Origin of the sequence: Pseudomonas sp. FP215 (assembly GCF_030687795.1) — a bacterium.
Lineage (GTDB): Bacteria > Pseudomonadota > Gammaproteobacteria > Pseudomonadales > Pseudomonadaceae > Aquipseudomonas > Aquipseudomonas salmasensis.
This window is the reverse complement of sequence record NZ_CP117447.1, coordinates 3,384,154-3,441,824: the sequence shown is the minus strand read 5'-3', so window position 1 is coordinate 3,441,824 and position 57,671 is coordinate 3,384,154. Positions and strand designations below refer to the sequence as shown.

Genomic DNA, 57,671 nt, shown 5'->3' with positions numbered 1-57,671 from the left:
TTGGCCGGGTGATTCTCGATGAAGTCGAAGAAACCGCCCGTGACCTTGGCGAAAAAAGCGGCGTATTCGAACACGGCCGCCGCAATAAAATACTCAATGACTACAGCGCCGACGCCACCCTGCGCTCCATTGAAGACAGCCTGACGCGCCTGCAAACCGATCGCCTGGACATCGTGTGGGTTCACGACATCGCCCAGGATTTTTACGGCGACCAATGGCTGGAATACTTCAACCAGGCCCGCACCGGCGCCTTCAAAGTACTCACCCGTTTGCGCGAGCAAGGGGGTGATCAAGGCCTGGGGCCTTGGCGTCAACCGCGTCGAACCCTGCGAGTTGACCCTGGACCTGGCCGAAGCCCAGCCCGACGGCTTTCTGCTGGCGGGGCGCTATACGCTGCTGGACCACGACCGCGCTTTGCAGCGCCTGATGGACGCGGCCCACGCCCAGCAGGTCGAGATCGTCGTCGGTGGCCCGTACAGCTCCGGCATCCTCGCTGGCGGTGCGCACTTTGAATACCAGCAAGCCAGCCCGGCGATCATTGCCAAGGTCGAGCAGATCAAGGCGATTGCCCAGGCGTTTGGCGTCAGTATCAAGGCCGCTGCGCTACAGTTCTCACTGGCCCATCCGGCGGTGGCGGCGGTGATTCCCGGTGCCAGTCGTCCGGGGCGGATTGCCGAAGACGTTGCGGCGTTGTCTGAACAGATTCCAGCCGCCTTTTGGCAGGCGTTGCGCGAGGCCCGCTTGATCTCGGACCGTGCACCTTTGCCTCTCTCACGTTAAGGAGCTTGAGCATGAAAATTGATGTAAGTGGCAAAGTGGCGATTGTCAGCGGCAGCACCGCTGGTATCGGCCTGGGCATCAGCCAGGCCCTGGCGCAATCGGGTGCCACGGTGGTGGTGATCGGGCGTGATGCAGGCAAGGTGGACGACGCCTTGGCGAGCATTCGCCAGGCGGTTCCGGCTGCCCAACTGCGTGGTGTGGTGGCCGACCTCGGGACCGTTGAAGGCGCACAGAAACTCTTCGCCGCCGAACCCCGCGCCGACATTCTGGTCAACAACCTGGGCATCTTCGATGCGGTGGATTTCTTCGACGCGCCGGACAGCGAGTGGGCGCGCTTCTATGAGGTCAATGTGATCTCCGGTGTGCGCCTGGCGCGGCATTATGTGCCAGGCATGGTCGAGCAGGGCTGGGGCCGGGTGATCTTCGTGTCGTCGGAGTCCGGGGTGGCGACGCCGGCCGACATGATCAACTACGGGGTGACCAAAAGCGCCAACCTGGCGGTGTCCCACGGCCTGGCCAAGCGCCTGGCGGGTACCGGGGTGACGGTGAATGCGATCTTGCCGGGGCCGACCTTTACCGACGGCCTGGAACACATGCTCAAGGACGCCACGGCCGAATCCGGGCGCAGTGCCCGAGACGAAGCGGATGTGTTTGTGCGCCATGCGCGGCCCACCTCGATCATCCAGCGTGCGGCCAATGTGGATGAAGTGGCGAACCTGGTGGCGTACATTGCTTCACCGCTGTCTTCGGCGACAACCGGTGCCGCGCTGCGGGTCGACGGTGGCGTGGTCGACAGCATGGCAATCTGATTTTTCCTGACTGGAGTATTGATCGTGGCAACAGCGTCTTCTGTGATTGAAATTGCGGTGTCGGCCGACCAGGTCTGGCAACTGATTGGCGGCTTCAACAGCCTGCCTGACTGGCTGCCTTTTATTGCCAAGAGCGAGCCGAGCGAGGGTGGCCGTGTGCGTCACCTGACCGCCGCTGACGGCGGCACGATTGTCGAGCGCTTGCAGACTTTCGACAACGTAGCGCGCACCTACAGCTACACCATTGAAACGTCGCCGTTTCCGGTGAGTGCCTACCTGTCCACCTTGCAGGTTGAAGCGTTGACGGACACCTCGGCGAAAGTGACCTGGTCCGGCGTGTTCACGCCGGCAGCGGGTACCACCGAGGCGCAGGCAGAGGAGTTGTTTACCGGTGTCTACGAGGGCGGGCTTGAGGCGCTGCGCAGCAAGTTCTAAGGATTGTGGCGAGGGAGCAAGCTCCCTCGCCACAGGGTGGATTTTTTAGCCTAGATGGAGCAGGGCTGCCGCGACAGCCTCTGCCGGCGTCAACTGCGCCGTGTCCAGCCTGAACGGCGGCGCTTCCCAGGGTTCATACTCATGCACCTGCACCGATTGCCAGGTCGGCGGCACCAGCCCCGGAATATCGCCCACACGGCCTTCGACTCGAAGCCGATGCGCCTGCTGATCGGAACACACCACCTCGATATTGATCAGCGCCACGCCGGCGGCTGTCGCCACCGCTTGCCAGGCATCACGGCTCTCCTTAACCGGGTTCACGCAATCGGCGATCACCCGCTGCCCCAGGCGCAGGTTACTCAGCGCCAGCGCATTCGCCACAGCGTAGCCACTGGCCCCCACATCGCCCGCCAACACCCCAGCCTCGCGCAACGCCTGCTCAATCACATCGATACGCAGGTAAACCGCGCCCAACTGACGTGCCAGTTCCCTGGCAATCGTGGTCTTGCCGCTGCCGGGCAAACCGCTGAATACAATAAGCATGACCATCAACCCCCTGTAGGAGCGAGCTTGCTCGCGAAAAACGCCAACGATAACGTGTACTTCCTGAATAAACGCGGCGCCCCTGAGTTTTTCGCGAGCAAGCTCGCTCCTACAGTGGTATTAGAACCGCTTGGCTCATTTCACTCACAGGAGCGCCCATGACCCTGCCGTTCGTGAAGATGCACGCCCACGGCGACGACTTCATCATCGTCGACCGCCGTGGCGAGGATAACCCCATTACTGCGCAGATTGCCCGCTACCTGGGTAACCGCCGCTTCGGCATCGGTTTCAATCAACTGGCGGTGGTGCTCGACTGTGAGGAGGCCGCCGCGCGCGTTCAGTTCTGGAACCCGGACGGGACACGCCTGCACACCTGCGGCAGCGCGACGCGTGGCGTGGCTGATCGCCTGATGCATGAGGCTGGCACTGACACCATCGTGCTGCGCAGCGACCGTGGCTTGCTGAGATGCACACGTGCTGATGGGCAGCGGGTGTCAGTGGACATGGGCCCACCCTCCTTGGACTGGGCGTCGGTGCCCCTGGCCAGGGCGATGGACACCTGCGTGTTGCCTATCGACGGCCAGCCGGCGGCGTGCAGCATGGGCAACCCGCATTGCACGTTTTTTGTAGAGAATGTGACGGCGCTCGATATTGAGGCCATGGGCTCGCCCCTGGAAGTTCACCCGTTGTTTCCGGCCAGGACCAATGTGCATTTCGTGCAAGTGCTGGACCGCGGCCATATCCGCCTGCGTATCTGGGAGCGTGGCGGCGGTGTGCCGCTGGGGTCCGGTTCATGCTGTTGCGGGGCGGTCGTCAACGGCATCCGGCGAGGGCTGCTCGATGAGCGTGTAGAGGTCCAGTGCGACGGTGGCGCGGTCACGGTGCAATGGGACGGACAGGGCGGCGTGATATTGACCGGCCGCGTCGAGCCGATCATGCAAGGCACCGCGTACCTGTACTAGAACTTCACGGTAAACGTGGTGCCGGCACTCGCACAGGAACTCACCGCCACATCGCCGCCATGCACCCTGGCCAGTTCGCGCACGATATACAGGCCCAGGCCTACGCTGCGCACGTCGCTGCCTTGGTCGGTGCCGCGGGTCATGGGTTCGAACAAGCCGGCCAGCAGGGCTTGGGGAATCGCCGGGCCGTGGTTGTGTACCGCGACCGCGCAGGTGTTGTCGCCCAGGCGCGAGGTGATGGTGATCGGCTGCAGCAGGTCGCCATAGGCCACGCTGTTGGCCACCAGGTTACCGATCATCTGTTGCACGCGGTCGGCGTCCAGGCAGGCGTCGCCCTGGCCCTCGGCGTGATGCACCAGCGTGGCCTTGGGGAAGGCCACCCGCAGTTCGTCGACGCTGCGATGAATCACGCTGTGCAGGTCCAGGGGTTGCGGCTTGATGGTAATGCCCTGGCCGACCCGGGCCTGGGTGAAGTCCAGCAAGTCGGCGATCATGCGGTGGGCGCGTTCGGACGACTGGCCGATATGCCCCAACAACTGGCGCTCCTTGGCCGTGCGCTCGCCGCGCTGGAGAAAGTCGGACGCCATGCGGATCGCCGTGAGGGGGTTTTTCAGGTCATGGCTGACAATCGCCACCATCTGTTCGGCAAACAACGCCCGGCGCTGGGCAATGGCATAGGCTTCGCTCAGTTCGGCCTGGGCCTGTTGCAGGGCCAGTTCCGTAGCCGTTTTTTCCTGCAGCAGGGCTTCGGCCTGCTTGTGGGCATTGAGCAGTTCGCGCTCGTACTTGTCACGGTCGGTGGTGCCGAACAGCGCCAGGTCATACACCACGCCGTCGGGCTGCTGGCGCCGGTTGGCATTGAGCAATACGGTGACCTTGTGCCCGTCGCAATGGTGGATGTCGAGCTTCACCTCGGTGACGCTGCCGTGCATGCGCAGCATCGGTGCCAGGTGCGTCTGATGGAAAATCCGCCCGCCCATGGCCAGCAGGTCCTGGAAACGCCGGCCCAGCAGTTGGGCGGCGGTAAAGCCCAGCCAATCGCACAAGCGCGGGTTGACGTGCAGGATCGTGCCGTCTTCCTGGGTCACCGCCAGGGCGCAGGCCGCGCTGTCAAACAGTGAATCAGCGGGCATCGGCAGCCGCCCAAGGGGCGAGGAAGCGGTCCATCGCTGTTGCGCACGCCTGGGGGGCGCTCATGTGTGGGCAATGGCCGACATTCTCGACCAGGCAATAGGTGCTGTTAGGTAATACGCCGTGCAGGTATTCACCCACGGCCACGGGAGCGATCAGGTCTTCGGTCGATTGCAGGATCAGCACCGGGGTAGTCAGGCCGAACACGTCCTGGCGGTTATCCGACAGGAAGGTCACGCGGGCGAACTGCTTGGCGATGTCCGGCTCGGTGCGGCAAAAGCTGTCGGTGAGCGCCTCGCTCAAGTGGGGTTGCGTCGGGGCGCCCATGATCACCGGGGCCATGGCGCTGGACCAGCCCAGGTAGTTGCTGTCGAGGGTGTCGAGCAGGTCTTCGATGTCGTCGTGCTGGAAACCGCCGACATACTCATCGGTGTCGATATAGCGCGGCGATGGGCCAATCATCACGTGCGCGGCAATGCGGCCAGGGAGGAAACGGTCGGCGAGGGTGCCGATCATCGCGCTCACCGAGTGGCCGACCAGAATCACCGGGCCTTGGGCGTAGGCGTGGATAATCTCGTTCAGGTCATGGGCGTAGCCATCCAGGCGGCTGTATTTGGCTTTGTCGAACGCACTCAAGTCCGACAGGCCGGCGCCGACCAGGTCATACAGCACCACGCGAAAGCGTTCGAGAAAGTGCGGTGCCAGGGCATTCCACATGGCCTGGTTGCAACCAAAGCCGTGGGAAAACACCAGGGTCGAGGGACCGTTGCCCATCACATGTACATTGTTGCGGTGACTTAGGTCCATGGGCGTCTCGTTGATGGCTTATTGCTATATAGCTTGGCGGCAGTTTAGATAGTCGCAGGCCCTGGGTCACGCGTTTGCGTGCAGATAAGGTAAAGTCGGCGCCTTCAGGGAGAGACTTCAGGTAACCATACATGATCGTGCTTGTGCGGCAATCGGTGTTCAGCCTACTGGCCCTGGTATTTTCCAGCCTGTTGATCGCCGCGCAGACGGACACCTCGCCCATTGGGGTTGCCCTTGATCAACGGGTCATTGACCTGACAAACACTCTCGACTCGGGCACCGCCCAGCGCCTCAAGCAACAACTCGCCGACCTTGAACAACGCAAAGGCGCGCAGGTAGCCGTATTGCTGGTGCCGACCACCGGCAGCGCCGATCTCGAAAGCTACGCCAACCAACTGTTTCGCGCCTGGAAACTGGGACGCCAGGACGTCAACGACGGCATCCTGCTGGTGGTGGCCAAGAACGACCGCAAGGTGCGCATCGAAGTGGGCTACGGCCTGGAAGGCATTGTCACCGACCTGCTGGCCCATCGCATCATTGAAGAACGGATCACTCCGGCGTTTCGTCAGGGCGACTTTGCCGGTGGCATCGAGCAAGGCGTGAACGCGCTGGTCGTCTTGGTGGACGGCGGCGACTTGCCTGAAAGGGCCGGGCCGGGTCTCAACCCCCAATTTATCGCGATATTGGCGGCGTTTATCCTGGGGGCGCTCACAGGTGTACTGATCGCTGCCGGTAAGTTGCACTGGCGCAGGGCCTTGATCATCGCAGTAGCGGCCACGCTGTTGTTGGCGCTGCTGGCAGGTGGTCGGGATTGGCCGATGTTTCTGTTTGTAGTGCCGCTGACGTTGTTGATTGGCGGCGCGATATTCGGCGCGTTGTGGCAGGTACGTACGCTGTTTTACGGCGTGATCGGGCTGCTGGCTTATATCCTCGGGTTGGTGGTGGCAAACCAGTACGTGGACGTCAGTTTCATCCATTGGCTGCTGTGGCCATTGGGCGTCTTGGTGGTACTGGGCTTGTACCTGGTGCTGCTGCTGATCATGAGGGAGACCTGGCGCACCAGCCGCGCAGGTTTTGCCGTACGGCTGCTGGCGGTGATGGCCGTGTATGGGGTGGCGGGGTGGGTGATGGACGGTGATCGCGACGCTTGGTTGCTGGCGTTTCCTATCGCATCGTTTGTTGCGCTGATTATCTTTGGCAAGGTCGGCGAAGGTTCTGGCTCCGGCGGCGGGTCCAGTTCAGGCTCCAGCGGCTCAAGCTCCAGCAGCAGTTCGTCGGGCGGTGGCGGTTCCAGCGGTGGCGGGGGGGCTTCCGGCAGTTGGTAGATGGCTCGGCGGCTGTTCCACAGCGGAACAACCGCCAACCATACCAGTTGAAGCCAATGGGTATGGGGTGTTCGGCAAAGCCCTGGGTACTACGGCGGCTTAGGTCAAAAGCAGAGGAGTTGTCACGCCTTGGTCCAACCGCCGATGCCATCAGGTTTTATTTCGAAGTCGATCGGTTCACGATGGATATTGGACGGGGAGTCGTCTAAGGCCTTGTAATCCGAAGTTGAGAAGGCGGGCAGGGTGCCGCTGCCGTGATATTGGATATGGGTATTGACCCTGGAGTCATCGACGATCTTTTTGTCCGAAGGCAAGAAGTTGCGATCCAACCGAGTGCGGTTGGCGTGGTCGCGCGTCGCATTGCCAATGCTCTTCCAGCCGCCCTTGCCATTGGACACTTCGGCATCTTCTCCCGCCTGTTTGTCCAGAGGGTTTGTCCTGGGTACATCGTTATCGATAGGGTGTTTGCCAGCGGGCTGGTACGCGGGTACGAATGGGATGGAGTCACTGATTGAAGACATGATTGCACCTCTCTGATCGCTAGGAAGTTGACCCTGTCAGGAGGGGATCCTGACAGGGCGTTTCGCAGGCTACAGCGCCAGGGGCAGGCGCTCAACGAGGTCTGTTTTGGCTGGGTGTAACAACGTAAAACCGCATCGGGCGTGGGCTTTCGAGTGAGTGAAAAGGCTATAGGTGCAGTCCGGCCCACGCGCCGAAAAGTCAGCCTGGTTGTCAGATAGCGCAGCGCAGTGCCAGGTTTTCACTCACTGAAACACACTGTGTCGTTGCAGGTTTTTTGGTGGCTTCACGCTTGGAAACACTTTTGCAATCACTCGTGCAACGGCTTGCATCAGAGCATTCTCACCATCTCATGCCACGCCATACCCCCATGATCCGACGGCGAAGGGCGCACATAGGTGTAGCCCATTGCTCTGTACAACGGCACATGCTGCTCCTTGCACATCAGGTGGATGCTGCGCTTGCCCATTGCTTGCATGCGTTGCACGAACTCGGCCATCAGCCTTTTCGCATAGCCCTTGCCTTGTTGGGCCGGGTCGACCACCACCGACATGATCACCACATTCGGCGCCTCGGCCACATGGCCCACCAACTCCTTGAAGGCCTCGTCCGACATCACCACTTCATGGGCGCACCCTGAGTTGATGAAACCTACCACTGCGCCATCTTCCTCCAGGATCAAAAAGCCCTCGGGGTACTGCGCGATGCGCGTGGTGATCTTTTCAAGCGTTGCGGCTTCGTCGCCCTCGTAGGCGGTGGTTTCGATTTCAAAGCAGCGTGCGGCGTCGGTGGGCAGGGCGTTGCGCAAGGTGAGGGTGGGCATGGGCGGTTCCAGGGATGTTCAGTCAAAGGCCACATCATAGAGAAACGTTGCTCCTTTGGCACCGTAAGGTCACTGGCGCTGAAGGCTCAAGCGGGAGGTTCAACGTTGGTGCCCCGCAATCAAACTGTGGGAGCTGGCTTGACCTGCGATGGCGGCCTTACAGCCAACGCCTATCCACCTGGCACCCTAACGATCCAACTGTGGGAGCTGGCTTGCCTGCGATGGCGGCATTCCAGCCGACACCTACCTACCTGACACCCCGCGACCCAACTGTGGGAGCGGGCTTGCTCGCGAAGGCGGCCTGACAGGCGACACAGTTGGATTGTGTACATATCCATTGCTGCGGTAACGGCCCCTTAGGGTTCCGCCCTGACGGCGGCTCACTTTTGAAAAGCGCAAAAGTAAGCAAAACGCTCTTGCCCCACCACTCGGCACCTCGCTGGGGCTCGGTGTGCCCGTAATCCGCCAGTGATTTGGGGGGCCGCCGCCACGCGCCATCCATGGCGCGGGGCGGCTAAACCGGCATCCCTGCCGGTTTACCCCCCAAATCCCTGTCGAATTCCGGCCAGCGTGGTTTGACGGGGCGCCTGAGATCAAAAGCAGATCAAGAGCAGAGCAAGATCAAGAGCGGCTCGCTTCGCATCGTGGTTAGCGGTGGGGCGTAAATCAACAGCGCTCGTTCTGAAAGATAAAGGGGCATTTTCTTCAATACCTCTCGTCTTTGTGCGCGTTACCGTGATCTCGACATCGTTGGCATCACACAAGGAACTGTAATGAGCTTGATTCTCTCCATGGCCGCTTTTGCCCTGGCCACGTCCATCACTCCCGGGCCTGTCAATGTGGTCGCTTTAAGTGCCGGTGCGCGTTTCGGTTTTGTCGCCAGCCAGAAACATGTGTTGGGCGCCGCCGTAGGTTTCACCTTGTTGTTGGTGCTGATTGGCCTGGGGCTGCATGAAGTGCTGGTGCGCTGGCCGATCCTGATCCGATTGATCCGTTGGGGCGGAGTCGCGTTCTTGTTGTATATGGCGTGGAAGCTGGCGGTGGATGATGGCCGGTTGGACGCTGATGGTGCACAGACCGCGCCGTCGATGCTGTACGGCGCGATCATGCAGTGGCTCAACCCGAAAGCCTGGCTGGCGTGTGTGGCAGGCATGGGGTTGTTTGTGGCCGATGGCGATGCGGCGCAGGTGTGGTTGTTTGCCGCGCTTTACCTGGTGATTTGCTACCTATCGGTGGCGTGCTGGGCGTATGCGGGGACGTTTTTGCGCCGCTATTTGCACAACCCGAAGGGGGTGCGCCTGTTCAACCGCTCAATGGCCGCGTTGCTGGTGGCCAGTGTGGGTTATTTGCTGATGGCTTGAGGTTTTCGCGGTATTGCCCCGGCGTGGCCGCAAAGTGTTGTTTGAAGGTGCGCTGGAAGTGTGCCTGGTCGGCAAAGCCCGCGGCCAGGGCGACGTCGGCAATCAGTGCGCCATTGCGCAGTTGGCTGCGGGCGAACTGGATGCGTCGGTTGACCATGAAGGCGTGGGGCGTCAAGCCGTAATAGTGCTTGAATGCTCGGATCAGATAAGACGGCGACAGTTCGGCGGCCTGGCAGATGTCTTCGAGTTTCAAGGCCTGCGTGCAGTGGGCGCGGATGTAGTCGGCGGCGCGTTCCAGTTTGTAGTTGACCTCGCGTACCGGCGTCAGCGAAGGGTTCAGGCGCTGTTGCACCTCGGTGAAGTAACTCACTAGCGCGCTCTGTTTTTGCAGCAGTTCGGCCTGTTCATCCACTAGCGTGCGGTACAGGTCGAGCAAGCCGTGGTACAGCCCGGTGTCGCGAGTATGGGGCGTGTCGAATGGCCGGTAGCCCTGGTCGGTACTGAACCCCAGCTGGTATTGCAGGTCGGTCAGCCAGGGCGTGTCGAGGTACAGCATGTGGTAGGACCAGGGCTGGTCATGGATAGGGTTGCACGCATGCACATCGCCGGGGTTCATCAGCACCACGGTGCCGGCGCTGATTTCGAAGGTGTGCGCGCCGTAGTGGTAATAGCTGCAGCCCGTGGTGATCGCGCCGATGGAAAAATGCTCATGGGCGTGTCGGGTATAGGTGACCTTGCGCCCGTCGGCGATGCTGCGGGCTTCGATGAACGGCAGGCGTTCGTCGCGCCAGAAGCGCGGCGTGTCTGCGGGACGGGCGATCGGTCTGAGCGACATGGCGTTATTTCTCCTGCATTTTCACCTGCGTTACGTCAGGCCGGTACCAAAAAAGCGGCCTTGAGCAACTGCCGGGTATAGGCATGCTGCGGGTCGGCAAAAATAGCCTGGGCATCGCCTTGCTCTACCACCTGGCCTTGCTTGACCACCATCAATTGGTGACTCAGCGCCTTCACCACCGCCAGGTCATGGCTGATAAACAGGTAGGTCAGGTTGTACTTGGCCTGCAAGCCGCGCAGCAACTCTACCACCTGGCGTTGTACCGTGCGGTCCAGGGCCGAGGTGGGTTCGTCCAGCAGGATCAGGCGCGGCTTGAGCACCAGCGCTCGGGCGATAGCGATGCGTTGGCGCTGGCCGCCGGAGAATTCATGGGGGTAGCGATGCCGGGATTCGGGGTCCAGGCCTACTTCCTTGAGCGCCGCGATAATCGCCGCTTCCTGTTCGGCGGGCGTACCCATCTTGTGGATACGCAGGCCTTCGCCAACGATCTCGCTGACGCACATGCGCGGGCTCAGGCTGCCGAACGGGTCCTGGAACACCACCTGCATTTCCCGGCGCAACGGGCGCACCTGCTGTTGGCTGAGGCGGTCCAGTTGCTGGCCTTCGAAGCGAATCCCGCCCTGGCTGCCGATCAGGCGCAAAATTGCCAGGCCCAGGGTGGATTTGCCCGAGCCACTTTCGCCCACGATGCCTAGGGTTTGCCCTTGGGGCAGGCTGAAGTTGATGCCGTCCACGGCCTTGACGTAATCCACGGTGTTACGCAAAAAGCCTTTCTTGATCGGAAACCAGACTTTCAGGTCGTCCACCTCCAGTAGCGGTGGGCCGACCTCATTATTGGCCGGACCGCCACTGGGCTCCGCCGCGAGCAGTTCCTGGGTGTAGGGATGCTGGGGCGACTGGAACAGCGTCTCGCAATCGGCCTGTTCCACGATGCAACCTTGCTGCATCACACACACGCGGTGGGCGATGCGCCGCACCAGGTTGAGGTCGTGGCTGATCAGCAGCAGCGCCATGCCCAGCCGCGCCTGCAACTCCTTGAGCAATTCCAGAATCTTCAACTGTACGGTGACGTCGAGGGCGGTGGTCGGCTCGTCGGCGATCAACAACTCCGGCTCGTTGGCCAAGGCCATGGCGATCATTACCCGCTGGCGCTGGCCGCCGGACAGCTCGTGGGGCAACGCCTTGAGGCGTTTGTGCGGTTCGGGGATACCCACCAGTTCCAGCAACTCCAACGTGCGCTGGGTGGCGACCTTGCCGGTCAGGCCCTTGTGCAGGCCGAGCACTTCGTTGATCTGTTTTTCGATGGAGTGCAGCGGGTTCAACGAGGTCATCGGCTCCTGGAAGATCATCGCAATACGATTGCCGCGTATATGCCGCAGGGTCTTCTCTTTGAGCGTCAGCAGGTCTTGTCCTGAATATTCGATGGTGCCAGACGGATGCCTGGCCAACGGGTAGGGCAGCAGGCGCAGGATCGAATGGGCGGTGACCGATTTACCCGAACCGCTTTCGCCCACCAGCGCCAGGGTTTCGCCGCGCTTGATGTCGAAACTGACGTGGTTGACCACGCGGTGATGATGCTCGCCGGTGACGAACTCGACACTGAGGTCGCGGATTTCGATCAGATTGTCCGGATTCATCTCATTTCCTCGGGTCGAACGCATCGCGAGCGGACTCGCCGATAAACACCAACAAGCTCAACATGATCGCCAGCACCGCAAAGGCACTCATGCCCAGCCACGGCGCCTGCAGGTTGGATTTGCCCTGGGCCACCAGCTCACCCAGCGACGGCGAACCTGCCGGCAGCCCGAAGCCGAGAAAGTCCAGGGCGGTGAGGGTTCCAATGGCGCCGGTGAGGATGAAGGGCAGGAAGGTCATGGTCGAGACCATCGCATTGGGCAGGATATGGCGAAACATGATGGCGCCGTTCTGCATGCCCAGCGCCCGCGCCGCGCGCACGTATTCCAGATTACGCCCGCGCAGGAACTCGGCGCGCACCACATCCACCAGGCTCATCCAGGAAAACAGCAGCATGATCCCCAGCAGCCACCAGAAGTTGGGTTGCACAAAGCTGGCCAGGATGATCAGCAGGTAGAGCACCGGCAAGCCGGACCAGATTTCCAGGAAACGCTGCCCGGCCAGGTCGACCCAGCCGCCATAAAAGCCCTGCAAGGCGCCGGCAATCACGCCGATGATCGAGCTGAGGATGGTCAGGGTCAGGGCGAAGAGCACTGACACGCGAAAGCCGTAGATCACCCGCGCCAGCACATCGCGCCCCTGGTCATCGGTGCCCAGCAGGTTGACCGAGGACGGCGGTGCCGGGGCCGGCACTTTCAGGTCGTAATTGATGCTCTGGTAGCTGAACGGAATCGGCGCCCACAGGGTCCAGGCGTCCTTGGCCTTGAGCAGTTCCTGGATGTACGGGCTCTTGTAGTTGGCTTCCAGCGGGAATTCACCGCCGAAGGTGGTCTCCGGGTAGCGCTTGAGCGCCGGGAAGTACCAGCCGCCGTCGAAGTGCACTGCCAGGGGCTTGTCGTTGGCGATCAACTCGGCGCCCAGGCTCAGCACGAACAGCACCAGGAACAGCCACAGCGACCACCAGCCACGTTTGTTGGCCTTGAACCGCTCGAACCGGCGGCGATTGAGGGGGGACAGGTTCATCTCAATGCTCCCGGCTGGCAAAGTCGATACGCGGATCGACCAGGGTGTAAGTGAGGTCGCCGATCAGTTTCACGATCAGCCCCAGCAGGGTGAAGATAAACAGCGTGCCGAACACCACCGGGTAGTCACGGTTGATCGCCGCTTCAAAGCTCATCAGCCCCAGGCCGTCGAGGGAGAAGATCACCTCCACCAGCAACGAGCCGGTAAAGAAGATGCCGATGAATGCCGAAGGGAAACCGGCGATCACCAGCAGCATGGCGTTGCGGAATACATGGCCATACAGCACGCGGCGGTTGGTCAGCCCCTTGGCCTTGGCGGTGACCACGTACTGTTTGTTGATCTCGTCGAGAAAGCTGTTCTTGGTCAGCAGGGTCATGGTCGCGAAGTTGCCGATCACCAGGGCGGTGACGGGCAGCGCCAGGTGCCAGAAGTAATCGAGGATCTTGCCGCCCCAGCTCAACTCGTCGAAGTTGTTGGAGGTGAGCCCGCGCAAGGGGAACCAGTCGAAATAACTGCCACCGGCAAACACCACGATCAGTAAAATCGCGAACAGGAACGCCGGTATCGCATAGCCGACGATGATCGCCGAGCTGGTCCACACATCGAAATGGCTGCCGTGGCGCGTGGCCTTGGCGATCCCCAGGGGGATGGACACCAGGTACATGATCAGGGTGCTCCATAACCCGAGGGAAATGGACACCGGCATCTTCTCCTTGATCAGGTCGATGACCTTGGCGTCGCGGAAAAAGCTGTCACCGAAGTCCAGCCGGGCGTAGTTCTTGACCATGATCCATAAGCGTTCCGGCGCCGACTTGTCGAAGCCGTACATCTTTTCGATTTCCTTGATCAGCGCCGGGTCCAGGCCCTGGGCGCCACGGTAGCTGGAACCGGCCACCGCGACTTCGGCCCCACCGCCGGCAATGCGGCTGGTGGCGCCATCGAAGCCTTCGAGCTTGGCGATCATTTGCTCCACCGGGCCGCCGGGTGCGGCCTGGATGATGACGAAGTTGATCAGCAGGATCCCGAACAGCGTAGGGATGATCAGTAACAGGCGGCGAGCAATATAGGCCAGCATTCAATTGCCTCCGCTCGCCGCATCGGCGTTCTGCGTGGTGTCGAGGGATACCGCCGGTTTGACGTCGGGTTTAGCCCACCAGGTGGCGGTGCCGACGTCGTAGCGTGGCGAGACCTTGGGGTGGCCCAGGTGGTCCCAGTACGCAACACGGAAGGTCTTGATGTGCCAGTTGGGGATCACGTAGTAACCAAACTGCAGCACACGATCCAGCGCCCTGGCGTGGGCGATCAGGCTCTGGCGCGAACCGGCGTCGATCAACTCTTCCACCAACTGGTCGATGGCGGGGTCCTTGAGGCCCATGTAGTTGCGGCTGCCGGGCTTGTCGGCGCTGGAGGATTTCCAGAACTCGCGCTGCTCGTTACCCGGCGAGGTGGATTGCGGGAAGCTGCCCACCAGCATGTCGAAGTCGCGCGAGCGCAGGCGGTTGATGAACTGCGAGACGTCCACGCGACGAATCACCAGGTCGATGCCCAGGTCTGCCAGGTTGCGCTTGAACGGCAGCAGGATGCGCTCGAACTCGGTCTGGGCCAGCAGGAACTCGATGGTCACGGGCTTGCCGGTGCTGTCGACCATTTTGTCGTCGACAATCTTCCAGCCTGCCTCTTGCAGCAGTTGGTAGGCCTCGCGCTGTTGGGTGCGGATCATGCCGCTGCCGTCGGTGTGGGACGGTTCGAAGGCCTGGGTGAAGACTTCGCCAGGGATCTTGTCACGCAGCGGCTCAAGGATCGCCAGCTCGTCCGGACCGGGTAAGCCGGTGGCGGCCATTTCCGAGTTTTCGAAATAGCTGCGGGTACGGGTGTAGGCCCCGTTGAACAGCTGCTTGTTGCTCCATTCGAAATCCAGCAACAGGCTGATGGCCTTGCGCACCCGCACGTCCTGGAACATCGGCTTGCGCATGTTGAACACAAAACCCTGCATGCCGGTGGGGTTGCCGTTGGGGATTTCTTCCTTGATCAAGCGGCCTTCTTTCACCGCTGGAATGTTGTAGGCGTTGGCCCAGTTCTTGGCGCTGAACTCCAGCCAGTAGTCGAACTGCCCGGCCTTCAAGGCTTCCAGGGACACCGTGCTGTCGCGGTAGTAATCGGTGATGCGGGTATCGAAGTTGTAGAAGCCCTTATTGACCGGCAGGTCCTTGGCCCAATAATCCTTGACCCGCTGGTAGCGAATCATGCGGCCCGGCTTGACCTCCGCCACCTGGTAAGGCCCGCTGCCCAGGGGGATTTCCAGGTTGCCCTTGGAAAAATCCCGGGTCGCCCACCAATGCTTGGGCAGCACTGGCAATTGCCCCAGGATCAACGGCAACTCGCGGTTGTTGGTGCGCTTGAACTTGAACAGCACGCGCAACGGGTCTTCGGCCACTACTTCATCGACGTCGGCGTAGTAGTTGCGGTACAGCGGGTTGCCTTCCTTGATCAGGGTCTGAAAGGTGAACACCACGTCTTCGGCGCGGATCGGGTGGCCGTCATGGAAGCGCGCTTCGGGGCGCAGGTAGAAGCGCACCCAGCTGTTGTCCGGGGCTTTTTCGATCTTGCCGGCCACCAGGCCGTATTCGGTGATGGGTTCGTCCAGGCTCTGCGTGGCCAGGGTGTCGTAAATCAGCGGCAGGTTGTCCGCTGGCACGCCCTTGCTGATGTAGGGGTTAAGGCTGTCGAAACCGCCCATGGCCGATTCGCGGAAGGTGCCGCCCTTGGGGGCGTCGGGGTTTACGTAGTCAAAATGCTTGAAGTCGGCGGGGTACTTGGGGGGCTCGTTGTAGAGGGTCAGCGCATGTTGTGGCGCGGCGTGCGCCGCGGTGCACAGCAACAGGCTGGCGAGCAGGGTAGTACGCAAGGACATCATTGGGCTTTCTCCGAAGCTTTCAGCCACCATGCGCTCAGGCCCAGGCTATAGGGCGGCGTGGTGACGAAGGCGAACCGGTTGCGGTACGCCAGGCGATGATAGTTGAGGTACCAGTTGGGAATGCTGTAGTGCTGCCACAGCAGCACCCGGTCCAGGGCGCGGCCGGCGGCCAGTTGTTCTTCGCGGGTCTGCGCCGCCAGCAGTTGGTCGAGCAGGTGGTCGACCACCGGGTTGGCGATACCGGCGTAATTCTTGCTGCCCTTGATTGCGGCCTGGCTGGAGTGGAAGTACTGCCACTGCTCAAGGCCGGGGCTCAAGGTCTGGCTGAGGGTCATCAGAATCATGTCGAAATCGAATTGATCGAGGCGCTGTTTGTACTGTGCGCGGTCAACGGTGCGCAAGCGGGCGTCGACGCCGATGCGGGTCAGATTTTCGACATAAGGTTGCAGGATGCGCTCAAGGTTCGGGTTGACCAGCAGGATTTCCAGGCGCAGCGGTTGCCCGTTCTTGTCCAGCAGGCGCTGCCCCGACAGTTTCCAGCCGGCCTCGCTGAGCAGGGCCAGGGCCTGGCGCAGGGTTTCGCGGGGGATGCCGCGGCCGTCGGTGTGTGGCAGGTTGAACGGCTGGGTAAACAGCGCGGCCGGCAGTTGGTCGCGGTAGGGCGAGAGCATCAACCACTCATGGCCCACCGGCAGGCCGGTGGCCGAGAATTCACTGTTGGGGTAATAGCTCACCGAGCGCTTATAGGCGCTGCTGAACAGGGTGCGGTTGGTCCATTCAAAATCGAACATCAACCCCAGGGCTTCGCGCACCTTGGCCTGGCTGAACGCCGGCCGCCGGGTATTCATGAACAGGCCCTGGCTCTGGGTGGGGATCTGATGGGCGATCTGCGCCTTGATCACATCGCCGCGGTTGACCGCCGGAAAGTTGTAGCCCGTGGCCCAGTTCTTGGCCTGATGCTCTATATAAATATCGAATTCACCGGCCTTGAAGGCTTCAAAGGCCACGTCGCTGTCGCGATAGAACTCCACTTCGACCTTGTCGTAGTTATAGAAACCCTGGTTGACCGGCAGGTCTTTGCCCCAGTAATCCTTGACCCGTTCAAACACCAGTTGCCGCCCAGGCGCCACCTTGGTGATGCGGTAAGGCCCACTGCCCAGGGGTGGCTCGAAGGTGGTGGCCTTGAAGTCACGGTTTTTCCAATAGTGCTGGGGCAGCACCGGCAACTCGCCCAGGCGCAGGATCAGCAAGGGGTTGCCGGCGCGCTTGAACACAAAGCGGATACGGTGAGGGTTGAGGATGTCGACCCGAGCCACTTCCTGCAGGTTAGTGCGGTACTGCGGGTGGCCTTCGGTCAGCAGGGTGCGATAGGAGAACGCCACGTCATCGGCGGTAATCGGCTTGCCGTCGTGAAAGCGCGCTTCGGGGCGCAGGTTGAACACCACCCAACTGCGGTCCTCGCTGTATTCCACCGATTGGGCAATCAGGCCATAGCTGGAGGTGGGCTCATCGCCGGACGGCGCGTATTGCCCGGTGCCCACCATCAAGGGTTCATTGAGCTCGTTGACGCCGTACTGCAGGAAGTTGGCGGTGGAAACCGGGCTTGAACCTTTGAAGGTATAGGGGTTGAGCGTATCGAAGGTGCCAAATGCCATCACCCGCAATGTCCCGCCTTTGGGCGCTGCAGGGTTTACCCAATCGTAATGGGTGAATTTGGCCGGGTACTTGAGTGTGCCGAACTGCGCATAACCGTGGCTCTCGGTGATCGTCGCGTTCGCCGCAAAGCTCAAGGCCAGGCTTATTAGTAGAAGGAGGGGACGCTTCAAGTCAGAGATCCGATCCGGGCGGCTTGGGCTTTATGATCGGTACAGTAACAGCTTGTTCCGGTTGGAAAAAGCATCTTGAAATTGGCTTATAGGCCCATGTGCATCGGTCTCTACACAACGCTGTAGTGCTCAACGCTAACCACTATGCGAAGCGAGCCGCTCTTGCTCTTGATCTGCTTGTGATCTTGATCTCAGTCGCCCCGTTAAACCACGCTGGCCGAACGCAGGCTTGAATTCGTGGGTAACCCGGCAGGACGCCGGGTTAGCCGCCCCGCGCCATGGATGGCGCGTGGCGGCGGCCCACGGATTCAAGCCTGCGTTCGGGCACACCGAGCCCAAGCGAGGTGCCGAGTGGTGGGGCAAGAGCGTTTTGCTTACTTTGGCCTGGGCCGGCATTCCGGCTTTTGCAAAGTGAGCCGCCGTCAGGGCGGAACCCTAAGTGGCCGTTACCTAAATAACGGATATATACCCGGTCAGACCCAACGTTCTGGTCGGCTGTCAGGCTGCCTTCGCGGGCAAGCCCGCTCCCACATGGGTTCCCCACAATGCCTGAGGTCTTAGCGCGGCCCGGAAACCACCAGCATCTGGCCTGGTTTCAATGCCTGGCCGGTGCGCGGGTTCCAACGCTTGAGATGTTGCATCTCGACGTTGAAGCGTTTGGCCACCATGTACAGCGAGTCACCTTTCTTGACCTTGTACTGCACCGGTTTTTTCGCCGCGACTTTACGCGTGTCCTGCATCACCAGGGTCTGGCCGACCTTGAGGGCCTGGCCGTTGAGCTTGTTCCAGCGCTGCAGGTCATGCACATCGACCTTGTTGGCCTTGGCGATCAGCGTGAGGTTGTCGCCACTGCGTACCTTGTAGCTGCGGGTACGCCCGGCAACCGCCTTGGTCTCGACTTCGTCGAACACCGGCTTTTTCGGGCGCATGCTCAGCAATTCTTCCGGCTTCATCGTCGAAAGGGTGCTGGTCAGCAACTGGGCCTTGGAGGTCGGCACCAGCAGATGCTGGGGGCCGTCCAGGGTGGTGCGTTGTTTCAAGGCCGGGTTGAGCTGGAACAGTTCGTCTTCGTCGATCTCGGCCAGCGCGGCAACCCGTGACAGGTCCATGCTTTGCTTGACTTCAACGACCTCGAAGTACGGCGTGTTGGCAATCGGGTTCAGGTTGACGCCGTAGGCTTCGGGCGCCAGTACCACCTGGGACAAGGCCAGGAACTTGGGCACGTAGTCCTTGGTTTCCTGGGGCAGGGGCAGGTTCCAGTAGTCGGTGGGCAGGCCGAGCTTTTCGTTGCGCTCGATTGCCCGGCTCACTGTGCCTTCGCCGGCGTTATAGGCCGCCAGGGCCAGCAGCCAGTCGCCGTTGAACATGTCATGCAGACGCGTCAGATAGTCCAGGGCGGCCGTGGTGGAGGCGGTGATGTCGCGGCGGCCGTCGTAGGCGCGGGTCTGGCGCAGGTTGAAGTAGCGCCCGGTGGAGGGAATGAACTGCCACAAGCCGACCGCATCGCTGCGCGAATAGGCCATTGGGTTGTAGGCACTTTCAATCACTGGCAGCAGCGCCAGCTCCAGGGGCATGTTGCGTTCTTCAAGGCGTTCGACGATGTAATGAATGTAGAGGCTGCCGCGTTCGCCGGCATTCTCCAGAAAGGAGGGGTTGCTGGCGAACCACAGGCGCTGTTGCTCGATGCGCGGGTTGACGCCGACACCGTCCTGCAATTGAAAGCCCCGACGCATGCGTTCCCAGACATCCTGGGGCACTTCGGGGCTAGGCTTCTCTGATAGCCAAATAGGTTTTTGCTTGATCTTGGCAGCAAGATTCGGTTTGGGTTGCACGGTGGATTGTGCAGCGTAATTGGTCGATTGGCAGCCCGCCAGAGTTGCGGAAACGGCCACCGCCACGGCTTGAGCCAGGCGGGTCAATGCGTCTGAAGAAATGGATTTACGAATAGATGACGACATTGGCTGGAAGTAAGTTCCGGGCAAAAATGTCGGGCGATTCTAGAAAGCGCTGTGGTTCCGGTCAACCATTCAGAAATTACGTATCAGATTGCATCTGGTTAGAACTTATCTTTCCAAGCCCTCAAGCTAGCAAACACCTCGGCCCCAGAGCGGTTGTCGCGGCCGTTCCGTTCGTCCGCTTTTTGTTTAACGGATGTTTCAGCGGTGCGCAAAAATGGGTTAGTAAGTTTTTCCAGGGCCAGGTTGGATGGCAGCGTCATCTCGCCACGGGCGCGGAGTTGGGCGACATTTTCCACGCGTTCGGCGATGTCGGCGTTGTGCGGTTCCACGGCTTGGGCAAACTTGAGGTTACTTTGTGTGTACTCGTGTGTGCAGTACACCTGCGTATCGGCGGGCAGGGCGGCCAGGCGTTCCAGGGAGCTGTACATCTGCTCGGGCGTGCCCTCGAACAGGCGACCGCAGCCGGCGGCGAACAAGGTATCGCCACACAGCAGTACGCCTTGGTGGTAAAAGGCGATGTGGCCCAGGGTATGGCCTGGCACGGCGTACACGTCGAAGTCCCAGCCCAGCACGTTGATACGGTCGTTATCGTGCAAGGCCACATCCCGCGCCGGGATCTTTTCGTTGGCCGGGCCGTAGACCTTCGCGCCGGTGGCATTTTTCAGTTGCTCGACACCGCCTACATGATCATGGTGATGGTGGGTGACCAGGATGTCGCTGAGGGTCCACGCCGCATTCTGCTTGAGCCAGGCCAGCACTGGCGCGGCATCGCCGGGGTCGACCACGGCGCAGCGTTGGGTGGCGGGGTCTTGTAACAACCAGATGTAGTTGTCGGTGAAGGCGGGTAGGGCACTGATCTGTATCATTCTTCGATTCGCCAAGCTGAACACATTGGTGCATCTTAGAACGTCTAGGCGAGTTGGAGAATGCAATGACTGATAAAGCGTTCGCCCAGGCCGATCCTGAGTGGCTGGCCCTGATCAGCGCGGCCCGCGAATGGTTGTCCGGGCCGATTGGGCAGTTTTTGCTGGAAGAAGAGCGGCGCATGCTCGAAGACGAGCTGGGCCGGTTCTTTGGTGGCTACCTGGTGCATTACGGCCCGTCGGCCGACACGCCGCCCTCGGCGCCGCAGGTGCAACGCAATGTGCGCCTGGGTGCGCCTTTGCCGGGGGTGGAGATCGTCTGCGAGGAACAGGCCTGGCCCTTGAGCGAACACGCCGCTGATGTGGTGGTGTTGCAGCATGGCCTGGATTTCTGCCTGTCCCCCCACGGTTTGTTGCGCGAAGCGGCGAGCAGCGTGCGCCCTGGTGGCCATTTGCTGATTGTCGGCATCAACCCCTGGAGCAGTTGGGGCCTGCGCCGGGTGTTCGCCCATGACGGGCTGCGCCAGGCGCGTTGCATCGCGCCTTCACGGGTAGGCGACTGGCTCAACCTGCTGGGCTTCGCGCTGGAGAAACGCCGCTTCGGGTGCTATCGTCCGCCGCTTGCGACTGCCAAGTGGCAGGGCCGCCTGGCCGGCTGGGAACGCCGCGCAGGGGCCTGGCAGCTGTCGGGTGGCGGCTTCTATTTACTGGTTGCACGCAAGATCGTGGTCGGGCTGCGACCGGTGCAGCAAGTGCGCCGCGAGCCGATCGGCAAGCTCGTGCCGATGCCGTTGGCCAAGGTCAACCGCGAACAACGCGAACCGTAAAACCTCTTTTTGATTTCAGGCCGAATAACCGATGACCGATAGCGTAGAACTCTTCACCGATGGCGCCTGCAAGGGCAACCCGGGCCCAGGTGGCTGGGGCGCCTTGCTGGTGTGCAAGGGCGTGGAGAAGGAACTGTGGGGCGGCGAAGCCAATACCACCAATAACCGCATGGAACTGATGGGCGCCATTCGCGGCCTCGAAGAACTCAAGCGGCGCTGCAACGTACTGCTGGTGACCGACTCGCAATATGTGATGAAGGGCATCAACGAGTGGATGGTCAACTGGAAAAAACGCGGTTGGAAGACGGCGGCCAAGGAGCCGGTCAAGAACGCCGACCTGTGGCAATTGCTCGATGAGCAGTGCAACCGTCACGACATCACCTGGAAATGGGTACGCGGGCACATTGGCCACCCTGGCAACGAGCGCGCCGACCAGTTGGCCAACCGTGGCGTGGATGAAGTGCGCGGTTACAAGCAGAGCTGAATCAGCGACTTTGCTAAAGCTTGTAAAAACTGTTGGTGTTCACCGGTGGCTGGGTGCCATGGGGCGCTTCGTTTACAGAGCGTGCTAATATCCCGCCCCTTGAACTGTACCGAACCGTTGAGAGCTGAACCCTGATGGCCATCCGATCTGTTGTACTCGATACCGAAACCACCGGCATGCCGGTGACCGATGGTCACCGGATCATCGAAATCGGCTGTGTCGAACTGATGGGGCGCCGCCTGACCGGCCGCCACTTCCACGTCTATCTGCAACCGGACCGTGACAGTGACGAAGGGGCGATTGGCGTCCACGGCATCACCGATGAATTCCTCAAGGGCAAGCCGCGCTTTGCCGAAGTGGCCGATGAGTTCTTCGAGTTCATCAACGGCGCCCAGTTGATCATTCATAACGCGGCGTTCGACATCGGTTTCATCAACAACGAATTTGCCCTGATGGGGCAGACCGACCGTGCGGACATCTCCCAGCACTGCACGATCCTCGATACCCTGATGATGGCCCGCGAGCGTCACCCGGGCCAACGCAACAGCCTCGACGCCTTGTGCAAGCGTTATGGCGTCGACAACTCCGGCCGTGAACTCCACGGCGCCTTGCTCGACTCCGAGATTCTGGCCGACGTTTACCTGACCATGACCGGCGGGCAGACCAGCCTGTCCCTGGCCGGTAATGCGTCCGATGGCAGCGGTTCGGCGGAGGGCTCGGGCAACCGCCCTTCGGAAATCCGCCGCTTGCCTGCTGATCGCAAGCCGACGCCGATCATCCGCGCCAGCGAGCAGGACCTGGCCGAGCATGCGGCGCGGCTGGAGGCGATTGCCAAGGCTGCAGGCGCGCCGGCGTTGTGGACGCAACTCACCCAGCAATAACAGCGTTCACCTATCTATCTGACGCCCCGCGATCCAAATGTGGGAGCTGGCTTGCCTGCGATGGCTGCCTGACAGCCGACGGTAACCACGATGCGAAGCGAGCCGCTCTTGATCTGCTTTTGATCTGCTCTTGCTCTGCTTTTGATTTTGATCTCAAGCGCCCCGTCAAACCACGCTGGCCGTAATTCGACAGTGATTTGGGGGGTAAACCGGCAGGGATGCCGGTTTAGCCGCCCCGCGCCATGGATGGCGCGTGGCGGCGGCCCCCCAAATCACTGGCGGATTACGGGCACACCGAGCCACAGCGAGGTGCCGAGTGGTGGGGCAAGAGCCCTTTTGGTTACTTTTGGGGCTCTTTTCCAAAAGTGACCCGCTGTCAGAGCGGAACCCTAAGTAGCCGTTACCGCAGCAATGGATATGTACACAATCCCACTGTGTCGCCTGTCAGGCCGCCTTCGCGAGCAAGCCCGCTCCCACATTTGGATTGTGGGGTATCAGGTAGATAGGTGTCGGCTGGGAGGCCGTCATCGCAGGCAAGCCAGCTCCCACAGTTTGATTGCGGTATGGCCGGCAGGCAGGCCGTCACGGGAGCAAACTCCCTCGCCACAGGTTCAGCCCCGTACCGAAGTTAGAGATACCTCTCGACCACCTGTGAAATCTTCATTCGCCACTTTTGCTTCCAGCTTCTACCCTTGTGCAAAGCCTCCGGAGTAAGAGTGCTCATGTACAAAGACCTGAAGTTCCCCGTTCTGATCGTGCACCGTGACATCAAGGCCGACACCGTTGCCGGTGACCGGGTTCGAGGCATCGCCAGGGAGTTGGAACAGGAGGGCTTCAGTATTTTTTCTGCGGTGGACTACGCCGAGGGGCGGCTGGTGGCCGCTACCCATCACGGCCTGGCCTGCATGTTGATCGCCGCCGAAGGCGCCGGGGAAAACACCCATCTGTTGCAAAACATGGTAGAGCTGATTCGCCTGGCGCGGCTGCGCGCACCCAACCTGCCGATCTTTGCGTTGGGCGAGCAAGTCACCCTGGAAAACGCCCCCGCCGATGCCATGAGCGAGCTCAACCAACTGCGCGGCATCCTTTATCTGTTCGAAGACACCGTGCCGTTTCTGGCGCGCCAAGTCGCCCGCGCCGCACGCACTTACCTGGATGGCCTGTTACCGCCGTTCTTCAAGGCTTTGGTGCAACACACCGCCGACTCCAATTATTCCTGGCACACCCCCGGCCATGGCGGTGGCGTGGCCTATCGCAAAAGCCCGGTGGGGCAGGCGTTTCATCAGTTCTTTGGGGAGAACACCCTGCGCTCGGACTTGTCGGTGTCGGTGCCCGAACTGGGCTCGCTGCTCGATCACACCGGGCCCTTGGCCGAAGCCGAGGCCCGCGCTGCGCGTAACTTTGGCGCCGACCATACGTTTTTCGTGATCAACGGTACGTCCACCGCCAACAAGATCGTCTGGCATTCCATGGTGGGGCGCGATGACCTGGTGCTGGTGGACCGCAATTGCCATAAGTCGGTGCTGCATTCGATCATCATGACCGGCGCGATCCCTCTCTACCTGTGCCCGGAGCGCAACGAGCTGGGGATCATCGGCCCGATCCCCCTGAGCGAATTCAGCCCTGAGTCGATCCGCGCCAAGATCGACGCCAGCCCCTTGACCCGTGGGCGACCACCGAAAGTGAAATTGGCTGTAGTGACCAACTCCACCTATGACGGCCTGTGCTACAACGCCGAACTGATCAAGCAGCAGTTGGGCAGCAGTGTCGAGGTGCTGCACTTCGATGAGGCCTGGTACGCCTACGCCGCCTTTCACGAGTTCTTCGCCGGGCGCTATGGCATGGGCACCTCGCGCACGCCGGACAGCCCCTTGGTGTTCACCACCCACAGTACGCATAAATTGCTGGCCGCCTTCAGCCAGGCGTCGATGATCCACGTGCAGGACGGTGGCGCGCGGCAACTGGACCGTGACCGCTTCAATGAAGCCTTCATGATGCACATCTCCACCTCGCCGCAATACAGCATCATCGCGTCGCTGGATGTGGCCTCGGCGATGATGGAAGGCCCGGCCGGGCGCTCGCTGCTCCAGGAAATGTTCGACGAGGCCTTGAGTTTTCGTCGCGCCCTGGCCAACTTGCGCCAACATATCGCGGCCGAGGACTGGTGGTTTTCCATCTGGCAACCACCCTCGGTCGCAGGCATCGACCGGGTCGCCACGGCGGATTGGCTGTTGCACCCTGGGGATGAGTGGCATGGCTTTGGCGATGTGGTCGAAGACTACGTGCTGCTGGACCCGATCAAAGTCACGCTGGTGATGCCTGGCCTCAACGCCGGCGGGGCCTTGAGCGAGTGCGGGATTCCCGCCGCAGTGGTCAGCAAGTTCCTGTGGGAGCGCGGGTTGGTGGTGGAGAAGACAGGGCTGTATTCGTTCCTCGTGCTGTTTTCCATGGGCATTACCAAAGGCAAATGGAGCACCTTGCTCACCGAGCTGCTGGAGTTCAAGCGTAGCTACGATGCCAATGTCAGCCTGGCCAGTTGCTTGCCGTCGGTGTATGCCCAATGCCCGGCGCGTTATCAAGGCCTGGGGCTGCGCGACCTTTGCGACCAGTTGCACAGCTGTTACCGTAGCAATGCCACGGCCAGGCACCTCAAGCGTATGTATACGGTATTGCCGCAAATCGCGATGAAACCTGCCGACGCCTACGATCAGTTGGTCAGGGGTGAGGTGGAGGCGGTCTCTATCGATGCCTTGGCCGGACGCATCGCCGCCGTGATGCTGGTGCCTTACCCGCCGGGCATTCCACTGATCATGCCTGGCGAACGCTTCACCGAGTCAACGCGTTCGATCATCGATTACCTGGCATTTGCCCGCACGTTCGATAGCAGTTTCCCCGGTTTTGTCGCGGATGTGCATGGGCTGCAACACGAAGATGACGGCAGTGGCCGTCGTTATACCGTCGACTGCATCAAGGGTTAAGGAAGGTTATGCAAGCTGTAATGAACCCGAAGTATCCAGGACTCAGTGTGCGAGTCGCCGACGAAGGTTTTGACGCCTATGTGTGGGGCAATGATTTCAGCTTTGAAGTCAGCGCCTATGGGGTGCCGCAAATGGGCCAGCGCGTTGACCAATGGCCAGTGGAGCGCGTGCTGCCGTACCGCAAGTGCTATGGCATCGACCCGGAGGAGTTCGCCAGTTTCCGTGACGCCGCCGACAGCTCGATCTTCATGGCGTACCTGGACGACTGTGCCGTGGGGCATATCGTGGTCAGCACCAACTGGAACGGCTTTGCCCACGTTGACGAGCTGGCCGTGGCGTTGCCGGCGCGCCGACATGGCGTGGCCAAGTCACTGCTGGACGTGGCGCAATTCTGGGCCCGCAAGAAAAACCTGCCGGGCATGATGCTCGAGACCCAGAACAACAACCTCGGCGCCTGTCGCCTGTATGAGCGCTGTGGCTATGTGATGGGCGGTATCGATCAGTTGCGTTATCGCGGGATCGACCCGCACACCCGCGAGGTCGCGATTTTCTGGTATCGGTTGTTCAAATCGGAGCGCGAGGCGGTATGAACGGCTGACGATGTTGACCCTGGCGGGGACCAGGCGGCATTTATGCCGGCCCGTCCCGCTACCTCAATGCTCAGGTGTACATCCAAGAGTGTTCGTTGCCGGTTTTGATTTTAAAATCCAAGGCGAACGGAAAGTAATGGGTTTTTACCGCGTTCATTTTGTCTCGCGTATCGCTCGGTGGGACGATGCCTTGCGCTTTATACTGCTCGTGTATGACCGCTTCTATGTTGATAGCCGGCCCGTTGCGCACCGGTTTATTATCAACCAGTGTGACTTCTTTTAATCTATCAAAACCAAGGTCATACATGTCAGGCCTGCGCGACTTCAGTATGTCGTTAAACATATCGGGGCCAACCGTCTCAAAAATTTTACGCTCGTACTCGTAGAACTCAGCATTGGGTGTCTCGCCTTGTTGAACGGTGGGACGGTGTGCGGTGAAGTAGTCTTTGTTATTAGCGAAGCGGGTGCGCATCTCACTGATAATGGTGTCGATGACAGGGTTGTCAGGTTGTGTGGCGAAGTTGCTGGTGTTGTAGAAATTTTTGTAGTCAGTGAATTCAATGGCGACGGGGCTGTTTAACAGAATGTCGTTGGGCGCCGCGCGCAATTCGGTGTCTTTGACGGTGGCGACAATGCTGTCGTCAGTGTCAAGGTAAATGCCGCCGTATTTCTTCATGATCGGATAGCGCGCCACATCCGAGGCTGCAGCAAGGTTGGTTCCCTGGCCTTGGCGGAAATAGGCATACATGTCGGATGACTTTAACTGTTGGAAAACGTCGTCTTTATGAAGGTTTCTGACCTCAATGCCTGACTTGTTGGCCTCCAGTTGATTTTTGAGTTTGACAAACGTCCTCTGGTCGTTCGCATCAACATGAACGATAGATTTATAGCCAGGCGCGCTGACCGCATTGATCCTTATGTTGTCCTGCAAGTGAGGATTCATATGGCCGCCGGCCCAGAAGTAGTGAATCTCTTTGGGAATTGGCTTGGCGTTAGAGGGGACCGTCAGAGAAATAGACGGCGCGTTAACAAAGATATGTTTGTGGGTTTTGATTTTTTTGGCGTGATTGAATTCATCGACACTACCCAGCCTCCATTTCCCCTTGCCGGTCCGCCAAAAATACATGGCGCCTGTGTTCGCCTGGCTGCCGGGACCGTGAGTATTCGACATCTCGCTTTTCCATGCGCCGACCTGCGTATCAAACGTCACCGTATGATCGCGGCCTTTGTAGTGGACGGCGTAGGGGGAAGCCCCTGTACGCGTTATCTTTACATCATCAAGGGGGACGACGAACGTGTCGTCGGATAATCGCCAATGGGTTGTAGTGGGGGCGCCTCCGGGCAAACGGTGACCGCGTGAAATCGGTTCCCAACCTGCAACGCCCACATCCTTGATTGGAAGGTCGACGCCGGTTCCAGACGGATGCCTTATAAAGCGCTGGCCCTCGTTCAGGTTGGACTCATACAGCGTGCCGTCAACCTTCACATATTCTTTATTGTTCGGGCCTATGTAGACGTTGCCTTGCAAGCCTTTGACCTGCAGCAGATCTGCAGAGACCGTGGCCTCGTAACCCTGCAGCGACGGTGTATTGAGCACCTTGAGCTCGCCGTTGGCAGCCACCACCGAGGGTTGGAAATGCTGGAGTGGCGGCCCATACGGCAAGCCCTTTGCTGCATCAAAGGCGTGCCAGTTGCCACCTTGGAACACCGCCCCCATTTCAAGGTCATGCCCGGCAACCCTGGCGGTACCTGTGGAAACCAGGCCATGCTGGGTACTGGCGGCTTTGAGCAGGTCGTAGCTGCCGGTGGCGCCTCTGAGCGTGTTGAAGGCTTTCGTGCCCTTGGACCAGGCCCAGCGGCTGATGCCCTTGAGCAAATCGCCTGCGCCTCCCAGTGGGTTAAGCGCCTCGAGCGCGACGGTGCCGACGAACCGTGCAGTTCTGGCGACGCCTTTGACCCCAAACACGCCCTTGCTCAGCACTTTGCCGGCCTGGGCGGCTTTGCCGGCGCCCAGTGTCACCAGGCCGATCACATCCAGGCCGAGGTCCATCAAGCCGTCGCCGATATTGCCCTGCATGAAATTAACAATCGCCGACCTGAAAGGAATCATGTTGAGAAAAAACTCGCCGATGGCCTGGTTGGCGGCGCTGGTTTTATCGTATGAAGTGGTTCCGCGGGCGTGCTGGAGCAGGTCATCGCCGTGCAGGTCCAGACGTTGGGTGAGCACTTTGGCGATGTAGCGGGCGCGCTCGGAGTCGAACACCTGCGGTGTTTCAACGCGTGCCGGTGTTTCCTTGGACCGTTGGGCGTGCTCGTCTGCGAACGGGTTGAAGCGCACGGTCCTGTGCAAGGTGTTTGCGTCGCGCATATCGAGCCGGGAATAGGGCGGCGAATAAATATGCGCGAGGTAATTGTGTTTTGTAATGTTCCCGGCGCGGGTGTCGATCCGATAAATATTGACCTGCCCGTTGCGGGTGATTTTCACATCCAGCGTATGGCCTTTCTTGATCAGGGTTTTGCTCGAAAAATCGGCTTCTATGAAGTAGTCGTTGGTATGGAAAAATTCGAGCTGGCCATATTCGAAATTTTCCCGATCTTGCGGTGGTAGCGTCGATATCAGGTGCTGGGTCATTCCCGCATGACCTTTTTCCAGTGCCTGCATTGCAGGTTTGTAGTGCTGGTCAAAGGCGTCTGCGACCGACAGTACGCCGCTATCGGAAAGCGCGCAGAACGCCATGATGGGGATGCGCTTGTCCTGGGTGATCCAATGCTCGCTGTCACTGTTGTCGACCTTGGCACCCTGCATGACCACATCCAGCATCGAGTGGGTACCGGGGAAGCGCCCCGGCCGCCCTGGAACCAGTCGGGCCTTGGTCAGGTGCTTTGCCTTGAAGACGTCGTCCGGCACACCGGGAAATTTTTCCCGCAGCAATTGCATGCCCATCTCCTCACGCATCGGAATGGGGGTTGCCAGTGCCTGGGCGGTGGCCTGCAACGATTGTTGCTGAGTGCTGAAGGCGGTTTGTGTGGCGCGCATCTGCGTATCGCTGGGGGAGGTGTCCGCTTTCACGTAACCGTTGACGATTCCCCAGTTGTGCAAGGCTTCGCGATGGATCGTCTGCGTCAGCGCTGCGCCGACATCGGTGGTCTCGGCGGCTGCCAGTACCTCGCTGTAGGTCATGGTGAATGCACGTCCCGGCGACTCGGCCTCCAGCTTGGCCACGGCGATCTCCAATTGAGTCCAGGCCACGCTGGCGTAGGTCACGTTGGGCGGTATGTCCTTGACCAGATACTGCGGTGCGGTACGTGCCAGCAACAGGCGCGCTGCCAGGTCGGCCGATGCCTTGGACGCCCGACCTTCCTTGACCAGATGGCGGCTCAAGCCCTCGATCGCCACGTTGGGCGGCTGGTTCCAGAGCGCCCGTTGGCCGAGATCAAAGCCACTCACGCTGTTGCGGGCCGGTGTTCCCAGGGATTGCGGGTCCAGCCCCAGTGCAATGGCTGCCAGCAAGTAGTCATTGACGCTGGTGTTGGTTGCGATGCCGCCCAGTCGCGCTTGAATGAACTGGCCCAGTGCTTGCGCCTTGGCCGATCCCAGCAGCATTTCCATGGCGCTGGCCGGGAATTTGAAATCGTTGCTCGACAGGTGAGTGACAGAGCACAGGTAGCCCAGCACACCCTGTTTGTCGGTCAGTGGCAGTTCCGGCAGGGCGGGGTCTGGTGTGTTCAACAGGTCAATGAGGGCTTGTTGGTCGTGCGCCGACAGCGGGATCGGCCACGACAGGGCGCCACCGTAATTGCCCAGGGGAAACGTCTGCACCTGCTTGGTCGCCACTTGATAAAGCGCCAGCAACGCCTCAAGGGTCTTGGGTGCGGGCACGCCGCTGCCGCTGAGGAATGTACCTAGCTTGACCCGGCTGTTGGGCGCCAGGTTGTGTTGCCGCGAGTACCGTGAGCCCTCGCACACCGGTAGCGTGGAGGTTGCCAGATGCGTGGCGAGCCGGGCTTCGAGCGCGCCTCGTTGGCGGTCCGACACCTCGCCGGGCAAGGCGTCGTTGAGTTCCTTGAGGAGTTCGCCCAGGTTGTCTGCCAGTAGCTGCCAGTTACAGCGCTCACTGAAGGCTTGTTTAAGGGCTGCCGGGTTGTCGAGCTCGTCAGGGGCCACATCGTTGGTGGAGCCCGCCACCGGCAAGGACTGCGTCGTGGGCGCAGGCTGCAGGGGCGGTGCTTGAGTCAGGGCAGCAGGGTGCAGCAGCGGCAAGTGCGCCAGTGCATTGGGAAGTGGGAGCATGGGTATCAATCCTTGGTTGCGCTGTTCATCCGTTAGAAAGCTTGTGCTTTGTGCTGGATGAGTGCCCTGCGCACAGGATGGGGTTCCTGTCTTTTCTTTAAGGCCGTGTGTCGTGCCAGGAAGGCAAGGGCGCGGAGCCCCGTTACGGTGCTGGCGAGCCCGCCAGCAGGGCTTGGGCTTTTTGCGCGACGATTTCCAACAGCGCATTCAGCGCGGGTGTGGACGCGGCATTCTTCAACGTCAGTGCGTACAGGCTGACCGGAATGGGCGGTGATAACGGGCAGGTATCCAGCCCGGACTCCTGCGCACCGAAGGCGGTGAACGGGTCGACAATTGCCAGGCCTTCTCCGGCTTCCACCAGGCCGCGCATCATCGGGTAGGTTTGCACCCGCGTCTGCACCACGGGCAGTGGTCGCAGGGCTTGCAGCTTGGCATCCAGCAAGCGGCTGAGCGGGTCATGGCCTTCCAGGCCGATCAGCGACTGGCCGGCCAAGTCCTGCAACGCAATGTATTTTTGCTTGGGCTTGAGCCAGCCATGGGGGGCCAGCAACTGCAATTTGCCTTGGGCCAGCACCGTGCTTTGGATCTGTAGATGCTCAGGGTCATGCAGGCTCAGGCCTACATCGGCTTCATGCAACAGCAGGCTGTTGATGATCTGCCCAGTGGGTTGGCTCGACAGGTTGCACGGCATGTCCTGGAAGCGTCGACGCAGCGCGGCAATGCTCTGGGGCAGCAGTTGGTTGGCCAGCGGCGGCGTGCAGAGGGCGCGCAAGGGCGGCGCGTGGTGGTGTTTCAAACGGCTGGCAAGGCGTTGCAGCGGCTCCAGGGCTTCGTACAGAGCAGTGATTTGCGCCTGCAACTCCAAGGTTTCCCGGGTGGCTTGCAAGCGCCCGCGCACGCTGGCGAACAGCATGAAGCCCAGTTGCTGCTCGGCGTCTTTGAGGGTGGCGTCTACTTCGCCCACGGGGAGTTGCAACCACTCGGCGGCGGTGCCGAGGTGGCCGGTTTGCAAGATGGCCTGAATCACTTCGATATGACGTAAACGCATGGCCGGAGTCTATGTGCAGTGCGCAGGGGATTCAATGGCGCAGGCCTTCGTGCGTAAAAAAGACTGCCGGGGTCGTCCCAGGCTATGGCGTTCAGCCACGACCCCACTAGAATGACGAGTCTGATCAGCAACGACCCCTGCCGGTTTGCCGGTACTTAAAATAAAAAACAGGTCTGGTCTCATATGCCTCTGCCCTCGACGTTCTTCGGGGTAACGGCCAAGCAACTCCTGGTCCTGGTGACCGTGGGAGGCCTGGCGGCTTACTTCTTCAATTATCAGGATGAACCGACGCCGGACGATCTCGCACTGCAAGCCTTTATCCGCACCCAGCAACAGGTGGACGAGCAGGTGGGCGCAGTAGTGGGGATTACCCTGGTCAGGGAGGTTGAGGCTTACCCCGCGTACAACGCGGCGGGTTACAAGCGCTCGATGTATACGGTGCAAGGGGAGCGCGGCCAGTTGCTGGTGACGCTCAAGCAAGACGAGCAGGGCATAGAGGTAACGCAGATCCGCCGCCCATGAGCGTTCCCAGCCCAGTCGCCAGGACTGAGCAGGTGAACAAGGCAAGCGTTTACGATGCCAGAGTGGTTTCGGACTCGCGCACGAGAATGGTGCCCGACTGGATCAGTTTGAATTCATCACCTTCCAGCTTTTCTACACGGTCGCCAATGGCCAGCTTGTAGGTCACGGTGGGCGTCGATCCCGCCAGGTCGCCTTGCGCCGGGTTGGATTCCTGGAACTCATGCACCGAATACACGCGGCCTTCCGCGTCTCTGGCATGAAACTGTCCAACAAGTACTGCAGCCATCTGTTTAGAACCTCTGGAGATAAACACTCGATTTGCGGTTCTGTAGACCGTCAGGGAGCGGGGTAGTTTACCTATAAGAAAAAAATACTATTCGCTGATATTTTCAGACGCTTCCTACGCAAGTGCTTGCAAGGAAAACGTCGAGGGAATCCGCATAACCCTCTGGTGAACGCGCCGCGAAGCCTCTATAACTACAAGCTCCTTTATTCAGAAGTCGGGAAACCTCAATGAGCAAGGTCTACACGATTGCCGTCCTGGTGGGCAGCTTGAGAAAAGAGTCGATCAACCGCAAGGTCGCGCTGGCCCTGGCCGAACTGGCCCCTGCCAATCTCAAGTTGAACATTGTTGAAATCGGCGACTTGCCGCTCTACAACGAGGACATCGACGGTGCAACACCGCCAGCAGCCTACAGCACTTTCCGCAAACAAGTGAGTTCATCCGACGCGGTGCTGTTCGTCACCCCCGAATACAACCGCTCTGTGCCAGCTGCCTTGAAAAACGCCATCGACGTGGGCTCGCGCCCTTACGGGCAAAGCGCCTGGAGCGGCAAGCCGGGGGCGATCATTAGCGTGTCGCCGGGTGCCATTGGCGGCTTTGGCGCCAACCACCACCTGCGCCAGTCCCTGGTGTTCCTGGATGTGTGGTGCATGCAGCAGCCGGAAGCCTACCTGGGCGGGGCGGGTAGCGTGTTCGATGAGGCGGGGAAGGTGTCGGACAAAACCAAGCCGTTCCTGCAGGCGTTCATCGATGCCTACGGCAAGTGGGTAGAAAAACAGAAGGCTTGAAATTAGCCCGGCCCCTGTAGGAGCGAGCTTGCTCGCGAAAAACTCGAGGACAACGCGCTCATTCAGGATGCCAGCGTTGTCGTTACGATCTTCGCGAGCAAGCTCGCTCCTACAGTCGGGGGTTATCGCAGCCAGTTGGTGCGTGCCAGTTCGATAACCTCATCCCCGCGCCCGCTCATCACCGCCTTGAGCATATACAGGCTGAACCCCTTGGCCTGCTCCAGCTTGATGCTCGGCGGCATTACCAGTTCCTGAGTGGCGGTCACCACATCCACCAGTACCGGGCCATCATGGGCCAGCGCACGACGCAGGGCCGGCTCAAGGTCTTCGGATTGCTCCACCCGAATGCCCAAGATCCCCATGGCATTGGACATGGCCGCGAAGTCCGGATTTTTCAGCTCGGTGCCAGTGTCCAGGTAACCCGCCGCCTTCATCTCCATGGCAACAAAGCCCAGGGACGAATTGTTGAACACCACCAGTTTGACCGGCAATTGCAGCTGCGCCAGGGAAATGAAATCCCCCATCAACATAGTGAAACCACCGTCCCCAGACATCGAAATTACCTGCCGCCCAGGGAATGCCGCCTGCGCACCGATAGCCTGAGGCATGGCGTTGGCCATCGAGCCATGGTTGAACGAGCCGATCAGCCGGCGCTTGCCGTTCATCTTCAGATAACGCGCCGCCCACACGGTGGGTGAGCCGACATCGGCGGTGAAGATCGCATCATCATCGGCCAGCTCGCTGAGCAAGCGCGCCACGTACTGGGGATGGATCGGCCGACCAGCCTTGGACGGTTGCGCCAGGTCATCCAGGCCTTGGCGGGCTTTTTCGTAGTGCTTCAAGGAGGTTTCAAGGAAGCTGCGATCGGTCTTGCGGGTCAAACGTGGCAGCAGCGCGGCGATGGTTTCACTGACGTCGGCGGCGATGCCCAGGTCCAAGGTCGCACGGCGCCCCAGGGCTTGTGGGTCGCGGTCCACCTGGATGATCTTGGCGTCGGTCGGGTAGAACTGGCGATAGGGGAAGTCAGTGCCGAGCATGATCAAGGTGTCGCAATCGAGCATGGCGTGGTAACCGGAGCTGAAACCGATCAGGCCGGTCATGCCGACGTCGAACGGGTTATCCCACTCCACGTGCTCCTTGCCCCGCAGTGCATGCACCACCGGCGCGCCGAGGGCGTCGGCCAGCGCCACTACCTGATCGTGGGCACCGGCACAGCCGCTGCCACACAGCAGGGTAACTTTCTCGCTGCTCTGGAGCATGTCGGTGAGGCGCTGCAAGTCCTGCTCAACCGGCACGGTGCGCGGTGCGTGCAAGGCCGGCCACGGCTTGAGCTTATCTTCCACCTCCAACAGCGACACATCCCCCGGAATCACCACCACCGCCACACCTCGGTTGAGGATCGCCGAACGCATGGCACGGTGCAGCACCTGAGGCATCTGCTCGGGGTTGCTCACCAGTTCGATAAAGTGGCTGCACTCCTTGAACAGTTCCTGGGGATGGGTTTCCTGAAAGTAATTCAGGCCAACCTCCGAGGACGGAATCTGCGCGGCAATCGCCAGCACCGGCACATGGTTGCGATGGCAGTCGAACAACCCATTGATCAAATGCAGGTTACCCGGCCCGCAACTGCCAGCGCACACCGTCAACTCGCCAGTGGCCGCCGCTTCGGCACCGGCAGCGAAGGCGGCAACCTCTTCGTGGCGCACATGCATCCACTCGATGCTGTCCATGCTGCGCAAGGCGTCGGTCAGGCCATTGAGGCTGTCGCCGGTCAGCCCCCAGATACGCTTGATGCCCGCTTGTTCCAGGGTCGTCGCCAACTGCTGGGCCAGGTTGATTTTCGCCATGAGGAACTCCAATCGTCAGTGAGGTTGAAAAACTGCTGATCAGTAGGGGACAGTTCAATCACGGCGAATGCTCCGCCTTTAATGTGAAGATTGCGTCATGCTCGCGCGATACTGCCGCGTACGCCGCGCGATAAACCACTGGTCACACACCAGTGCCAGCCAGGGCGCGACGTTGGGGTTGGGCAGGCGGCCGCGGCTCAGGCGGCGCATCTGGTTGCGCACCACGGCGAGGGTGGCGAGGGCGGCCAGGGGTTTGCGCTTCCATTCCATGGGCCGCAGTTGTGGGTTGAGGTCGCGACCTTCACGCCACTGCTTGAGCAACTGCGGCTCCAGGGTCAGGGCGGTGGCGATGCCGGCCATGGCGATGCCGCTGTCCAGTACCTGCTGGACCACCGGTAAACGGCGAATACCCCCGGTCACCATCAGCGGCATGTTGGCGACAGTTGCCATTTCCCTGGCGAAATCCAGAAAGTACGCTTCACGGGACAGGGTGCGCCCGTCCCGGGCTTCGCCTTGCATGGCCGGCGCTTCATAGCTGCCGCCGGACAATTCCAGCAAATCAATCGGCAGTGTATTGAGCATCTCCACCACCGCGCGCGCATCGGTTTCATCGAAGCCGCCACGCTGAAAGTCTGCCGAGTTGAGCTTTACCGACACACAAAATGAAGGGCTGACGCTGGCCCGTACGGCACGGATGACCTCCAGCAGCAGGCGGGCACGGTTTTCCAAGGAGCCGCCCCAACGGTCGGTGCGATGGTTGCTCAAGGGTGAGAGGAACTGGCTCAACAAATAGCCATGGGCGCCGTGGATCTGCACCCCGGTGAACCCGGCTTGCTCGGCCAGGCGGGCGCTGGTGGCGAAGCGCTTGATGACGTCCTGGATATCGTCTTCGGTCATGGCCTTGGGTGTGGCGAACATCTTGGAAAAACCGCCCATATCCAGCGCGATGGCGGACGGTGCCAACGCTTGCTGGCCCAGGTTGGCCATGGTCTGGCGGCCCGGGTGGCTGAGCTGTACCCAGAAGTGCACACCCTTGGCCCGGGCTACGTCGGCCCATTCACGAAAACTGGCCAGGTGTTGATCGTTTTCCAGCGCGACACCGCCAGGGCCGGTCATGGCGCGGCGGTCGATCATCACGTTACCGGTGAGCAGCAAGCCGGGCTCGCCGTCGGCCCAGGTCTTGTACAACTGCTTCAATGCTTGGGACGGCGCCTGATGCAGGTCCGCCATGTTCTCTTCCATCGCGGCCTTGGCGATGCGGTTGGCGATGACTTGGCCGTTAGGCAGTTGCAGGGGTGTGAAGGGTGACATGGGTTAACTCCTGAGCAGGGGAGGTCTCAGGCTAAGCTTAAAGTTAACTTTAATGTCAAGCGGGAGTTGATCACACAGGATTGACGGGCGGAACTGTAGGAGCGAGCTTGCTCGCGAAGAACGCGAGGACAACGCGTTCATTCAGGATGTCAGCGTTATCGTTCAGGTTTTTCGCGAGCAAGCTCGCTCCTACAGGGACAGGGTGTCAGCGGCGGCGGAACAGTGGCAGGGGTTCATCGGTGGCCGCTTGATAGGTCACCGAGAAATCCTTGAGACTTTCCAGCGCTTCATACGGGTCTTTGTCCGCGCGCAAGGCGAAGGCATCGAACCCGCAGCGGCGCAGGTAGAACAGCTGGTCACGCAGCACATCGCCAATGGCACGCAGCTCACCCTTGTAACCATAACGGTCACGCAGCAGGCGGGCGTTGGAGTAGTTGCGCCCGTCGGTGAAGGCCGGGAAGTTCAGGGCGATGACCTGGAAGTGCTGCACGTCATCACCGATTTCTTCGGCTTCTTCATCGGCGTCCAACCACACACCCAAACCGCCGTCGCGGGCCTTGAGGGCGTGGCCGTGCTCGCGCCACAGGGCCAGCGGCACGATCAGGTCGTCGCAGTTGGAAATGCCGTCGAAGCTCGCGTCCTTGGGCAGCAAGTGCCAGGTTTCGTCGACGACTGCGTTGTTCTTAATGATTCGCTGCATAGACGCGCTCCTTGAACAGGTCGATGCCGATGCGCTGGTAGGTGTCGATGAAACGCTCATCTTCGGTACGCTGTTCGATGTATACGTCGATCAGCTTGCCGATCACCTCCGGCATGGCTTCCTGGGCGAAGGATGGGCCGAGGATCTTGCCCAGGCTCGCATCGCGGCTGGCGCTGCCACCCAGGGACACTTGGTAGAATTCTTCGCCTTTCTTGTCCACGCCCAGGATGCCGATGTGGCCGACGTGGTGGTGACCACAGGCGTTCATGCAACCGGAGATGTTCAGGTCCAGCTCGCCGATGTCGAACAGGTAGTCCAGGTCGTCGAAACGGCGCTGGATCGACTCGGCAATCGGGATTGACTTGGCGTTGGCCAGCGAGCAGAAATCGCCGCCCGGGCAGCAGATGATGTCGGTCAAAAGGCCGATGTTCGGCGTAGCAAACCCGCCTTCGCGCAGTTCGCCCCACAGGGTGAACAGTTGGCTCTGCTCAACGTCCGCGAGGATGATGTTCTGCTCGTGGGAGGTGCGCAGTTGGCCGAAGCTGTAACGCTCGGCCAGGTCGGCGACCGCGTCCAGTTGCTTGTCGGTGATGTCGCCTGGCGCTACGCCGGTGGGCTTGAGCGACAGGGTCACTGCCACGTAGCCGGGCTTTTTGTGGGCCAGGGTGTTGCGGGTGCGCCAGCGGGCGAAGCCTGGGTGTTGCTGGTCGAGTGCGGCCAGCTCGGCGTCCTGATTGCTCAGGGCCTTGTACTCAGGGTCGACGAAGTGCTTGGCGACGCGGTGTACTTCGGCTTCGGTCAGGGTGGTCTGGCCGCCGCGCAGGTGTTCCATTTCGGCATCGACTTTCTGGGCAAACACCTCAGGGGTCAGCGCCTTGACCAGGATCTTGATCCGGGCCTTGTACTTGTTGTCGCGACGGCCGTAACGGTTGTAGACCCGCAGGATGGCGTCGAGGTAGCTCAACAGGTCCTGCCACGGCAGGAACTCGTTGATGAACGCGCCGACCACCGGGGTACGGCCCAGGCCACCGCCGACCAATACGCGAAAGCCCAGCTCACCGGCGGCGTTGTACACCGGCTCCAGGCCGATGTCGTGCACTTCGATGGCCGCACGGTCCGAGGTCGAGCCATTGATGGCGATCTTGAACTTGCGCGGCAGGTAGGCGAATTCGGGGTGGAAGGTGGTCCACTGGCGCACGATCTCGCACCATGGCCGTGGGTCGATCAGCTCATCGGCGGCGACGCCGGCAAATTGGTCGGTGGTCACGTTGCGCAGGCAGTTACCGCTGGTCTGAATGGCGTGCATCTGCACAGTGGCCAGTTCAGCCAGGATATCCGGCACATCTTCAAGGGCCGGCCAGTTGAACTGCACGTTCTGGCGGGTGCTGATGTGGGCATAGCCTTTGTCGAAGTCGCGGGCAATCTTGGCCATCATGCGCGTCTGGCGCGACGTCAGTTGGCCATAGGGCACGGCCACCCGCAGCATCGGCGCAAAGCGCTGCACATAAAGGCCATTTTGCAGGCGCAGAGGGCGGAACTCTTCTTCGCTCAGTTCACCTGCTAAGTAGCGTCGGGTCTGATCACGGAACTGCTTGACGCGGTCCTCGATGATGCGCTGATCGTATTCGTCGTATACGTACATATAGGTCCTGTTCTCGGCAAATCTGCGCGCACGGCCGCGCACTCCCAACGGAGCCGGCGCACGATAACAGTTTGCGTATATGCGCAAAAGTGATGTTTGGGTATATGTAAATAACCAAACTGACTAATGAGAACCGTTATCGTCATACCCACATTTGTCATAGGGACAAGTGTGGTCTTTACTGTGATCGAGTCTGAGTGCAGTCACCTATAAAACCGACAAGAGGCGATGCGATGAGTAATTCCACCAAAGCCCGCAAACCCGACAGTACCGTGGACGCCTGGGCAATCTTGTTCCTGATTATCCTGGTGGTTGGAACCGCGGTGTTCTGGGTCAGCCACCAGTAAAAGCAGCACGTGGATTGAGCCTCGATTGAATATCTAATTGCCACTATCATGGCGATCAATATTCAAGGTTCAGGCAACCATGTTGAAGGTTCTGATGGCGTGTGTGTGGTTGCTGGGGTCGGCGTACGGGGCAATCGCCCAGGCTGCGTCGGTGGTGTTTCTCAACCCTGGCCTGTCTTCGGAAACCTTTTGGGTCAGTTACGCGCAATTCATGCAGGCCGGTGCCAAGGACCTCGGCCTGGATTTGCGCGTGCGCTATTCCGAGCGCGACAACCAAACCACCCTGGCCCATGCGCGGGAGGCACTGCTGGGCACTGAACGGCCCGATTACCTGGTGCTGGTCAATGAGCAGTACGTCGCCCCGCAGATCATGCGCATGGCCCAGGGTAGCGGAGTGAAGTTACTGATCGTCAGCAACGCGCTGACGCCCAACCAGGTGCAGCTACTGGACGCCTACAACAACACCGGCTTGATCGGCACGATGGTTGCCGACGACGAGCAGGCGGGCTACCTGATGCTCACCGACTTGTTGCGCCAGCACGGCCCGGTCGCTGCGGGCACCACACTTGACCTGCTGGCGTTTTCCGGCGTCAAGACCACGCCGGTCGCGCAGTTACGCGTGCAGGGCTTGCAGCGTGCCCTGGCCGAACACCCCGAAGTGCGACTGCGCCAGTTGGTCTATGGTGAGTGGAGCCGCCAACGCGCATTCGAGCAGGCCAGCCAACTGTTCAAGCGCTACCCGCAGACCGCCCTGGTCTGGTCGGCCAACGACGAAATGGCGCTGGGTGCTATGCAGGCCTTGCAAGACAGTGGCCGCGTACCTGGCAAAGACGTGTTGTTCAGTGCCGCCAACAGCTCACCGCAGATCCTCGCAGCACGCCTTGATGGGCGCCTGAGTACCCTGGTGGCGGGGCATTTCACCCTGGGCGGTTGGGCCATGGTGTTGATTCATGATGAGGCCAAGGGGGTCGATATCGGCGCCCGTGGCGGTCGCAACCGCCAGCAAGCGTTGTTTCAGTTGATCGACGCCGCCCAGGCACGCCGGCTATCGGGCCCCCTGCCATCAGTGAATTTCCGCGCATTATCAGCGGTGGGCAAGCCTGCGTCCTATCGTTACCCGTTCAGCCTGCAACTGCTGTTGCGTTAAACCCCGGCCAAGTGCAGCACCAGCTTGACGATGCCAAACAGGGTCAAGGCAAACACCGCCGTGAACAGGATGCCCAGCAGCACAAAGTGGCTGGGCTTGCCGTGGGTGAAGTCACGCGCACGGTTCTTGCCGCTCTGCACGCCAAAGGCTGCGGCCATGACGCTGTGCAGCATTTGCCAGAAGGTCGGCGGTTTATTGTCGATTGGGTCGTCCATGCTTGCCTCGCGAGCCGGGTCATCCTACAGAGAATAGTTCAACCCTATCGGAACGTGCCTCGCACCGTTCACACTTCCAGGCCAAGGAACAGTTTCTGATCCAGCGGCGCCTCTACCAACGCTTTCTCCAGATTGATCACAGAGCGGTTATTGGCTCTGGCTTGCTCCATCAGTTCCTTGCGCGTGAATAGACGTTCCGCTGGGGTCTTCAAGTGCCCGAAATCAGGCTTTGAAACGGGCTGTTCGACGGAGGAGTAGTGAAAATGCGCGTACCACAGGTCCGCGTCTTCCTGCCTCATTCCGGCCTTGATTTTACGTTTGTCACGTATGGCATATTCGGTCAGGTAGTCACCGGCCTTCAATGGCACACGTTTTTTGACCAAGTTGATGTCGACAAAACCGTGGGTCCACAGATAGTCGATTTTGGCGGCTTTGGGGCGCTGTAACAGGTAGCCTTCTGCGCAGCGTTGACGAGCCTGTTCAGTGGCCGCTATTGCCTCGTCATCGTAACTTTTGCGCAGGGCAATGGCGCTTTCGTCAGTCGCGTTTTTGAGCTCCTCGGCAAGCGCTTTGAATTTTGCCGCATGCTGACTCAGCATCACGTCCCAATCATAGGGGTTCACGACCTCCCGCTGCTCAGGGTCGCGCAGTTTTCGTTGCTGGTAGCGAATACGTTCATCAATACCTTGCCGCTCGTCTTTGATGGCTTGTGCGTGCGCCCTAATTCTTTTCAAGGATCGAACCACAGGCGCGGGCGTTTTAGTCGGCACGCTGGCGGGCTCGACGATTTTCCACACGCCTTCGCTGGCATGTTCGTGGTAAGAGGCAATGATTGTGTTGGTGAGCGGGTCCGTGATATCGACATAATTGCCCGGTTCATCGGGCTGTTGCGCACGCACGTCACCCACCAGGCTTTTCTTGTCTGCGGTTTTGATAACCCGTCGGGTTGCGGCTTTTTGGCGTTTGGCTTTGTCGAGCGCAGGTTGCGGGGCAATCTTTTCTTGCGCCAGGATCAAGTTGGCCAGTTGCGCCTCCAGGCTCGAACGTGCCTCGTTCAGATGTGCCAGGTACGAAACACGGTAAGCCTCCCTTACAAAGCCGGAGCGCATGTCGTGCAACGAGGTGACCGCGTTCTCCAGCTGCTCATAGCGCTCTAGGACGCCTTTGAGCACAGCGATTTGTTCCGCCGTCGAATAGCCTGCGGTAGTGCGCATCTCGGTATGTGCAAGCACGAGGCTGGCGATTTGGGCGTCAGTGAGTACACGGATGAAAGGAAACTCCATCACCCTCACAGGGCGATGGGTGCGATTGAACACCAGATCGGTGAACACCAGCATGACATGTTGCTTGATGGCCACTGAAGAGATGTGTTGATCGGAAGGATTATGCTCCAGCAACAGCCGGCGCTGCCCAGGATCAGCCTGCTTGAGAAGGGTTTCGATGTGTTCAGCCGGTTCAATCATTTGATTGAGCGCCTCTACTTGCTGCTTTTTAGTGTCAATGTACTCGTCGTAGGCATGGGTGATGTTTTCAGCAAGTTCACGATTGGCGCGCTCACCGAGTTCGCTGGCGTTTTCGCCGGTGTCGCTTGCCAGGGTGTCGGCCATTTTTTGCGCCAGGCATTCAAAGACCGAACTCCAGTAGCTATAGATGATTCTTGTGGCTTTATCTCGTGCGGGTTTGTGTGCGGGGTTGGTGCGATCGGTTTGCATCAGTTCATCGGCCTTGGCTTCGATTCGCTGCATCAAGGGGATCAATGCCCGGCCGTTTTGCTGGTAGTTATCGAGTGCCGTTTCCCATTGGGCCCTGGCGTGCGCCGTACTGACGCGCCTGGCCGCATGCCGTTGGGTTACCCTGAGGTGCAGTTGCGGGATGCCGGTTGAGGTGCCGAGCAGTAGCCAGTCATCCCTCAGGCGCTTTGCCTGGTCGACCAGATTGGCGCGGGCGGTATTCAAGGCCGATTCAAACCCGGTGGTAACGGTCACTGACGCGTTCATTTCCACGAGGAGCGCGGCGAATTCTTGCGTTAACGACTGTATTCGTTGCTCACGTGCAGACAGCCATTTATTGAGACTTTCTCTGGGCATCCCTCCCTTCAACCTGGCTCGTCGGTCCAGCCGCCAATGCCCCTGGCCATCGCTGGTCAACCTGAAGCCCGGACGCTGTGGGTGCTGCGGATGGACCAGGTAAACCTCGCCAAACCCCGGCACCACATTCACCTGAAACAACATCCCGCCGACGCTGGCGTGCCAGGCTCCGTCGATGCGGTAAAGCCCTTTCAACGCACCGCTTGGCTGCGCAGCGGGTAAGATGGCGGGCCAGGGCACATGCACCTCGACCAGCGCCTTGAGTAACGTTGCGCTGGCCATGGGGCTGGCGAGCGAACGACTGAAGTCCAGGGCGGTATGGCCGCTGGCCGGTGGCTCGCCGGGGAGTGCGACCGGGCCATGACGCACCACCGCGGTGCTCTGAACGCGTGGCAGGCCGACCGGGCGGCGCCAGGTTTGCAGATGCAGGGCGTGGTCTTGTGCGCCAGGTTCTGCCAATGGCCGCGCCGAGGGCGAGGCAGCGTGCAACAGCACCATCGCGGTGTTGAGCAGTAGATCGATCAATGCCACCTCACGGGTGGTTGGGTCATCGCTGTCCAGGCCCGCCAGGTCCTGCGCCAGGCTACCGACCAGTACCATCAACCAACCCGCCAGCATCGCCGGCCCTCGCACCAGCGGCAGTAGCAGGCTATTGAACAGCAACCAGGCGCCTTCCATCACAAGGGCCCAGCGGCTTTCACTGTTGGACACTGACTCGCGGTCCGCCAAGTCCACCAGCGCTCGCGCCGTGCTGCCGAACAGGTGGTTGAGCAGTTGCCCGTTGACCTGCGATTGCAGCCATTCACCCGCGCCCTCATCGACCGCCAGGGTAGCGGGCTCGGGTTTTTCAAGCACGCTGAGCTCGTCGCCAGGCAGGAAGCGAATCAGGTGGGGTTCGCGGATACCGCCGTGATCGTAGATCGGACGCGCCTTGTCGCTCAGCCAGGTCAATACGCTGTCTTGCAAGGCGCCGGGGCTGGCGAGTGCATCCAGCAGCGCCTGGCGGGTCGGGTACTCATGCAGCGCATCGGCGTACAGCGGTTGGTACAGCAGGTGCGGGCCAATGTTGGCATCGCGCGGTTCGATGATAAACGCATTGCTGACTTCATCGGGTGAGGCCCCGGGCTTGCGGCACAGAGCCAGAGGGCGCAGGACGATCTCCTGGCCGTCAACGAAACGTTCCAACGGGCTTTCACCCATCAACGCCTTTACGTAGCGATAACCCGCGATGCTGACGCCGTGCTGTCGACGGATCTTGAGTTCGAGCGCCTGCATCGGCAACCTGACCTTCAGCGCGCGGGTAAACAGCGCTTCTCGCCGGCGCGCATCGGCGGTGTCGGACAACAGCGTGTCCTTGATGTTCTGCGGATAGGCCGTGCCGATATCCACGCGCTGGATCAATCCCGAGGCCCCCAGCACATAGTCCTCTGTCAGCCAGGACGGCAAGGCCTGGGCGCCCTTGGCCAGTAGTTCCAGCGTGCCGCTGGGCTTGCCGGCCAGGTTCTTTACCGCCAGCTCGGTCAGTGACAGGCGCACATGCTCGACAATACCGGCACCGCCTGGGTAGCCGGCACCGATCGTGAAGTCCAGCATCACGTCGTCGGGGTCGTAGTCGCCATGATCAGCTTGCATCTGTTTGCGCAAGGCGGCGCGGCTGAAGCTGTGCAAGTCTTCGATGCCCTGGTTGAAGGATTGCCCCTCGCTCTGTTGCAGCACCAGTGCCATGTCCTGCAGGTGGCGATGGTAGGCAAAACGGTCAGCGTTGTCGGCCTGGCTGAGCCAACCCGGCAATTGGGCGCTCAGCTGGTGAAGAAATGGAGCGGGGGGGACGGGCACGGGGGTAAAGAAAATCGCCGGGTCGGTGAGGGTTTCCAGGCGCCGGCCCAGGGTTATTTCGTCTTGCCCCTGGAGCGTCAGCGTTGCGAGGTCTTGCAGCTGCTGGTTGAGGATCAGGCCCGCTTGTTGGTCGAATACATTGCCGTTCGGTTCGTTGCGTCGCCAGGTCATGCTGTCGAACGTAAAGCGCGCTTGCATCCGCGTCGCCCAGGATTGGCTGAACGCATCGATGCAATCGAAGGTCTCGATGTGCCCGGCCAGGCTGTACAGCAGCACCTGCTTATCACGCACCAACAGCAGGTCGGGTGTCAGCAGAAGCGCTTCTTGGCCGGCGCGGTTGAAGGTGTTTTCGATGAAGTACACATAGGTGGCGGGCGTGGAGCGCGGCAGGCGCTCTGCCAACACCGGCCAGGCAGCGACGACCGCCAGCATGTCGCGCTGGGTTTCGTCCAGATGTGATGAGCGTGCGGCGGTGGCGGTCATCTGACCGTGGAGAAAGTCGCTCAGCCATTGCCAGCGACTGCGGCCATGGCTGTCGACGCTGCTCCAGTAGTCCGCCAGGTCGTGCTGCCAGTGCAGGTACAGCGACTCGGGCAGCTCATCGAGGAGGCGCGCGATGACCTGCATGTCGATGAGGGCCGGCGCCCGTGGCTTGAGTATCTTGGGGGGCTGCTGGGTCAGGTAGTACGGCAGCTCGCGCTGCGGATGCAGGTCCATCAACTGTGGTTTCAGCACATGCGCGATCGCAAACTCCATCAACGAGGGGTAGGTGTAGTGCCCCTCGGCATGGGGGGTGGCGAGCTTGACCGAGCGCAGATCCAGTTGCAGCGTTGGATAGTGCTCCAGAATCCCCCTGCGCAGGGCGTTGAATACCACCGAGTACAAGGCTGGACGCGATGCGAAACGGGTGTGGACCGCCTGGGCAGGCAGTTGCTCAAAAACGGTTGGAGGGGGCGGGGCGGGGTTGGGCATGACGAAATCCATTGTCTGTTTGAATTCGAGGGTGGTTGGCACCGTTCTGCGGGCCAGCCATAGCAAATCCAATTTCGTCACCGCACAGACGGTATAGGGATACCGCCGACGGCGCTTGAGCCGCCGGGCGCCATATATGCACCGCTTGGCGCGGCAGCCAGCATGGTGTTCTGGCACTCCATATCAAAGGAGTGACCCGATGGCTGATGTAACCCAACCTTCCTCGCCTGCCGCGACGCAGAGCTTGCACGGCGACTTCCTCGAACGCGCCAGCCCCTCCTGGCTGATCGAGGCCATACCTGCGCGCAAGCAAGCGCTCAAGGACGCCGCCACGCCGCAGCCTGCCTGGCTCGAAAAAGCCTCGCCCGAGCAACGCAAGGCATTGGCGGCCAGCTTCCTGGCGAGCTTTACCGCACAGACCCAGCTGGACAAAACCATGGCCAGCTTCCAGGACATCGACGCCTTCGCCAGGCCCTTGTTGCTCAAGGCGTTGAAAGACCAATACCAGGTGGAGGTGGACGTCGATAAAACCTTGCTGTGCCTGCGCCGGCCGCTGGCGGTGGGAATTCTCGAAGTCGAGGTGTCGGACTTCCAGTTCCTGAAGCTGTCGATGCTGGAGGCGGCCCTGCATAACTTCGAAGCTTATGAGTGCAAGGAAGGGGCGTACCACAAGACCTCGGGGTTCATGGAGGCGACCAGCACCCCCGGCACCTACCATTCGGTGACGCTCAACCTCAAGGTCAGCCAGTTCCTCAGCCTGTGCCGCAGCCTGGACATCGGCGCCAAATACCAAGCGTATCTGCAGTCGTTTTTTTACCCTGAGGAGGGCGCTGCACACGTCACCCTGCGCGAGCACTTCATTGCCAGCCAGAAGGCTGCATTGAAGGCCGCCGCCGAGCAGGCCGTGTTGACTGGAGACATCCAGCCCGCCGACCAGCGCATGATTCTCTCGGTGATCGAGGGTGAAATTCACCCGTGGATGGGCGACAAGCAAGTGTGGTTCAGGACCCTGGGCCTGATGAAGCTCAGGATGACCGGCTGCATGGTGTTCTTGATCTGCAAGAAATACACCTACCCCAATGAGCTGATCATCTACATCCCCCAGGACCCGGTGCATCCGCTCAAGCGCTATACCTGGGCGCAAATGGAAAAAGAGTTCAAGCGCCTGTTTACCGAGCGCGATGCCGACAAGCGCGCCGACCCTGCGCCGACGCCGTACCAGGCATTCTTCAGCCGGTTCGTGCCCTATGCAAAGCGGGCTTACTACTTCAGCCAGTTCACCCAGAAGGCCGCCGACTCCCCGACGGACATCTGGCGCTCGCCATGGAAGAAACTCCTGGACTTCACCACGCCGCAGTTCATCACGGGCATCAAGGAGTTGCCACCCCAAGCGCCTGCCAAACTGGAACCCAACAACGCCCCCTATCTGGCGCCGTCTACCCGCACCCGAGCCGGCAAGGGCATCTGGGCGGCGAACATCGACCCCTGGAAGTATTTCTATGAGCAACATCGTGAACAGTTGATCGCCGACGCCCGCGCCCACGCGGTACCCACCGCTGAGGTGGATGCCAAGGCGCGTGACGCCAAGCTCGCACACCTGCTGGAAATCGGCATGCTTGGGCTGAACATCGCCTCGATGTTCGTGCCGGTACTCGGCGAGGTGATGATGGGGGTGATGGCCGGACAGTTGCTCTATGAGACGCTGGAAGGCGCGGTAGAGTGGGGCGAAGGGGATTTGCAAGCGGCCAAGGCGCACTTGGTGGACGTCGCCGAGAACCTCGCGCAGATCGCGATCATGGCCGGTGTGGGCGCTGCGGTCAGTTGGCGGGCAGCCAAGGCCGAGCCTGTGATCGAAACGCTGAATGAGGTGACACTGCCCGATGGTCGCACCCGGCTGTGGCGAGCCAGCCTGGACCGTTATGCCAGCCCGGTGGTGCTGGAGAACACGCTGAGTCCCAATGCCCTGGGCCAGTATGTGAAAGACGGCAAGACCTATGTCCGCCTCGGCGCCCAGACTTACGAGCAGACGTACGACACGTCGCTGCGCAAATGGCGGATCAAGCACCCCAGCGATCCCCAGGCTTACCAGCCGATCCTTGAACATAACGGCCATGGGGCCTGGCAACACACGTTGGAGCGCCCGCTGGAATGGGACCGCCTCACACTGTTACGGCGTATCGGGCATGCCACCGAAGGCTTCACTGACGAGGCATTGCTCAAGCTGGCGGATATCAGCGGTGTCAGCGACAACACCCTGCGCAAAGTGCACGTTGAGCGCACGGTCGCGCCGCCCGAGCTGTTGGAAGCGATGCGCTTGTTCAAGGCGGATACCGCCGCCGCTGACGTGATCGAGCAACTGGAGGGCAGCAAACCCATTGATGAGCTGTACCTGTATGCACTGCCCTTGATTGTGGAAATGCCCAGGTGGCCGCAGGGTCGCGCGCTGGAAGTCATCGACGGCCCGGCGTTGACGGCCAAACCGGTCAAATATGGCGCCGGGCGTTCGCGCATTGGCGCGACCATCAAGGTCAGCCGTGAGCATATCCTGGGCGGCGAACTGCCCGAGCGTATCCTGCAGGCTCTGGATGAGTCCGAGCGCGTGAAGCTGCTCGGCGCCGAGGCGGCGCGGGTGAGCGAGGCGCGCACGCTGGAATTCAGCAAGCAACTGGCCGACTATGCTCGCCAGCGCAAACCGGCGATTTTTGACAGTATCTACACCGGCACCGAAGCAGTAGACCCACGTGTGCGCCGGCTGCAGCGTAATTGCCCCGGGCTCAGTGAATCGGCGGCGCACGCCGTGCTCGAACACGCCCAGGCAGATGAGCTGGCAGCGTTCGACAGCGCAACGCGTGTGCCCTTGAACATGTTGGAGGAGGCGCGCTGGTACGCCCGTCAAGGTCGCCTGGTACGTGCCTATGCCGGCTTGCGCCGCGAAGCCATTGCCACGGCGGACACGCGCCGGCTGGCGCTGCATACCCTGCAGACATTGCCGGGCTGGCCGTCGACGCTACGCCTGCAAGTGCGTGATGGCCGTGTCGACGGTGCGTTGCTAGACAGCATCGGGCCTGAGACTGCGAGCGAGAAAAAGTACCTGGTCAAACAGGGGCCTGCCTACCAAGCCTTCGATGAGCGCGGTGAAGCCCTCAATAGCCTGCCCAGCCATGGCGATAATTTTTTCGCCTCGCTGATGCATGCCTTGCCTGATGATGCGCGCCAGAGTCTGGGCGTGCCGCAGGTGAGCCAGCACGCTGCGCTGCAGGCAAAAATCATCGAACAGGCCGATGCCTATCGCATGCAAGCCGTAGAGTGGCTGGAACCCAAGACCCGCTGGTTCAAACCCCCTGTGCGCATCAACGGCGTACTTAAGGGCTATTACGCCAGTGGGCGCGCGCCGGACCATCGTCAAGCGGTTATCCGCGAAGTACGCAGGATCTACCCGGATTTGACCGACGCCCAAGTCGATGACTTTATTCTTGAGCTGCGGCAGGCGGGCAACGACGTCCGGGCGATTGCGGACCGACTCAGGGCGTTGTTTGAAGAAAACCGCCAGATGCAGGCAACACTGGATGACTGGATCAGTCGCGCAGCGCCCGCCGAGCGCCATTACCACCTGTTGGCCGCCCAGGCCCTCAAGCGCAGTTGGCGCCAGGCCGTGCTGGCCGGCAAAGTGGCCGGTGCCGAGGTCTTGTCGCTGAACCTGGATACGCCGCTACCGCCCCTGACCGCGAACTTTTCCCATGTGCGCGAGTTGAACGTCAGTGGTGCCGCCTTGCATGACGGCAATATCGACGAGTTCTTGCGCTATTTTCCCAAGCTTGAAAGCCTGTCCATCGAAGCCACCCAAGGCTTGCGCGCTGAGCGCGTGCCACGTCCGTTGTTGACCAACGTGCCGTTCTCGCTGGTGCGCCTGGAAGGCCTCAAGCACTTGAAGCTGACCTTCAGGGCGTCGGAGCTGGCGGAGCAGTTTCCCGCCAGGCTGGCAACATTGACCGGCCTTGAGCGCTTGGAGATCGGCTACTTTGGCTATCAGAGCGCACGCCTCGACAGCCTGGACCTTACACCGCTGAACCAGCTCAAAACGTTGAAAGTCGTTGCGCCCAATGTGACGTTGCACTGGCCGGCCTATGTCCAGCAACTGGCACTGCTGGAGCGCCTGGACCTGGCGCAAACCAAAGTGCTCAAACTCCCGGACAGCCTTTACACCGGGTATGAGCGGCTGTGGCGCGGGCTGTCGCTGGACTGGTCGCAATTGAGCTATGAAGCATTCAAGCCGGCCTACGAACACGTCAAGAATTACGCCGGCACCTCGGGTCCGCACCTGGTGAATCTGGATGAAATGGTCAGAGGTTTCGCCCAGGGAGAACTGACGTTGCTGATGGGCGAAAAGACGGTCGCCGAGCGAGTGACCAACGCGCTCATGAGCACCTGGAAGACCCCGCAAACACGCATGAATGCGCTCCAGGCGCTGCACGAAGAACACCTGGGTATCTTCAAACAGTTTTATCAGCCGTCCACGTTGCTGGGCATCAGGCACAAGTTTCGCGTAGCGCACTGGGAGGCGGGGTATAACGCGCGCATCCTGACGGCGCTTGAGAAAAGCTGGAGCTGGGCCGTGCGTAAGCGCTACGGGGTCAAGCTCGACGATGAGCTCAGCGGGCAGGTCGATACGTTTGATGGTTCGGTGTTCGAACTGCCAGCCTTTGACCTGCCTACCGCTGCCGAGTTGAGCAGCGATAAAATTGACGAGTTGCCGGTGTTGCCAGCCGGTACGTTTTCCCATGTGAAAACGCTCAAGCTGAGCTGGCTCGAGGATGTGCCCGCCGACCAGCTCAAAGGCTTTGTCCACGCGTTTGGCGGGGTAGAGCAACTGGAATTGCGCTACAGCCACCTCAGCGACGTGCCTGTCGCCGCCGACGTGCTGCCTTCCCTGACCCACCTGAACCTGTCCGATAACCATATCGTGGTGACCCCAGCGGTGCAGGCTCAATTTGATGGGATGAAGAATCTGCAGGTGTTGAACCTGCAGTACAACCGGCTGGGGCGTTTGAATGTCAGCGCGATGACGAAACTGACCGCCTTGAATCTGCGCGAAACGCTGTTGCAGGCATGGCCGACCGGTGCCGAAAACCTTGCGCAGTTAGCCTGCCTGGACATACGTGACAACGCGTTGACGAGTGTGGCCCCAGGAGCCCTGAGCCACGCGGATATGCTGTTGCGTACTGAGCTGGCGGGTAACCCGCTGAGTACGCAAGGTGAGGCAGCATTGACGGCGGCGCGTAACCGCATCGAGCGGCAGAGGGGGCTGCCAGAAGGCGCATTGAGCCGTTTTGCCCTGGCTCAAGAGCCCTGGCCATTTCCGCCCCCCGAGACGGCCGCCTCGTTGTCCCGGTATTTATTGCCTTGGCGGGAGCTACCTGAAGACCCTGGGTACCCCCTGAGCTTCGTCGTGCGCTTGCGCCGTGTGAATGCCATGTTGAACGATGAGCAAGGAGCGGCAAGGATCGAGCAGTTGCGCCAAGCCGGTATGAGTGACGCGCAACTCGATACGCTGCTCAGTCAATGGCAGCGGACCTTTGAGGCACTCACGCGAACCTTGAATGGCTGGGTATTCAGTCGAGAAATACGGATTGCCGATGGCGACACCGTCGCGTTCACCCGTACGCGAGCGGCAGAGTCTATCCGCTTTTCCTGGCAGCAAGGCGTGACGGCGGGACGCACCGGGGAGGTGGGGGACACATTGAGCCTGAGGGCGCTGAGGACCGGCGATCTGCCCGCGCTGAACCTGGCCTTTGACCATATCCGCACGCTCGATTTAACCGGCGTCAGGCTGACGGCCCAAGGCAGTAACGAATTTCTGGGCGCCTTCACGCGGGCAAACCGCCTGATACTCAGCGGTAACCAACTGTCAGCACTGCCTGATGCGGTTGCAGGCATGACGCAACTTGAACGGCTGGAACTGGCCACCAACCTGTTCACAGAGGCACCCGTTCTGCCCACCCAGGCGGGCGCCGAGCGCTTGCGCTGGCTGGACATGAGCCACAACGACCTGGAGGCGTTCGATGCCAGCGCGTTCAGTGGCCTTGAGACGCTGGACCTGAGCTACAACAGCCTGTCGACATGGCCTGAAGGGGTGTTGGCCGCCCCGCAGCTGACCCGCTTGGACCTGAGCGGCAATGTGTTAACCAGCTTACCGCCCGGCCTGCTCAGTGGCGCCCATGATGCGTTGGTGGCGGGTACCGACTTGTCGGGCAACCACACCTTGACGCTTGCTACCCGGGAGGAACTGTACCAGTACGCCAAAATGCACCAACTGACCAATTTGATGGGGTTTCACCGCGTAGAGCTTGATGCCTGGCATCAACACTTCGACGCCGGTTCCGACAGCGATTCGGACTCCGGTTCCGACCCCGATTCCGATGACTCGGACGGCGATTCCGGTGGCGATCCGGGCGCTGCCGTCGAACCAGTGGAGGCGGTGCCCGAGCTGCAGCGCACGGTGGCCAACGCGTCGCTGGAGCCCTGGCTGGAAGGTTCCAACCCTGGGCAGATAACACAGCGCACGGCGCTGTGGGTGCTGCTGGCGCAAGCCCCTGACCATGACCGGTTTTTCTGGTTGATATCGAGCCTGCGCCTGACTTCGGAGTTCAACTTCAACCGCGCCAGCCTGACGCAGCGCGTGTGGGATGTGATCGAGGCCGCCACCACAAACGCCGAGTTGCGCAGCCTGTTGTTCGTCGAGGCTGAAACCCATGGCACCTGTATTGACGGGCGTATCCTCACCTTCAGTCAGATGGAGGTGCGGGTATTCGAGTACCGAGCCCTGCACGGCATCCCGCTGCAAAGGCCTGATCTTCGAGGGCGAGCGCTGCTGGATTTATCGCGGCAGTTGTTCCGGCTCGACCGGGTCGATCAACTGGCCGAAGCGTCGGCCACCGGCCTGGACCGGGCCGAGGAGCGCTTGAGGTATCGCATCGGCTTGACCCGTGGCTGGCCCGACGGTTTGGAACTGCCGGGGCAACCGGAGTACATGGCCTATGGCCGCCCGATCGAGGGCGCACGGCGCGCGCAGATCCAGGCCAGCATCCTCGCCCAGGAAGGCTCCGATGAGTTCATCGAGTACCTGGTCGCTCAGGATCATTGGGCTCGGTACCTGCAAGAGCGCTACCCCGAACAGTTCGATGCGCTGAACAAGGAGCTTGCGCAGAAGTACGAAGCACTGGAGGACGAGCACGCCGAGCGCGCCGATGCCCAGAGCCTGCGCCGTTACGAAGAAGCGCTGAATCAGCTGGAGGTGGAGCGGGCGACCGCGCGTAACCTGAAGTTGATGCAGTTGTCGCGCATGGAGATACAACGCCTGGCCAGCATTCGCTGAGGACTAATGTGGGAGCGGGCTTGCTCGCGAATGCGGTGTTTCAGTCAACTTATCAGTGACTGACACTCTGCTTTCGCGAGCAAGCCCGCTCCCACACTTTGACCGAGTTCGGCCTCGCTCTGTCAGTTGTCGTAACCCAGGTTCGGCGCCAGCCAGCGCTCGGTCACGGCCAGGTCCTGGCCTTTGCGTGCGGTGTAGCTGGTGACCTGGTCCTTGTCGACCTTGCCCACGGCGAAGTATTGCGCCTGGGGGTGGGCGAAGTACCAGCCACTGACCGCCGCCGCCGGGAACATCGCGTAGTGCTCGGTAAGGAACACTCCGCTGCGCCCGGCCTGCATTTCGCGGGCCTCTGGGTCGAGCAACTGGAACAACTGGGCCTTCTCGGTGTGGTCCGGGCACGCCGGGTAGCCGGGGGCAGGGCGGATGCCGCTGTATTGCTCTTTGATCAGCGCCTCGTTGTCCAGTTGCTCGTCCTTGGCGTAACCCCAATGCTCTTTACGCACCTGCTGATGCAGCCATTCGGCGCAGGCTTCGGCCAGGCGGTCGGCCAGGGCCTTGACCATGATCGAGTTGTAGTCGTCGCCCGCGTCCTGGTAGGCCTTGGCGACTTCTTCGGCGCCGATGCCGGCGGTGGTGATAAAGCCACCGATGTAGTCGGTCACGCCGCTGTCTTTGGGCGCGACGAAGTCAGCCAGGGAGAAGTTCGGCTTGCCGTCGGTCTTGATGATCTGCTGGCGCAGGTGATGCAACCGGGCAATCGGCTGGCCGTCGTCGCCGTAGACTTCCAGGTCATCGTCCTGCACCTGGTTGGTCGGCCAGAAACCGAACACGGCGCGGGCGCTGATGAGTTTTTCGTCGATCAGCTTCTTGAGCATGGCCCGGGCGTCTTCGTACAGCGCGGTGGCGGCTTCACCCACCACTTCATCGGTGAGGATGCGCGGGAATTTGCCGGCCAGGTCCCAGGAGATAAAGAACGGTGTCCAGTCGATGTACTCGGCCAACACGTTGAGGTCGATATTGTCCAGCACCTTGGCGCCGGTAAAGGTCGGCTCCACCGGCGTGTAGCCGCTCCAGTCAAACTGCGGCTTCTTGGCAATGGCGGCGGCGTAGCTCAAGCGCTCGGTACGCGCGCTGCGGTTGGAGGTGCGCTCACGCACGTCGATGTATTCCAGGCGGGTTTTCTCGACGAAACCGGCCTTCAGTTCCTTGGACAGCAACTGCGTGGCCACGCCCACGGCGCGGGAGGCGTCGGTGACGTAGATCACCGCGTCATTGCTGTACTTGGGCTCGATCTTCACCGCCGTGTGCGCCTTGGAGGTGGTGGCGCCACCGATCATCAGCGGCAGGTGGAAGTCCTGGCGCTGCATCTCGCGGGCCACGTGCACCATTTCGTCCAAGGATGGCGTGATCAGGCCGGACAGGCCAATGATGTCGCATTTCTGCTCCTTGGCCACCTGCAGGATCTTCTCCGCCGGCACCATCACGCCCAGGTCGACGATGTCATAGCCGTTGCAACCGAGCACCACGCCGACGATGTTCTTGCCGATGTCGTGCACGTCGCCCTTGACCGTGGCCATGAGGATCTTGCCCTTGGCTTCTGGCTTGTCGCCTTTTTCCAGCTCGATGAACGGGATCAAGTGCGCCACCGCCTGCTTCATCACGCGGGCGGATTTCACCACCTGGGGCAGGAACATTTTACCGGCGCCAAACAGGTCGCCGACGATGTTCATGCCCGACATCAGCGGGCCTTCGATCACTTCGATCGGGCGCGCAAACGACAGGCGCGATTCTTCGGTGTCTTCGACAATGTGCGTGGTGATGCCCTTGACCAGCGCATGTTCCAGGCGCTTGTTGACCTCCCAGCCACGCCATTCCTCGGTTTCGGCTTCCTTGACGCTGCCGTCGCCCTTGTACTTGTCGGCAATCGCCAGCAGGGCGTCGGTGCCGTCCGGCGTGCGGTTGAGCACCACGTCTTCCACGGCGTCACGCAGCTCGGCCGGGATTTGGTCGTAGATCTCCAGTTGGCCGGCGTTGACGATGCCCATGGTCAGGCCCGCGCGGATCGCATGCAGCAGGAACACCGAGTGGATTGCCTCGCGCACCGGGTTGTTGCCACGGAACGAGAACGATACGTTGGACACGCCACCGGAGGTCAGCGCATACGGCAGCTCGTCACGGATATAGGCACAGGCGTTGATGAAGTCGACGGCGTAGTTGTTGTGCTCTTCGATACCGGTGGCGACCGCGAAGATGTTCGGGTCGAAGATGATGTCTTCCGGTGGGAAGCCGACTTCATTGACCAGAATGTCGTAGGAGCGTTTGCAGATTTCTTTCTTGCGCGCCTCGGTGTCGGCCTGGCCGGCTTCGTCGAAGGCCATCACCACCACCGCCGCGCCGTAGCGCTTACACAGCTTGGCGTGGTGAATGAACTGCTCCACGCCTTCCTTCATGCTGATGGAGTTGACGATGCCCTTGCCCTGGATGCACTTGAGGCCGGCTTCGATCACTTCCCACTTGGAGGAGTCGATCATGATCGGCACGCGGGAGATGTCTGGCTCGCCGGCGATCAGATTAAGGAAGGTCACCATGGCCTTCTTCGAATCCAACATGCCTTCGTCCATGTTGATGTCGATCACCTGGGCGCCGGCTTCCACCTGCTGCAGGGCAACTTCCAGGGCTTCGGTGTAGTTGTCTTCACGGATCAGGCGGGCGAACTTGGCCGAGCCGGTAATGTTGGTGCGCTCGCCGACGTTGACGAACAACGAACTGCGGTCGATGGTGAACGGCTCCAGGCCCGACAGGCGGCAGGCCTTGGGAATCTCCGGGATCGGGCGCGGTGCATAACCGGCCACGGCCTTGGCGATGGCTTCGATATGCCCAGGCGTAGTGCCGCAGCAACCGCCGACGATGTTCAGAAAGCCGCTTTGGGCGAACTCTTCGATGACCTTGGCGGTTTCTGACGGCAGTTCATCGTACTCGCCGAATTCGTTGGGCAGGCCGGCGTTCGGGTGCGCCGACACATGGGTGTTGGCCTTGTTCGACAACTCTTCCAGGTAGGGACGCAGTTCGCTGGCGCCCAGGGCGCAGTTCAAGCCCACCGAGATCGGCTTGGCGTGGGCCACTGAGTTCCAGAACGCTTCGGTGGTCTGGCCTGACAGGGTACGGCCGGAGGCGTCGGTGATGGTGCCGGAAATCATGATCGGCAGCTCGATACCGAGGGCTTCGAACACGCCTTGCACGGCGAATATCGCGGCCTTGGCGTTGAGGGTGTCGAAGATGGTTTCGATCAGGATCAGGTCGGCGCCGCCTTCGATCAGGCCCTGGGTGGCTTCGGTGTAGTTTTCCACCAGTTCATCGAAGGTCACGTTGCGGTAGCCGGGGTTGTTCACGTCTGGCGACAGCGAGCAGGTGCGGCTGGTCGGGCCCAGTACGCCGGCCACGAAGCGCGGCTTGGCCGGGTTTTCGTGGGTCTTGGCGTCGGCCACTTTGCGCGCCAGGCGTGCGCCTTCCACGTTCAGTTCATAGGCCAGTTCTTCCATGCCATAGTCGGCCATGGAGATGCGTGTGGCGTTGAAGGTGTTGGTTTCCAGAATGTCGGCGCCGGCGTCCAGGTAGGCCTTCTCGATGCCGCCAATCACGTCGGGGCGGGTGAGCACCAGCAGGTCGTTGTTGCCCTTGACGTCGCTCGGCCAATCGGCGAAGCGTTTGCCACGGTAGTCCTGCTCCTCGAGCTTATAGCTCTGGATCATCGTGCCCATGCCACCGTCCAGGATCAGGATACGTTCCTTGAGGGCGTGGTGAAGGGCTTGCAGACGAACGCTTCGGTCGGACATGGGACTACTCTGGTCAGGCATTTCGGAGGGCGTGAATCATAACAAACCTGCGGGCTTTTGGAGCATGTAGAGGTTTTGCATGAATATCGCTCATGTTGCTGGGGTGCATGGCCCGGTAGAATCACGCCACTTCAAACACCGCACGCCTTGAATCGGGACCGGATACATGTCACTTCGTTTAATCGTCAGCGCCGTCCTGGCCTTGATAGCCAGCAGCGCTCAGGCGGAAGGTCCCGCTTCGGCGATTTCCTACACCCGCGACATCCAACCGATCTTTACTGAAAAGTGCGTGGCCTGCCATGCCTGCTATGACTCCGCCTGCCAGCTCAACCTGGGCAGTGCCGAAGGCGCAGCGCGGGGCGCAAGCAAAATGCCGGTGTACGACGGCGAGCGCAGCCAAGCCACGCCCACCACCCGTTTGTTTTATGACGCTTTCGGCAAACAGGCGTGGCAGCAGAAGGGCTTCTATTCGGTACTGGACGCCCAGGGCAGCCAGGCTGCGTTGATGGCGCGCATGCTGGAGCTGGGGCACAACGCACCGTTGGCGCCCAATGCCAAGCTGCCCGACAACATTGTGCTGGGGCTCAACCGCGAGAACATGTGCGCGACGCCCGGCGAGTTCACTGCCTATGCCGGTGCTCACCCCAAGGAAGGCATGCCGCTGGCCGTCACCGGCCTGACCGACCAGCAATACCAGACCCTGCAACGCTGGCTGGCCTCCGGCGCGCCGATTGACGAGCAAGGCCTGGCACCGAGCGCCAGGGAAGCGTTGCAAGTGCAGCAGTGGGAAAACCTGTTCAACCAGCCGGGCGCCCGTGAAAGCCTGGTGGCGCGCTGGCTGTTCGAGCATTTGTTCCTGGCGCATATCTACTTCGAGAACGGCGAGCCGGGGCATTACTTCCAGTGGGTGCGATCGCGTACGCCCAGTGGCCAGCCGATTGACCTGATCGCCACCCGTCGCCCCAATGACGACCCAGGCACCCAGGTGTATTACCGTCTGTGGCCGGTGCAGGGTGTGATCGTGCATAAAACCCACATCACTTATCCGTTCAGTGCCCAGAAGATGGCGCGGATCAAGGCGCTGTTCTACGGCGGCGACTGGCAGGTCACAGCCTTGCCAG

38 protein-coding genes and 1 pseudogene (2 of these 39 only partly in view) are annotated in these 57,671 nt (G+C 60.9%); 16 read left to right on the top strand and 23 right to left on the bottom strand.

Annotation, left to right across the window (positions count from 1 at the left end):
• The 3 genes and pseudogenes from PSH76_RS15425 to PSH76_RS15415 all read left to right on the top strand — a co-directional run.
• Window positions 1-780, top strand: a pseudogene (locus PSH76_RS15425) (aldo/keto reductase) (it extends 232 nt beyond the left edge of the window).
• Window positions 781-791: 11 nt separating this feature from the next.
• The gene (locus PSH76_RS15420; protein ID WP_089042545.1) at window positions 792-1,589 is read left to right on the top strand and encodes an SDR family NAD(P)-dependent oxidoreductase; all 798 of its coding nucleotides are present in this window, start codon (window positions 792-794) and stop codon (window positions 1,587-1,589) included.
• Between the two features lie 24 nt (window positions 1,590-1,613).
• Window positions 1,614-2,024: an SRPBCC family protein gene (locus tag PSH76_RS15415; RefSeq protein WP_305492493.1), complete on the top strand. Its 411-nt coding sequence runs from the start codon at window positions 1,614-1,616 to the stop codon at window positions 2,022-2,024.
• 45 nt (window positions 2,025-2,069) lie between these two features.
• On the opposite strand, the gene PSH76_RS15410 is transcribed toward PSH76_RS15415, so the two are convergent.
• Entirely contained in the window at window positions 2,070-2,567 is a 498-nt protein-coding gene (locus PSH76_RS15410) for an AAA family ATPase (protein WP_032897475.1), read from the bottom strand.
• Window positions 2,568-2,725: 158 nt separating this feature from the next.
• Between PSH76_RS15410 and dapF the strand changes: the two genes are divergently transcribed.
• Window positions 2,726-3,529 (top strand): diaminopimelate epimerase, encoded by an 804-nt coding sequence (dapF, locus tag PSH76_RS15405; protein ID WP_305492492.1) that lies wholly within the window; start codon window positions 2,726-2,728, stop codon window positions 3,527-3,529.
• On the opposite strand, the gene PSH76_RS15400 is transcribed toward dapF, so the two are convergent.
• Complete coding sequence (locus PSH76_RS15400; RefSeq protein ID WP_305492491.1) at window positions 3,526-4,662, bottom strand: PAS domain-containing sensor histidine kinase; 1,137 nt, start codon at window positions 4,660-4,662, stop codon at window positions 3,526-3,528. The two genes, dapF and PSH76_RS15400, sit on opposite strands and share 4 nt — an antisense overlap.
• A complete protein-coding gene (locus PSH76_RS15395) occupies window positions 4,652-5,467 on the bottom strand; it encodes an alpha/beta fold hydrolase (RefSeq protein ID WP_305492490.1) in 816 nt (271 codons plus the stop codon). The genes PSH76_RS15400 and PSH76_RS15395 overlap by 11 nt, the downstream gene beginning before the upstream one ends.
• Window positions 5,468-5,598: 131 nt before the next feature.
• Between PSH76_RS15395 and PSH76_RS15390 the strand changes: the two genes are divergently transcribed.
• Window positions 5,599-6,792, top strand: coding sequence for a YgcG family protein (locus PSH76_RS15390; RefSeq protein WP_305492489.1), 1,194 nt, complete (start codon window positions 5,599-5,601; stop codon window positions 6,790-6,792).
• Between the two features lie 122 nt (window positions 6,793-6,914).
• Here the strand turns inward: PSH76_RS15390 and PSH76_RS15385 are convergent, their stop codons facing one another.
• Window positions 6,915-7,313, bottom strand: coding sequence for a hypothetical protein (locus PSH76_RS15385; protein ID WP_032892223.1), 399 nt, complete (start codon window positions 7,311-7,313; stop codon window positions 6,915-6,917).
• A 329-nt stretch (window positions 7,314-7,642) separates the two neighbouring features.
• The gene (locus PSH76_RS15380; protein WP_305492488.1) at window positions 7,643-8,134 is read right to left on the bottom strand and encodes a GNAT family N-acetyltransferase; all 492 of its coding nucleotides are present in this window, start codon (window positions 8,132-8,134) and stop codon (window positions 7,643-7,645) included.
• Window positions 8,135-8,907: 773 nt separating this feature from the next.
• Here PSH76_RS15380 and PSH76_RS15375 point away from each other — a divergent pair.
• The gene (locus tag PSH76_RS15375; RefSeq protein WP_056784402.1) at window positions 8,908-9,495 is read left to right on the top strand and encodes a LysE family translocator; all 588 of its coding nucleotides are present in this window, start codon (window positions 8,908-8,910) and stop codon (window positions 9,493-9,495) included.
• Here the strand turns inward: PSH76_RS15375 and PSH76_RS15370 are convergent.
• The 8 genes from PSH76_RS15370 to gloB all read right to left on the bottom strand — a co-directional run bounded on the left by PSH76_RS15370 (window position 9,437) and on the right by gloB (window position 20,552).
• Entirely contained in the window at window positions 9,437-10,330 is an 894-nt protein-coding gene (locus PSH76_RS15370) for an AraC family transcriptional regulator (RefSeq protein WP_305492487.1), read from the bottom strand. The genes PSH76_RS15375 and PSH76_RS15370 overlap by 59 nt on opposite strands.
• 35 nt (window positions 10,331-10,365) lie before the next feature.
• On the bottom strand, window positions 10,366-11,967 hold the full coding sequence (locus PSH76_RS15365) for an ABC transporter ATP-binding protein (protein ID WP_137205398.1): 1,602 nt from the start codon (window positions 11,965-11,967) through the stop codon (window positions 10,366-10,368).
• A gap of 1 nt (window position 11,968) precedes the next feature.
• The gene (locus tag PSH76_RS15360) at window positions 11,969-12,988 is read right to left on the bottom strand and encodes an ABC transporter permease (RefSeq protein ID WP_003190688.1); all 1,020 of its coding nucleotides are present in this window, start codon (window positions 12,986-12,988) and stop codon (window positions 11,969-11,971) included.
• Between the two features lies 1 nt (window position 12,989).
• Window positions 12,990-14,063, bottom strand: coding sequence for a microcin C ABC transporter permease YejB (locus PSH76_RS15355; RefSeq protein ID WP_032892218.1), 1,074 nt, complete (start codon window positions 14,061-14,063; stop codon window positions 12,990-12,992).
• Window positions 14,064-15,902: an extracellular solute-binding protein gene (locus PSH76_RS15350; RefSeq protein WP_305492486.1), complete on the bottom strand. Its 1,839-nt coding sequence runs from the start codon at window positions 15,900-15,902 to the stop codon at window positions 14,064-14,066. It abuts the gene before it with no gap.
• Entirely contained in the window at window positions 15,899-17,728 is a 1,830-nt protein-coding gene (locus PSH76_RS15345) for an extracellular solute-binding protein (protein WP_098951828.1), read from the bottom strand. Before PSH76_RS15345 ends, PSH76_RS15350 begins: the two co-directional genes overlap by 4 nt.
• A 557-nt stretch (window positions 17,729-18,285) precedes the next feature.
• Window positions 18,286-19,686, bottom strand: coding sequence for a transglycosylase SLT domain-containing protein (locus PSH76_RS15340; RefSeq protein WP_020301567.1), 1,401 nt, complete (start codon window positions 19,684-19,686; stop codon window positions 18,286-18,288).
• 98 nt (window positions 19,687-19,784) lie between these two features.
• Entirely contained in the window at window positions 19,785-20,552 is a 768-nt protein-coding gene (gene gloB, locus PSH76_RS15335) for a hydroxyacylglutathione hydrolase (protein WP_305492485.1), read from the bottom strand.
• Between the two features lie 65 nt (window positions 20,553-20,617).
• Here gloB and PSH76_RS15330 point away from each other — a divergent pair, with 65 nt between their 5' ends.
• From PSH76_RS15330 to PSH76_RS15310, 5 genes are all read left to right on the top strand, one after another.
• Window positions 20,618-21,376 (top strand): class I SAM-dependent methyltransferase, encoded by a 759-nt coding sequence (locus PSH76_RS15330; protein WP_003190694.1) that lies wholly within the window; start codon window positions 20,618-20,620, stop codon window positions 21,374-21,376.
• Window positions 21,377-21,407: 31 nt separating this feature from the next.
• Complete coding sequence (gene rnhA, locus PSH76_RS15325) at window positions 21,408-21,860, top strand: ribonuclease HI (RefSeq protein WP_003173571.1); 453 nt, start codon at window positions 21,408-21,410, stop codon at window positions 21,858-21,860.
• A 140-nt stretch (window positions 21,861-22,000) separates the two neighbouring features.
• Entirely contained in the window at window positions 22,001-22,741 is a 741-nt protein-coding gene (gene dnaQ, locus PSH76_RS15320) for a DNA polymerase III subunit epsilon (RefSeq protein WP_164692278.1), read from the top strand.
• A 722-nt stretch (window positions 22,742-23,463) separates the two neighbouring features.
• Window positions 23,464-25,719: an Orn/Lys/Arg decarboxylase N-terminal domain-containing protein gene (locus PSH76_RS15315; protein ID WP_305492484.1), complete on the top strand. Its 2,256-nt coding sequence runs from the start codon at window positions 23,464-23,466 to the stop codon at window positions 25,717-25,719.
• 8 nt (window positions 25,720-25,727) lie between these two features.
• Window positions 25,728-26,309, top strand: a complete 582-nt coding sequence (locus PSH76_RS15310; protein WP_081089351.1) for a GNAT family N-acetyltransferase — start codon at window positions 25,728-25,730, stop codon at window positions 26,307-26,309.
• Window positions 26,310-26,379: 70 nt separating this feature from the next.
• Here PSH76_RS15310 and PSH76_RS15305 read toward each other — a convergent pair whose 3' ends face one another.
• Window positions 26,380-30,600 carry a TcdA/TcdB catalytic glycosyltransferase domain-containing protein gene (locus PSH76_RS15305; RefSeq protein WP_305492483.1) on the bottom strand — a complete coding sequence of 1,407 codons (4,221 nt, stop codon included), beginning with the start codon at window positions 30,598-30,600 and terminating at the stop codon, window positions 26,380-26,382.
• Window positions 30,601-30,742: 142 nt separating this feature from the next.
• Complete coding sequence (locus PSH76_RS15300; protein ID WP_305492482.1) at window positions 30,743-31,648, bottom strand: LysR substrate-binding domain-containing protein; 906 nt, start codon at window positions 31,646-31,648, stop codon at window positions 30,743-30,745.
• A 183-nt stretch (window positions 31,649-31,831) separates the two neighbouring features.
• On the opposite strand from PSH76_RS15300, the gene PSH76_RS15295 reads away from it, so the two are divergent.
• Entirely contained in the window at window positions 31,832-32,170 is a 339-nt protein-coding gene (locus tag PSH76_RS15295; protein WP_305492481.1) for a hypothetical protein, read from the top strand.
• Between the two features lie 49 nt (window positions 32,171-32,219).
• Here the strand turns inward: PSH76_RS15295 and PSH76_RS15290 are convergent, their stop codons facing one another.
• Window positions 32,220-32,456: a hypothetical protein gene (locus tag PSH76_RS15290; protein ID WP_032892208.1), complete on the bottom strand. Its 237-nt coding sequence runs from the start codon at window positions 32,454-32,456 to the stop codon at window positions 32,220-32,222.
• A gap of 227 nt (window positions 32,457-32,683) precedes the next feature.
• Between PSH76_RS15290 and PSH76_RS15285 the strand changes: the two genes are divergently transcribed.
• A complete protein-coding gene (locus PSH76_RS15285) occupies window positions 32,684-33,241 on the top strand; it encodes an NADPH-dependent FMN reductase (RefSeq protein ID WP_032892207.1) in 558 nt (185 codons plus the stop codon).
• 122 nt (window positions 33,242-33,363) lie between these two features.
• On the opposite strand, the gene poxB is transcribed toward PSH76_RS15285, so the two are convergent.
• The 4 genes from poxB to PSH76_RS15265 all read right to left on the bottom strand — a co-directional run bounded on the left by poxB (window position 33,364) and on the right by PSH76_RS15265 (window position 38,741).
• A complete protein-coding gene (gene poxB, locus PSH76_RS15280; protein ID WP_138763608.1) occupies window positions 33,364-35,088 on the bottom strand; it encodes a ubiquinone-dependent pyruvate dehydrogenase in 1,725 nt (574 codons plus the stop codon).
• A 78-nt stretch (window positions 35,089-35,166) separates the two neighbouring features.
• Window positions 35,167-36,399, bottom strand: a complete 1,233-nt coding sequence (locus tag PSH76_RS15275; RefSeq protein ID WP_305492480.1) for an NADH:flavin oxidoreductase/NADH oxidase family protein — start codon at window positions 36,397-36,399, stop codon at window positions 35,167-35,169.
• 205 nt (window positions 36,400-36,604) lie between these two features.
• Window positions 36,605-37,099: a DUF934 domain-containing protein gene (locus tag PSH76_RS15270; RefSeq protein WP_044273390.1), complete on the bottom strand. Its 495-nt coding sequence runs from the start codon at window positions 37,097-37,099 to the stop codon at window positions 36,605-36,607.
• The gene (locus PSH76_RS15265) at window positions 37,083-38,741 is read right to left on the bottom strand and encodes a nitrite/sulfite reductase (RefSeq protein WP_003190712.1); all 1,659 of its coding nucleotides are present in this window, start codon (window positions 38,739-38,741) and stop codon (window positions 37,083-37,085) included. The genes PSH76_RS15270 and PSH76_RS15265 overlap by 17 nt, the downstream gene beginning before the upstream one ends.
• Window positions 38,742-39,167: 426 nt before the next feature.
• On the opposite strand from PSH76_RS15265, the gene PSH76_RS15260 reads away from it, so the two are divergent.
• Window positions 39,168-40,235 carry an ABC transporter substrate-binding protein gene (locus PSH76_RS15260; protein WP_305492479.1) on the top strand — a complete coding sequence of 356 codons (1,068 nt, stop codon included), beginning with the start codon at window positions 39,168-39,170 and terminating at the stop codon, window positions 40,233-40,235.
• Here PSH76_RS15260 and PSH76_RS15255 read toward each other — a convergent pair.
• Both PSH76_RS15255 and PSH76_RS15250 read right to left on the bottom strand, forming a co-directional pair.
• Window positions 40,232-40,450, bottom strand: a complete 219-nt coding sequence (locus PSH76_RS15255; RefSeq protein WP_032892193.1) for a DUF2970 domain-containing protein — start codon at window positions 40,448-40,450, stop codon at window positions 40,232-40,234. The genes PSH76_RS15260 and PSH76_RS15255 overlap by 4 nt on opposite strands.
• A gap of 68 nt (window positions 40,451-40,518) precedes the next feature.
• On the bottom strand, window positions 40,519-45,345 hold the full coding sequence (locus PSH76_RS15250; protein ID WP_305492478.1) for a dermonecrotic toxin domain-containing protein: 4,827 nt from the start codon (window positions 45,343-45,345) through the stop codon (window positions 40,519-40,521).
• Window positions 45,346-45,544: 199 nt separating this feature from the next.
• Here PSH76_RS15250 and PSH76_RS15245 point away from each other — a divergent pair, with 199 nt between their 5' ends.
• The gene (locus PSH76_RS15245) at window positions 45,545-52,717 is read left to right on the top strand and encodes an NEL-type E3 ubiquitin ligase domain-containing protein (RefSeq protein WP_305492477.1); all 7,173 of its coding nucleotides are present in this window, start codon (window positions 45,545-45,547) and stop codon (window positions 52,715-52,717) included.
• A gap of 122 nt (window positions 52,718-52,839) precedes the next feature.
• Here PSH76_RS15245 and metH read toward each other — a convergent pair whose 3' ends face one another.
• Window positions 52,840-56,550: a methionine synthase gene (gene metH, locus PSH76_RS15240; RefSeq protein WP_098951803.1), complete on the bottom strand. Its 3,711-nt coding sequence runs from the start codon at window positions 56,548-56,550 to the stop codon at window positions 52,840-52,842.
• Between the two features lie 166 nt (window positions 56,551-56,716).
• Between metH and PSH76_RS15235 the strand changes: the two genes are divergently transcribed.
• Window positions 56,717-57,671, top strand: partial view of a fatty acid cis/trans isomerase gene (locus PSH76_RS15235; RefSeq protein WP_305492476.1) — the 5' end (the start) only. The gene runs 1,337 nt beyond the window's last position; 955 of the gene's 2,292 nt are visible here — the first part of the coding sequence; it begins with the start codon at window positions 56,717-56,719; its stop codon lies off the right edge, out of view.

What these genes read in the sequence shown, in the direction of transcription:
- PSH76_RS15410 (WP_032897475.1), bottom strand. Translation starts at nt 2,567, where the DNA reads ATGCTTATTGTATTCAGCGGTTTGCCCGGCAGCGGCAAGACCACGATT.
- PSH76_RS15370 (WP_305492487.1), bottom strand. Translation starts at nt 10,330, where the DNA reads ATGTCGCTCAGACCGATCGCCCGTCCCGCAGACACGCCGCGCTTCTGG.
- PSH76_RS15285 (WP_032892207.1), top strand. Translation starts at nt 32,684, where the DNA reads ATGAGCAAGGTCTACACGATTGCCGTCCTGGTGGGCAGCTTGAGAAAA.
- PSH76_RS15355 (WP_032892218.1), bottom strand. Translation starts at nt 14,063, where the DNA reads ATGCTGGCCTATATTGCTCGCCGCCTGTTACTGATCATCCCTACGCTG.
- PSH76_RS15310 (WP_081089351.1), top strand. Translation starts at nt 25,728, where the DNA reads ATGCAAGCTGTAATGAACCCGAAGTATCCAGGACTCAGTGTGCGAGTC.
- PSH76_RS15270 (WP_044273390.1), bottom strand. Translation starts at nt 37,099, where the DNA reads ATGCAGCGAATCATTAAGAACAACGCAGTCGTCGACGAAACCTGGCAC.
- PSH76_RS15350 (WP_305492486.1), bottom strand. Translation starts at nt 15,902, where the DNA reads ATGATGTCCTTGCGTACTACCCTGCTCGCCAGCCTGTTGCTGTGCACC.
- rnhA (WP_003173571.1), top strand. Translation starts at nt 21,408, where the DNA reads ATGACCGATAGCGTAGAACTCTTCACCGATGGCGCCTGCAAGGGCAAC.
- PSH76_RS15330 (WP_003190694.1), top strand. Translation starts at nt 20,618, where the DNA reads ATGACTGATAAAGCGTTCGCCCAGGCCGATCCTGAGTGGCTGGCCCTG.
- PSH76_RS15275 (WP_305492480.1), bottom strand. Translation starts at nt 36,399, where the DNA reads ATGTCACCCTTCACACCCCTGCAACTGCCTAACGGCCAAGTCATCGCC.
- gloB (WP_305492485.1), bottom strand. Translation starts at nt 20,552, where the DNA reads ATGATACAGATCAGTGCCCTACCCGCCTTCACCGACAACTACATCTGG.
- PSH76_RS15380 (WP_305492488.1), bottom strand. Translation starts at nt 8,134, where the DNA reads ATGCCCACCCTCACCTTGCGCAACGCCCTGCCCACCGACGCCGCACGC.
- PSH76_RS15360 (WP_003190688.1), bottom strand. Translation starts at nt 12,988, where the DNA reads ATGAACCTGTCCCCCCTCAATCGCCGCCGGTTCGAGCGGTTCAAGGCC.
- PSH76_RS15385 (WP_032892223.1), bottom strand. Translation starts at nt 7,313, where the DNA reads ATGTCTTCAATCAGTGACTCCATCCCATTCGTACCCGCGTACCAGCCC.
- PSH76_RS15255 (WP_032892193.1), bottom strand. Translation starts at nt 40,450, where the DNA reads ATGGACGACCCAATCGACAATAAACCGCCGACCTTCTGGCAAATGCTG.
- PSH76_RS15315 (WP_305492484.1), top strand. Translation starts at nt 23,464, where the DNA reads ATGTACAAAGACCTGAAGTTCCCCGTTCTGATCGTGCACCGTGACATC.
- PSH76_RS15365 (WP_137205398.1), bottom strand. Translation starts at nt 11,967, where the DNA reads ATGAATCCGGACAATCTGATCGAAATCCGCGACCTCAGTGTCGAGTTC.
- PSH76_RS15265 (WP_003190712.1), bottom strand. Translation starts at nt 38,741, where the DNA reads ATGTACGTATACGACGAATACGATCAGCGCATCATCGAGGACCGCGTC.
- PSH76_RS15390 (WP_305492489.1), top strand. Translation starts at nt 5,599, where the DNA reads ATGATCGTGCTTGTGCGGCAATCGGTGTTCAGCCTACTGGCCCTGGTA.
- PSH76_RS15395 (WP_305492490.1), bottom strand. Translation starts at nt 5,467, where the DNA reads ATGGACCTAAGTCACCGCAACAATGTACATGTGATGGGCAACGGTCCC.
- metH (WP_098951803.1), bottom strand. Translation starts at nt 56,550, where the DNA reads ATGTCCGACCGAAGCGTTCGTCTGCAAGCCCTTCACCACGCCCTCAAG.
- PSH76_RS15400 (WP_305492491.1), bottom strand. Translation starts at nt 4,662, where the DNA reads ATGCCCGCTGATTCACTGTTTGACAGCGCGGCCTGCGCCCTGGCGGTG.
- PSH76_RS15420 (WP_089042545.1), top strand. Translation starts at nt 792, where the DNA reads ATGAAAATTGATGTAAGTGGCAAAGTGGCGATTGTCAGCGGCAGCACC.
- PSH76_RS15340 (WP_020301567.1), bottom strand. Translation starts at nt 19,686, where the DNA reads ATGTCGTCATCTATTCGTAAATCCATTTCTTCAGACGCATTGACCCGC.
- dapF (WP_305492492.1), top strand. Translation starts at nt 2,726, where the DNA reads ATGACCCTGCCGTTCGTGAAGATGCACGCCCACGGCGACGACTTCATC.
- PSH76_RS15295 (WP_305492481.1), top strand. Translation starts at nt 31,832, where the DNA reads ATGCCTCTGCCCTCGACGTTCTTCGGGGTAACGGCCAAGCAACTCCTG.
- PSH76_RS15260 (WP_305492479.1), top strand. Translation starts at nt 39,168, where the DNA reads ATGTTGAAGGTTCTGATGGCGTGTGTGTGGTTGCTGGGGTCGGCGTAC.
- PSH76_RS15245 (WP_305492477.1), top strand. Translation starts at nt 45,545, where the DNA reads ATGGCTGATGTAACCCAACCTTCCTCGCCTGCCGCGACGCAGAGCTTG.
- PSH76_RS15300 (WP_305492482.1), bottom strand. Translation starts at nt 31,648, where the DNA reads ATGCGTTTACGTCATATCGAAGTGATTCAGGCCATCTTGCAAACCGGC.
- PSH76_RS15305 (WP_305492483.1), bottom strand. Translation starts at nt 30,600, where the DNA reads ATGCTCCCACTTCCCAATGCACTGGCGCACTTGCCGCTGCTGCACCCT.
- poxB (WP_138763608.1), bottom strand. Translation starts at nt 35,088, where the DNA reads ATGGCGAAAATCAACCTGGCCCAGCAGTTGGCGACGACCCTGGAACAA.
- PSH76_RS15290 (WP_032892208.1), bottom strand. Translation starts at nt 32,456, where the DNA reads ATGGCTGCAGTACTTGTTGGACAGTTTCATGCCAGAGACGCGGAAGGC.
- PSH76_RS15375 (WP_056784402.1), top strand. Translation starts at nt 8,908, where the DNA reads ATGAGCTTGATTCTCTCCATGGCCGCTTTTGCCCTGGCCACGTCCATC.
- PSH76_RS15250 (WP_305492478.1), bottom strand. Translation starts at nt 45,345, where the DNA reads ATGCCCAACCCCGCCCCGCCCCCTCCAACCGTTTTTGAGCAACTGCCT.